Raw genomic sequence first — 56,944 nt, forward strand, 5'->3', positions numbered from 1 at the left:
CACCGGGACCGGCACCTCGGCCGGCGGTGCCACGGGCCGCGCGGGCGGCGCGGTGGACTGTGCCGGCGGCGCGGTGGACTGTGCCGGCGGTGCGGTCGGTGCCGGGGCGGGCCCGGAGACATCCGGCGCCGGAGCCGGAGCCGGAGCCACCGGAACGGGCGCGGCAGGCGCGCGCACCACTTCCGCGGTGTGGTCACCGTCGGACGTACGTGGCGCCGGGGTGGTTGTGACCGGCACCAACCGTTCGCCCTGCGTCGGAGACAGCTCCGGCGACAACGCGTTCGGGCTCGCGGGCGCGGTGTTCAACGGCGGCGCCGGCGCCCCTTCGGCCGGCTTCGGATCGCCGACCACGGTGACGGTACCGTCGGGTGCCACCAGCAGCCGGGCGGGATCCTCGGCCGGAATCATGCCCAGTTCCCGCGCGCGCGTGGCCAGCTCGGGAGCGGAATCCGCGGCCTCCACCTCGCGCTGGAGTCCGGCACGCTCATCGATCAACCGGCGATTGGTGGCGCGGGAATCGCTGAGCTGATAACTGTCCTCGGCCGCATGTGTGGTCAGGACGAGCGTGGCAAGCAGCCCACAACCCAGCAGCGCCAGGATCACCGCTACGAACGGCAGCCGCCCGGCAGGCAGCGCACCGGCCCGACCGGGCAGCGGCGGCAGCTTCCGATCGCCGGTCCGGCTCCGCCGCCGCGCATACGCGCGCTGCGCCGCACCGGATTTCACGCGATCGGCACTGTAGGCCCGCCGCGGCGCGGACCGTTGCGCCCGCCGTGGTGCGTCCACCCGTGTCCGCACGCTCATATTCCTGCCTCCCCTACCGTGATTCCGTGTAGCTTCCGTACCCCCGAAACCGGATCGTGTTCATCCGGCGGCCTGTATCCGCTCGGCGGCCCGCATCCGGACCGGTGCCGCGCGTGGGTTCTCCTCGATCTCCGTATCGCTCGCCTTCTCCGCGCCTCGGGTGAGGATCGCGAATTCCGGTCCCATCCCGGGCAATTCGACGGGCAGATCCAGCGGTGTCCGTGAGGCCGAGGCCTGCGTGAAGATCTGCTTGACGGTCTTGTCCTCCAGCGACTGGTAGGACATGACGACGATCCGCCCGCCCACCTGCAGGGCCGACATCGCCGCGGGTACGGCGGCCTGCAGCGATTCGAGTTCCCGGTTGACCTCGATACGCAGGGCCTGGAAGGTGCGTTTGGCCGGATGCCCGCCGGTACGCCTGGTCGCGGCGGGTATCGCCTCGTAGAGCAGTTCCACCAACTCAGCGCTGCTGGTGAACGGCCGCTGCGCACGCCTGCGCAGTACCGCACTGGCGATACGCCCGGCAAAGCGTTCCTCACCATAGGTTTTCAGGATCCGCGCCAGATCACCGTGACTGTAGGTGTTGAGTACATCGGCGGCGGTGAGGCCGGCGGTCGGGTCCATGCGCATGTCCAGCGGCGCGTCCACCGAATACGCGAAACCGCGTTCGGCCTCGTCGAGTTGCATGGAGGACACCCCGAGATCCATGAGCACCGCCCGTACGGAATCCTCGGTGGCCAGCCCGGCATGTCTCAATGCATCGGGCAGGCCGTCATATCTGGTGTGCACCAGCGTGATCCGGTCCGCGTACGGTTCCAGCCGCGTCCCGGCCAGGCGCAGCGCCTCGGTATCGCGATCCAGCCCGATCAGCCGGATCGCGGGGTAGGTACGCAGAAAGTGCTCGGCATGCCCACCGAGCCCGAGGGTGGCGTCCACCAGAACGCCACCGTTTTCCAGTGCGGGACCGAGGATTTCGTCGGCTCGCCGCAACAGGACCGGAACATGACGGGGGCTGGGGCTGTCATGATTCACCTCGGCCTCCCGATCTCTGGCTCACGATGGTTGCGACGTGGATGGTCTACCGGCGGGCAGCCAATGCCCTGTGGTCTCTGACCGAGCACGGCACCTGGCGTTGGGGAAGTACGTCAGGGTCCGTGCCGGGCAGAGGCCACAGGGCACTCGCCTGTGTCGGATCAGAAAATTCCGCCCAGCGACTCGTCTCCTGCCAGCGAGTAATCCTCCTCGTGCTCGGCGAGGTAGGAATCCCACGCCTGTTTGTCCCAAATCTCGAGGAAATCGACCGAGCCGATCACCACACAGTCCTTGGTGAGATCCGCATAGCGGCGATGTTCGGCCGACAACGTGATCCTGCCCTGCCCATCCGGACGCTGCTCGTCCGTGGAGGCTGCCAAGGCGCGGACGAAAGCCCTTGCCTGCGGGTTGCTTCGGGACGCCGCAGCGGCTCTCCGCGCCAGGGCGGTGAACTCGTCTTTGGGATAAACAGCAAGGCTGTGGTCTTGACCTTTCGTGACCATCAACCCTCCCGCCAGTTCGTCGCGAAACTTCGCAGGCAACGTCAGTCGCCCTTTGTCGTCCAGCCGAGGCGTGTAGGTCCCGAGAAACACAGTCTCGACACCTCCCGCTCGATCACCCCGTCTGGTCGGCTCTTATCAGTGCGCGCTCCACATTACCCCACTTTCCCCCACTTTCAATCGAAAGATGTGGTGATCTCGATCCCCGATCTCGGGATTGTCCTGGTCAACTCAGCTATCACCACGGTGGGGAGTCCCCGCCGAGTTCCCCGGAGTCTCGACCCGCCCATCAAGGCGCCCCCGACAACGATCAGCAAACCCGCAGCTGGAGCCGCGGAAGATCGACCGTGGGGCGCAGTGGGGACGACGAGTGGGGTGCGGTGGGGACGGGCGGGTCGCCGGAATCGAATGCCGGGCGACCGTGATCCACAGCACGGCACCAACACGAAACGACACGCCGCACACTGCGGCGTGTCGTTCGCGGATCTTCTGTTTTCGGCTACCGCTGAACCGCTACGGCAACCATCGTGCAACCCCAGCCGTCGGTTCGCCTCCGGCAGCCCGCACGCGAGCGATCACTCACCCGTCCTGCTCGAAGCGGCGCCGGAACCGGTCTTCCATGCGCGTCGAGAAACTGCCCGTCTTGCGTTGCTTACTCTTTGCCGGCCGGCCGTGCGTACCGCCGGGGCCGGAGGGCGCGTCACCGCTACCCCGGGCCCCCTTGGCCGCCGAACCGCCCAACAGCAACAACACACCCGCGCCGAACATCACAATGAAGCCGAGCAGGCTGATGATGGGGAATCCGCCGGGTTTCACCGGCAGTGCGATTCCCGCAATCAGAAGAACGAGGCCGAGGACGAAGAGTGCAGCCGATTGCAGTCTGCGTCTTCCGCTGGCGGAACGAAGTCGTCCGCCACGGACGGTCGAGGCGAATTTGGGGTCCTCAGCATAGAGCGCGCTCTCGATTTGTTCGAGCATGCGCTGCTCGTGCTCGGAGAGTGGCACGGTACCTCCCCCGGCACTAGGTCCTGGTTGTCGCCTCCGGGTAGACGACAAGTAGCCGACCTTGGCGGCTACTGCCACCAATGATACGAGTTCGATCACCGCGCGACCACCTAGTCGCCGATGTTCACGCCGTGCCGCCTCCGACCCGGGCCGATGCCGGGCGCAAGCGCGCCGCCGTAACGGCCAGCGCATCCTCCACATCCCGCAGAAAAGCCTCCACCCGAGCAGCGAACTCGTCGGCCTGCGTGTCGCTGATCGCGCGGGGCAGTCCGGCCTCGAGCGCGGCCCTGGTTTCGGAGAAGGAACTGAAGTAGTCGGCCCACATCACGAACTCCGGGGCGGCCTGCTGCATCAGTACCCAGGCGTTGCGGGAGCGAGCCCGGGGTGCGTGATCGGCTCCGGTCGCGGCGAGCACCGCCCCGGCGCCACGCAGCGCGGCGAGGTAGGCGGTGCGCAACCGTTCACACGGGTCGGTCTCCGCCCAGGCATGCAGCACCATCGCGTCGGCCCGGTCGAGCAGTCCGCCCGCTCGGCCCGTCCGTTGCGGATCGTCCATTCGACCAGCCATGACGTCACCTCCACATTTCGCACACCCGCGTGCGGCCGACCGAAGCGAACCGAACAGGCATTCGAACGTTTCAATTGAGTGTGAATATAGAGACGACCACCGACAGACTTTCGCGCCGAACGAGATCCGCGCACCCTGGATATGGCCCACCCGCACCCGGCTGCGACCACCGCGGCCCACCGACAGACAGAGACGGCCCCCGAAGATATGGCTCCCCGCTGATGACCGCCGTGAAGCCCCGCCACGCCACCGCCCCCGTCGTCGTCGACCTCTCGGCGGCCGCCCTGCGCCACCGGCTGCACGACGCGCTCGCGGTCTACGTCGCCGCCATGGACTATCCGCGCGGCACCGAACACCACCGTGCCCCGATGTGGGCCGAACACACCACCCGCGCCGGCTGGCAGGCGGTGGCCGCGGTCGTCCCCGACGACAACGGCCACGTGGATCTGCGCACCGCGCCGATCGTCGCGATCGCCTACGGCTATCGCGGCGCACCGCAGCAGTGGTGGCATCAGCAGGTACACACCGGAATGCGCCGATCGGGCTGGCCGGAGCAGACCACCCGGGAGCTGCTGGCCGACTACTTCGAACTGACCGAGCTCCACGTCCACCCGTCGGCCCAGGGTGGCGGTATCGGCGAGACACTGCTGGTCCGCCTGCTCGAACAGCGCACCGAAGCCACCGTCCTGCTGTCCACCCCGGAGGTGGACCGCGAGAACAATCGCGCCTGGCGCCTCTACCGCCGGCAGGGATTCACCGACGTGGTGCGGCACTTCGTCTTCTCCGGCGATACCCGCCGCTTCGCCGTACTCGGACGCCGACTGCCGTTGCAGGCGCCGCCGCGGTGAGCACCCTGATCCTCGGCTCGGGCCACAATGCCCTGGTCGCGGCCTGCTATCTGGCGCGGGCCGGGGAACCGGTGGAGGTGCTCGAGCGCGACGAGGTGCTCGGCGGGGCGGTCTCCACGGTCGAGCGATTCCCGGGCCACCTGGTCGACCGCGGATCCTCGGCGCACATCATGATCCGGCACACCGGGATCATCGAGGAACTCGAGCTGGCAAAATTCGGACTGCGCTATCTCGACTGTGATCCATGGGCCTTCGCGCCGGCACCGGCGGGCTCGGCACTGCCACCGATCGTGTTCCGGCACGACCTGGATCGCACCTGCGTCTCGATCGAGCGCGCCTGCGGCCGCCGCGATGCGGACGCCTACCGACGCTTCGTGCAGATCTGGGGCCCGCGTTCGCAGCGGGTGATGCGTGCCTTCGGTGGCGCGCCCACCCCGGGACGGTTCGTGCGCTCGTTCTGGGGCCTGGACGCCCGCGGTGGCGGCAGCGCCCTGTCCCGTGAATTCCTGCAGTCCGGTGATGCCCTGCTGGACAGCTTTTTCGACGACGAGCGGTTGAAGTCGGCGCTGGCCTGGTTCGGCGCCCAATCGGGGCCGCCGATGTCGGAGCCCGGCACCGCAGCGATGGCGGGCTTCGCGGCACTGATGCACATCGTCCCGCCGGGACGTGCGGTCGGCGGCAGCGGGGCCCTCACCGCGGCGCTGCTCGCCCGGCTGCGCGCCGACGGCGGTGTGGTATCCCCCGGTGACGCCGTCACGCAGCTACACCGCGACGGCGGCGGCTGGCGGGTGCGCACCCGTTCGGGACGGAATCTGTTCGCCCGCACCGTGGTGGCGGGGACACATATCCTCACCACCCTGGACCTGCTCGAACGCGGCGGGTTCGACGAGACCGTGCTCGCGGACTGGCGCCGCCGGATCCGGGTCGGCCCGGGGATCGGCATGGTGGTGCGACTGTCCACCGACAGCCTGCCGTCCTATCCCGGGGCAGGCGAGGCGGAGTCGGCGCGCGGATTGCAGTTGCTGGTGAGCGACCGCAGGCAGCTGCGGCTGGCGCACGCAGCAGCGTTGGCCGGTGAGCTGCCACCGCGCCCGGTGGTGCTGGCGATGAGCTTCAGCGCACTCGACCCTACGATCGCGCCGGAGGGCGAACATCAGCTGTCGCTGTGGGCGCAATGGCATCCGTATCGACTCGCCGACGGCAGCGAGTGGAGTACACACGGTGACCGGGAGGCTGATCGGATCATCGCCGAGGTCGACGCACTCGCACCGGGTTTCGCCGGGTCGGTCCGGCAGCGGCATGTGCAGACCCCGGTCGATCTGGAGCGTGAGCTGGGCCTGATCGGCGGCAATGTGATGCATGTCGACATGTCGCTGGACCAGATGTTCTTCTGGCGGCCGTTGCCCGAACTGTCCGGGCAACGGGTGCCCGGCGCGCCCGGGCTGTACCTCACCGGCGCCTCGACCCATCCCGGCGGCGGAGTATCGGGAGCCAGTGGACGCACCGCGGCGACTGTGCTGCTGCGCGAACAGCGGCGGCGACGTTTCCTCCCCTGGCGATGACGAGCCCGCACCGGGCCACGTTCACCGCACTGGCCTGGGTCGCCGCGCAGATCGCCTACCCCCTCACCGACGGCGCCGCACGTGACCGCGTGACCATCGTCGTGGTGCTGTTGTCGGTGGCCACGGCGTTACTGCACGCACAGGCCGTACGCGGTATCGGCTATGCGGCAGGCTTTCTGCTGATCGTCGCGGGTGTGGGCCTGGTGGCCGAGGCGGTCGGCACGGCGTCCGGATTCCCGTTCGGCTGCTACGAGTACGCGCACGGCCGGCTGGGACCCGAGCTCGCCGGTGTCCCACTGCTGGTGCCGCTGGCGTGGGTGGGCGGCCTGTATCCGATCCGCATGGCGGCGGGGATCGTCTGCCGCGGTACGGGCGGGCAGCTCGCTCTGACCGTCGCCGGTGCGGTCGGCTGGGATCTGTTCCTCGATCCGCAGATGGTGAACGACGGTCAGTGGCAATGGTGTTCGGCACTGCCGGGGCTGCCCGGGCTTGCGGGAATCCCCTATACGAACTACCTCGGCTGGCTCGCGGTGACCGCCGTGATGACGGCGCTGGTGCTGGTGCTGGAGCGCCGTTGCCCGGTACGCACGATCGCCGTCGGGGTACCGGTCGCCGTCCTGTTGTGGACCTGGCTCGGCTCCGCCCTTGCTCATGCAGCGTTCCTGAATCTGCCGGTCTCCGCCGGTTACGGGCTGATCGGTCTCGGTGTCGTCGCGGTGCCGATGCTGCTGGTGGTGGTGCGCGGCCCCCGTGTGAGCGGGGTGGGTGCACCGGCGGCGCGGACCGGATAAACCCCGTCGCGTGCCGATGTTCCCGCCCGCGCATGGCACGATGTGTGCCGTGCAGCCGAGTCCGACGCCACCGATGACAGAGTCGACCCCCACACCGTCTCCGCAGTCCCGCCGCCGGCGCGTCTGGTCGGTCGCGCTGCTGGCTGTCCTGATCGCCCCCTTGCTGGCCGGCTGCTTGCGGATCCAGGGATCGATGGGGGTGTCGTCCAACGACCGGGTCTCCGGCCATCTGGTGGCCGCGGTGATCCCGGCGAACAACGAGGACAAGGGCCCGGAGCTGAAGGCGCCGGATTCGCTGGCCGCCAAGATCCGGGTGGAGCCCTACAGCCAGGACGGCTACGTCGGCAGCCAGGTCTATTTCGACGATCTCACCTTCGGTGAGGTGCAGCAGCTGGGCTCGTTGTCCGAACAGACGCAGGGCATGTTCGATCTGCGATTCACCCGGATGGGCGACAAGGTGACCCTCAGCGGCCACGTCGATCTGAAATCCGTTCCGCCGGAGGGCTCCGACGTCCAGTTCTCCGTCGCGTTCCCGGCCCGGGTCGCCACCACCAACGGCACCCGGCAGGGTGATTCGACGGTGGCGTGGAAACTGACCGCCGGGGAGGACAACACGCTGCGGGCAGAGGTCGGCTACGCCGATCCCAATACCCGTTCCTTCGCCGGGTGGGCCGGGATCGTCGGCGGCATCACCCTGGCGGTCGCCGCCGTGGTCGCGCTGCTGGCGTACCTGACCCGCAACCCCGCCCCGCCGGTGCGGGCCGGCAGCGGACAGAAATCCTGAGCCGGATCCTCCGGCCACTCGTTACCGCGGGCGCCGCGCTCGCCGGTGCCGGATGTGCGATGGCGCTGGTGAATCGCCTCGGTGTGCGGCGACTGCGTCCCGATCCCGCAGCGGTGATCGAACCGGTGGTGGTGGCGATTCCGGCGCGCGACGAGGCGGCGCGTCTGCCGGATCTGATCGCGGATCTGCGCGCTCAGCGCGGGGTGTCCCGGATGCGGGTATGGATTTTCGACGACGGCTCCACCGACGCCACCTACCCCCGCGCGGTGGAGGCGATCGGCGAGGACGAGCGGTTCACGGTCGTTGCCGCCGACGTCACCCCGGCTCCCGGATGGACCGGCAAGACGGCCGCTTGTGCCCGGCTGGCGGAGATCGCGGGCATCACCGGCGCGAATACCGGCACTCCGGCCGGCGCGCTGATCTTCCTCGACGCGGATGTGCGGTTGGGCCCCACGGCCGTCGCGGCGGCGATCGGCGAATTACGCCGGAGCGGTGCCGGTCTGATCTCACCGTGGCCCTGTCAGCGCGCGGGATCCGGCGCCGAAGCCCTGATCCAGCCGCTGCTGTGCTGGTCGTGGTCGGCCACACTGCCGGTGCGGCCGGCGAACCGGAGCCTGCGCCCGTCCACCGCGGTGTCGTGCGGGCAGTTCCTCGTCTTCGACGCCGCGAGCTATCGGGCGGTAGGCGGGCACGCTGCGGTGGCCGGCTCGGTCACCGAGGATCTGGCGCTGGCTCGTACCCTGCGCCGCGCCGGACATCGCACCACGCTGGTCGCCGCCGGATCGCTGGCAGGCACCCGGATGTACCGGAATGCGGCGGAACTCGACGAGGGCTACACGCGGTGGCTGTGGTCGGCCTACGGGTCCGTGGCGGGCACCCTGGCGGTGAACTCCGTGGCCGTGGCGGCCTATCTCGTCCCGGTCCTGGCAGCGCTACTCGGTTCGGGCCGCATTCGCCGCACGGGTGCGGCGGGGTACGGCTTCGGCGTCGTGAGCCGGCTACTGGCTCGTTCCCTCGAATCCGGTGCCCGGCTCCGGGGCGCCGATATCGTTGCGGCGCTGGCGCATCCGGTCTCGGTCGGCGCCTATCTGTGGCTGTCGATCCGTTCACATCTGCTGCACCGGCGCGGCACACTGCGCTGGAAGGGCCGTGCGATCGCCCCGGCACGCGACGCGGTCAGGGCACCTCGGTGACACCGACGGCCGGCAGGAACGCGCACGTGCGCTGACCGTTACGAACCGTGCCGAAGACGGCGGCCAATACCGTGCCCGATCCGGTATCCACCGGAACTGCGCGCACTCCGCCGACCGGCAACGCCGCCAGGAAGAACTCACGCACGGCCTGTTCGAAGGCCGGGCGCGCGACCGGCGGCAGATCGGCCGGAATCATGGACTCGATCACCTGCGTGAGAGGACCCATCGCCGCGAATCCACCCCGCCCGGTCGACACGTTGAACCAGGCCACCTGCATTCCGGTCGTGTCGGCACCGTCGGGTTCGAGTCCGTAGGGTACGAAGGCGAACATGGTCTGACCGGCGTGGACCGCGGACAGGTCCAGTCCGGGCACCGGCACGGCAAGCTTCGGCCAAGGTCCCGGCACTGCGCCGGCCAGTGCCGGCACCAGGCCGAGGGTGCTGCCGTCCTGACAGAACGCCGATACCGACGGATTCGCGAAGGGCTGGATCCCGAGGCGTTTCAGACCTTCCACGGCCGTCTGGTAGGCACTCAGCAAATCGGCAGCGGCCACCGGATCCCGCTGCGTGGCCGCGGGGCCGGCGGCCGCGATCGCCGCTGCCGGATCGGAGGCCGCCCTGGCCGCAGGTGGCGCGGCCGTCGCAGTCGACGCACCGGCGAAGCCCACCGCACCCACGACGGTGAGCATCGAACACAGACGTACGAAACGGTCCACCACGGCCATCGGAAGTCTCCTGCGTTCAGCGGAATGACACGCCGTCATCCGCACCTGGCCGGTCCGCCGGGCCGCACAGCCGTGACTCGGGGGCCTCCGCGTCGTCGCGGTGCAGGAGAGGGTACCGCGGCAGCCGGCGAATTCCCGGCACCTCGTCGGGTGAAACGCCGGTCAGGCGCTGACGACCGCCGGGGTCACCGTATAACCCAGGTTGGTCAGCACCTCGGTGGTGGCGCGGGCGAAGTTCAGGGTGATGAAATGCAGGCAGGGCGCACCCTCGTCGATGAGCCGCTGCGCGATCTCGGTCGCGATCTCGATGCCGACTTCACGCACCGCGGCGCGATTCGCCTCGGGATCCGCACCGGCGGCCCGGTCCAGCCGTCGCATCACCGACTCGGGCAGCGCGCGGCCCGACAGTTCCTCGGCACGCTGCACGGTGCGCAGCGAGGTGATCGGCATCAGCTCCGGGATGATCGGCTTGGCGCCCTGCTCGGGATCACAGGCCGCGACCCGATCCCGCAGGCGCAGATAGTGTTCCACGTCGAAGAACATCTGCGTGATCGAATACTCGGCGCCCGCACGCAGTTTCGACACCAGGTAGCGGGTGTCGTGATCGAGGTCGGGAGATCGGTAGTGGCCCTGCGGGAACGAGGCGACACCGACATGGAAATCGCCGAGCTCGCACACCATGCGGACCAGTTCCTCGGCATATTCGACACCGTCGGGGTGTTTGCGCCACTCCCCGAGTGGATCGCCCGGCGGGTCACCACGCAGGACCAGCATGTTGCGAATTCCGGCGTCGGCATAACTCCCCACGATGGAGCGCAGTTCGGCCACACTATGCCCGACCGCGGTCAGGTGCGCGACCGTGAGCAGAGTGGTTTCGCGCGCCAGCTGTCCCGTGATGCGCGCGGTGCGATCGCGGGTGGAGCCGCCCGCACCGTAGGTCATGGAGACGAAGGCCGGATGCATGCGCTCGAACTCGCGGGCGGCACGCCACAGCCGCGCCTCGGCGGCCTCGTCACGCGGCGGATTGAATTCCACCGAGAAGGGAACGGTTCCGTCGGGACGCCGCCCCAGCTGCCCGACCACGGACGGAGTTCCGGAAACCTGCGGCGTCCGGGAAGGTCGGCCAGGGGTCGATCGTCCCCGTACGTTGTCGAAACTCACCGCTCCAGTCTAGTAGGACAGCGGTAGCCCCCGGGCCGCCACGGTGCGGATGACCGGCCCGGACCGTGTGCCCTGCACCTGTCACCGCTGCGCTCGCGCGAGGTTGCCGTCGTCCTGCGATGCGCCGTGCGCCCCTCGGCGGGAAGACGCGCGCGCCGGAGGGCCGGGACGAGGCGCCCGGTGCCCGGGTGGATCCGCCAGGCGGCCGTGCGGTCCCGGTCACGGCGGTACTACTGGCGTGTCGGGTGGTGCGGACGACGCAGTAAGGTTCAGGTCGAGCGGGTGCCGTGTGGCGGACCGGTGTCGCGACTGCCCGGACCACAGCGGTCACCGATGCGATCGCCGGGGCGGCGGTATCCGCGGCCTCCGGCCATCGGCGGCACCCGTCGGCGCATCGGGCAGTGCCCGCGCGCCGATACGACGATCTATCTGGAGGTTGCGTTGTCCGTTGGTCCGTCCGGCCCGGCGAATCCGGCGCCGAGCGACTCCGCGGCACTGGTGCACGCGGTCGAACAGGCCCTGACCCGATTCTTCGACTCCCGTCGCGAGCTGGTTGCCGAACTGGGTCCGGTCTTCGTCTCGGCCACCACCGCGCTCGAGGAATTCGTCCTGCGCGGCGGGAAACGGACCCGCCCGTCGTTCGCGTGGACCGGCTGGCTCGGCGCGGGTGGCGACCCGACCGGTCCGCACGCCGAGGCCGTGCTCACCGCCTGTTCGGCGCTGGAGCTGGTGCAGGCCTGCGCGCTGATCCACGACGACATCATCGACTCCTCCCGCACCCGCCGCGGCTTCCCGACCGTGCACGTGGATTTCGAGGACCGCCATCGGACGCGCTCGTGGGGTGGCGATCCCGCTCATTTCGGTGCCAGTGTCGCCATTCTGGTCGGCGATCTCGCACTGACCTGGGCAGACGATATGGTCGCCGCAGCCGGGCTCGATCCCGCGGCCCGCGCCCGTTTCGCCGTGGTGTGGGCGGCGATGCGCACCGAGGTGATGGGCGGACAGCTGCTGGACGTACACGGGGAGGCCGGCGCCGACGATTCGGTCGCCGCCGCGCTGCGGATCAACCGCTACAAGACCGCCGCCTACACCGTCGAGCGCCCACTACATCTGGGGGCGGCGCTGGCCGGCGCGGACCCGGAACTGATTGCCGCCTATCGTGAGTTCGGCACCGATATCGGCATCGCCTTCCAGCTGCGCGACGATCTGCTCGGTGTCTTCGGGGATCCCGCCGTCACCGGTAAACCGTCCGGCGACGACCTGCGGGAAGGCAAACGCACGGTGCTGGTCGCCGAGGCGCTGCGCCGCGCCGACAGCACCGATCCGGAGGCCGCCCGCCGGTTGCGCACCTGCCTGGGCACCGATCTCGACGCCGAGCAGGTCACCGGCCTGCGTGAGATCATCACCGACCTGGGTGCCGTCGACGATGTCGAGCGCCGCATCAGCGAACTCACCGAACGTGGGCTCACCGCGCTGGCGAGCAGTTCAGTCGCCCCGGACGCCGGCGCCCGGTTGCGCGCGATGGCGCTGGCCGCGACCAGGCGCGTCGCGTGAGAACCGTCGCCGGCCGCTGCGATCGCATCGTCGTCGTCGGCGCTGGACTGTCGGGGCTGGCCGCAGCCCTGTACTTGGTCGGGGCCGGCCGCACGGTCACCCTGCTCGAACGCGACGATCATCCGGGCGGGCGGGTCGGGCTCTACCGCGGCGCCGACTACGAGATCGACTCCGGCGCCACGATTCTCACCCTGCCCGCACTGCTGGAGGAGACGCTCGCCGCGGTCGGCTCCGGATTCGCCGATCACGATCTGCGCATTCACCGGCTGGATCCGGCTTATCAGGCGCGTTTCGCCGACGGTTCGGTCGTCGGGGTGTACTCGGATGCGGAGCGGATGGCCGCGGAGGTGCGCCGGGCCTGCGGTCCGGCGCAGGCGCAGCGCTATCTGGAACTGCGCGCGTGGCTCGCGCAGATCTACACCGCCGCCTACGACGAGTTCATGGACACCAATTTCGACTCGCCACTGGATATGGTGCGGATCCCCGCCAAGCGGGCCGCGCTGTGGGATCTGGTGCGCCTGGGCGCCTTCGGCCGCCTGGGTCCGCGGGTGCAGCGCATCCTCGGTGACGACCGGCTCGCGCGGCTGTTCACCTTCCAGGCCCTCTACGCCGGAACGGCGCCCGCGCAGGCCTTGGCGGTCTACGGCGCGATCCCCCATATGGACACCTCACTCGGCGTCTACTTCCCGATCGGCGGAATGCGCGCGATCACCGCAGCACTCGCCGCCGCCTTCACCGGCGCGGGCGGGCGACTGGAGCTCGACAGCGAGGTCACCGGCATCGACTACACCAACGGATGCGCCCGGCGGGTCCGGACCGCGGACGGACGGGCTTTCGACTGTGACGCGGTCGTACTCACCGCCGACCTCGGCTCACTCGCCGGCTTCGGCATCCGCCGCCGGCGCCCGCTGCGAGCGGCACCGTCGGCGGTCGTCGCGCACGGAACCGTCCCGGCCACGGTCGCACAGCGCTGGCCGGTGCAGGCCCATCACACCATCGACTTCGGGCAGGCGTGGACTCGCACCTTCACCGAGATCGCGGCCCGTCCCGGTCGCGGGCGATTGATGAGCGACCCGTCGCTGCTGCTCACCCGGCCCGCACTCACCGACCCCGGCCAGTTCGTCGACCGCGCCGACGGTCGTCACGAACCGCTGTCACTGCTGGCGCCGTGCCCGAATCTCGAAGCTGCCGCACTGGATTGGCCCCGCTTGGCGCCGGGATATCTCCGCGAGACGCTGCAGACCCTGGAACACCGCGGGTACCACGGAATCGCCGACCATTTCACCGTCGACCACCTCGACACGCCGCAGACGTGGGCCGATCGCGGAATGCTGGCCGGTACCCCGTTCGCGGCAGCCCACCTGTTCCGGCAGACCGGACCGTTCCGCACCCGCAACCTGGGCCGCACCCCCGCCAATGTGGTATTGGCCGGATGTGGCACCACACCGGGCGTCGGAGTTCCCACCACACTGCTGTCGGGGAAGCTGGCGGCCGCGCGCATCACCGGCGAGTTCCGGCACGCCACCGGCTCCGCCGCGCCGACCGGCGCGCTAGGGTTGCCGGCAACCCATTAAACTGGCCCGCGACCGAACCACCTTGCGGCGCTCCGCACCGCACCGACATTCCCGGGGGGAAGACGAACCATGCCGACCCCCGATATGGACATCGCACCTGTGACAGCGTCTGTGAGCACCGCGGTTACCTCGCCACCAGCTACCGGCACGCCGGAGCCCGGCCCGGCCGCGCACACCGCGCGCTGGTGGGTTCGGTGGGCCGGGGACTTCTTCCGCAGCCCCGAAGGCCATGCCGCACTGCTCGGTTTCTGGGGCGCGTTCATGATCACCTTCGGCGGTCTCGGCGCCGGCGCGGTGCGACGCAACGATCCACTCCTGGAAGCCGCACACCTGTCCTGGCTGCGCTTCGGCCACGGCTACGCGCTGGCCACCATCGTGGTGTGGCTGGGTGTCCTGGCGATGATCATCGCCTGGGTCCGGCTGGGGCGCATCACCATCGGCTTCGGTTCCGCCCGCGCCGATCGCCCCGCGAGCACCGTCACACTCAACGAGTTACGCGTCATCGTCGGGCTGTGGGTACTGCCGCTGCTGTTCTCGGTACCGATGTTCAGCCAGGACGCGTACTCGTATCTGGCCCAGGGCGCCCTGCTGCGCGACGGTTTCGACCCCTACAGCGTCGGCCCGGTCGTCAATCCCGGTGTGCTGCTGGACAATGTCAGCCCGGTCTGGACCACGACGACCGCGCCCTACGGTCCGCTGTTCCTGCTCATGGGCCGGGCGATCACCAGCGTCACCGGTGACAACGTCGTGGCCGGAACCATCGCCCTGCGCCTGGTCATGCTGCCCGGGCTCGCGCTGATGATGTGGGCCGTGCCGTACATGACCAAACATCTCGGCGGTAAGCCCACCGTCGCGCTCTGGCTGGCCGTGCTCAATCCACTGGTGCTGATCCATCTGATCGGCGGCGTGCACAACGAAGTACTGATGGTCGGCCTGATGGCGGCCGGTATCGCCCTGGTCCTGGAGCGCCATCACGTGGCCGGCATCGTGGTGGTGGCGATCGGTGTGGCGATCAAGGCCACTGCCGGTGTGGCACTGCCGTTCCTGGTGTGGATCTGGATGATTCACGAGCGCGAACGGCGGGCCGCCGAGAACGAGGGCCCGCTGCCGCATCCGGTCCGCACCTTCCTCAAGATCGGCAGTCTCGGCGTATCGGTGTTCGCGGTGGTATTCGTGGCCGCCACGGCCGCTGCCGGTGTCGGCATCGGCTGGCTGACCGCGCTGTCCGGTTCGAAGAAGATCATCAACTGGTTGTCGCTGCCGACGGTGATGGCACACATCACCACCTGGGTCACACCACTGAATCTGGGTTCGGTGCTGGAGTGGACCCGCGGTCTGTGCGGTGTGGCACTGATGGTGATCCTGGTGTGGACCTGGTGGAAGTACAAGAAGACCGAACGTGCGGCCGTGATGGGCATCCTCATCGCCTTCGTCGCGATCGTGATCCTCTCCCCGGCCGCGCTGCCCTGGTACTACTCGTGGCCGCTGGCGCTGGCCGCCGGCTTCGCCATGTCCACCACCACACTCATGGTGCTGGTGGGGTTGTGTACCTGGCTGATGCTGGTCTTCCAGCCGGGCGGTTCCATCGGTCTCTACAACATCTGGCATGTCGCGGCGGCGACCTTCGTCGCAGTGGTGGCGGCGTTGTCCCTGCGCAAGGTGGATCCGCTGCGGTTACGTGCCGATTCGGCCAGAAACCGAACCGACGCGGCCAGAACCAGACCATGAGGACCCGCGGCACCACCGCCGAATCAGCCGCCGCATACCGGCACTGCCAGGCGATTGCCGCAGCACACGGCCGCACCTACTACCTCGCCACCCGCCTGCTGTCCCCGCCGCGCCGGACCGCGGTGCACGCGCTGTACGCCTTCGCGCGGACCGTCGACGACATCGTGGATCATGCCGAGGACCTCGTGGACCGGGCCGGCGATCGCGGCGCCCCGGGCCGGCGACGGGCATCCGCCGCCGGCGCAAGACCGGTGATCCACGGCGTGCCGACGGGTGCCGTCACAGTCGCGTCCCGCGCTGTCGGACCGGTGCCGGGTGCTGTCGCAGTGGGATCGGGCGCCGGCGCAGTGGCAGCCGTGGGCCGCGGCGCACCGGCGGCGGGCGCTGTCGGGGTACTCGACGCACTCGCCGGGCCGGCCCCGGTGCGGGCCCGGCTCGACGCCATCGAACAGCAGGTGCGTGACGCGTTCGCCGGTGTTCCCGGCTCGAGCCGGTGCGGTGCCGACGACTGTTCCGGTGCCGAGGCCGAGACCGGATCGGGCATTCGAACGGCACCCGCCCGCCACGCTGTCAGCGACCCGGTACTGACAGCGCTGGCCGATACCGTGGCCCGCTACCGGATCGCGCCCGAGCACTTCTGGGCGTTCCTGCATGCGATGCGCATGGATGTGCCCGGCGGACCGGAATTTCGCGACCGGTACGCCGATATGGCGCAGCTGCGGGAGTACATGCACGGCTCGGCCGCGGTGATCGGCCTGCAACTGTTGCCGGTACTCGGCACCGTCGTTCCGATCGCCGAGGCCGAACCCGCGGCGGCAGCCCTCGGTGAGGCCTTCCAGCTCACCAATTTCCTGCGCGATGTCGCCGAGGATCTCGACCGGGGGCGGATCTACCTACCGGCCGACGAACTCGCGGCCTTCGGGGTGGACGAGGAACTGCTGGCGTACTGCCGGCGGACCAGGCGCACCGAGGCCCGGGTGCGACGCGCCCTCGCGCATCTGATCGCCACCAACCGCGCGCTCTATCGCAGCGCCGACGCCGGCATCGGCCTGCTGCAGCCGCGGGTTCGACCGGCTATCCGCACCGCGGCAGTGCTGTACGCGGACATTCTCACCGAGATCGAACGCAGCGGTTATGCGGTATTCGACCGCCGCGCGCGAGTTCCGCGCCGGCGCCGGTTACTGGTCGCGGCCGCCCAGGCCTGCTCCGAGTTGCGTCGAGCCTGATCACACGCCGGGCGCCTCGCAACATCTCCCTGGCGGTCGTCGCGGCGGGGGCGGCCTCAGAACGGTTCGGCGGCGGCGCGGCGGACCACTTCGCGGGCCAGGTGACCGTGGATGGCGTCGATGGGCCGGCCGGGCAGCGAGTCGTCCTCGGCGTAGATCCACTCGAGGATTTCCTCGTCGGAATACTTCGAATCGCGCATCACCGTGATGAGGCCGGGCAGAGTTTTGACCACCGCGCCCGAGGAGTCGAAGAAATCCGCGGGAATTCCGGCGATACCGGCTCGGCGAATCGCGATCAACTGGTGGTCGCGCAGCATCTGATGCACTCTGGTCACGGCGATACCGAGCTGGTCGGCCACATCCGGCAACGGGAGCAGGGTGACCGACTCGGGAACGACATCGTTGCTGCAGGGAAATGCACTCACCCACGCAACGGTAGTCCGTCGCCCTCCGGATACGGCGTACGCCTGCGTTCCACGCCAGGGTAAGGACGTCATAAGCGGGTTGACGGTGCGCGCCTATACGATCGGTGGTGCCGTCTCGGGGGCGGTGACATGAGTGGATCTCGAAAGGATTGCAGTTGATCGGCCAGATGCTGGACGGGCGCTACCGCATCGATGCGCCGATCGCGCGCGGTGGGATGTCGATGGTGTTCCGGGGAGTCGACACCAGACTGGACCGCCCCGTGGCGATCAAGGTGATGGATCCGAAGTTCGCCGGTGACCCGCAATTTCTCACCCGCTTCGAATTCGAGGCGCGCTCGGTCGCCAAGCTGAAGCACCCGTCACTGGTGGCGGTCTACGACCAGGGCATCGACGGCGAGCATCCGTTCCTGATCATGGAATTGGTCGAGGGCGGCACGCTGCGGGAACTGCTGCGGGAGCGCGGCCCGATGCCGCCGCATGCGGTGCGCGCGGTGGCCGAACCGGTGCTGAGCGCGATCGGCGTCGCCCATGCCGCGGGCCTGGTGCACCGCGATATCAAGCCCGAGAACGTCTTGATCTCCGATGCCGGCGATGTGAAGATCGCCGATTTCGGCCTGGTCCGTGCGGTGGCGGGTTCGAATATGACCTCGGCCAGCGTGATCCTCGGCACCGCGGCGTATCTGTCACCCGAACAGGTCACCTCCGGAAGTGCCGATGCCCGCAGCGATGTGTACTCCTTCGGCATTCTGATCTTCGAACTGCTCACCGGGCAGGCGCCGTTCACCGGGGATACCTCGTTGTCGATCGCCTACCAGCGGGTGGAGAAGGATGTGCCGAGCCCGAGCCGGTTCATCGAGGGCATCCCGCCGGAGTTCGACGAATTGGTCGCCCGGGCCACTGCCCGCGAGCCCGCGCACCGGTTCGCCGACGCCACCGAGATGGCGGCGGAACTGAACCGTATCGCCGCGGTGCTGCAACTGCCCGGTTACCGGGTGCCGGCCCCTCGGGAGTCGGCCGAGCATCTGTCTTCCCGGTATCGGATCGCGCAACCGCCGGCCCCGGTCGGTCCCGGCGTCACCGAGGCGACCACCCGGATGGCCGCCGAACCGGGCGGAACCCGCGTCATGACCGCAGCGCACCCAGCGCCCGATCCCGAACCCGATCCGCGACGGCAGCCCCCGCAGCCGCCCTATCGTCAGGATTTCTCCGCGGACCGGCACAGATCCCGGCGCCAGGTGCTGATCTGGGTCGCGGTGGTCGTGGTCCTCGCCCTGCTGCTGGGCATCGGCGGCTGGTGGCTGGGGGTGGGCCGATATTCCTCGGTGCCGCCGATCGCGGGAATGACCACCGAACAGGCCACCACGAAGCTGGAGGGGGCCGGATTCGAGACGACGCTGCGGGACAGGGCCTCCGACATCATTCCCGAGGGCGGGGTGGTGGGCACAGATCCCTCCGCGGGCGCCAAGGTGGTGAAGGGTTCGACGGTCGCGGTGCTGGTGTCGAGCGGGAAGCCGGCGGTACCGCAATTCCAGCCGGGCCAGGACACGAAGGCGGTGAACCAGCTCATCCGCGATGCGGGTCTCACTCCGGTGGACGGTGGCGAGCAGCCCAGTACCGCGCCGGAGGGCTCGGTGGCCGCCCTGGACCCCGAGCCCGGAACCGTACTGCCCACCGGCGGGCAGGTGACGGTGTACCGCAGCAGCGGCTCCAAGCCGGTCCGGATCCCCGATGTGCGCGGTAAGACGGTCGACGAGGCGACGTCCCTGTTACGTCAGGCCGGAATCAGTGTGTCCGGGACTCGCGAGGAGTTCGACTCCAAGATCAAGTCCGGTCAGGTCTCGGCGACGGATCCGGCCGCCGGCAGCAACGCGCTGTCCGGCTCGTCGGTGACGCTGATCCTGTCCAACGCCGTCGAGCTTCCGGATGTGACCGGTAAGAACGCGGTCTCGGCTCGCAGCCAGCTCGAAGGCATGGGCCTGAAGGTCGAGCTCACCCAGGTCTTCAGCGGTGACCGCGGCACGGTCCGGATGCAGTCACCGTACGCAGGCTCCCATGTGGCGCCCGGTGCCACGGTCACCCTGACCGTGCTGCCGTTCTGACCGGCCCACTCCGCCCGGAGGTCGTCCGAGCGAGTCTCAGCCCAGGATTCCGCCCACGTCGGCGCCGCCCAGCAGTACTTCCTCGCTGACTCCCAGCCGTTCACCGGCCAGGTCGAGCGCCTGCTGCAGCACGGCACCGGCGCTACCGCCCACCACCTGGGACTGTTCGAGCCGACCGTTACCGCGGACCACCCGCAGCCGGCAGCGCCAGGCGATACCCGCCCGATCGACCTCCGGGCGCTCGATCATGACGGTCACCGGTACCCCGTCGACCACCAGGGCGTGTTCGGCGAGAACGGCCGGGGGTTTACTCGGGGTGAGCCGACTACCGGACGGAAGGCCTGTGTTCGTATGCAATCCCTTGGCTACCGAAATGCGCTGCATGGCGATCCTCTCCGAACACGTCCCGCACAGCCTGTTGCCGCTGCAGTCCCACTGCCTGGAACGTAGTACAGGTAACGACTTTCAGCAACCCATCAGTTAACTCTCTCGAAGGCATAACGATCACACCCGACAAGACATAACGATCGCCCCGGACGGCGGCCGGGTGCGTCAGCCCACCGCCAGCAGCGGCTCACCGGTCTCGGGATCGTTGACCGCCACCACGGTCGCGGTGGTGAACACATCCACCGGCACCCCGCCCACGCTGGGGCTGATATTCGTGGTGATCTGGGCCGCAGCGGCCGCGGGCGCGTACCCCCGCGACACCTCGAAATCCCAGGCGAACTCGTAGCCCCAGCTGATGTTGAAGATCAGCAACCGGCTCCCGTCGCGCAGCACCACCTCCGACGGCAATCCGTCGCGGTCGCGGTCGACCAGCAACCGCAGGATGATGCGGTCGGCGCCACCGATACTCGTGGCGCTCTGCGCACTGGCCGGGACGTCCCGACGCGCGCCGGCATCGCCGCCGCCGTTCCAGGGCCCCTCGTCATTACGAAATACGACGTCCACTACAGCCGATCCGTCACCGCAGCATCTCGGCGACCAGGAAGGACAGTTCCAGCGACTGCTGGGTGTTCAGCCGCGGATCGCAGGCCGTCTCGTAGCGGTCCTCGAGGTCCAGGTCGGAGATGTCCTGGGCGCCACCGAGGCATTCGGTGACGTCCTCACCGGTGAGCTCGATGTGCAGACCACCGGGATGGGTTCCCAGCGCATGGTGCACCTCGAAGAAGCCCTGCACCTCGTCGACGATGCGGTCGAAGTGCCGCGTCTTGTACCCGGTGGAGGACTCGTGGGTGTTGCCGTGCATCGGGTCGCACTGCCAGATGACCTGATGCCCGGTCGCCTGCACCTTCTCGATGATCGGCGGCAGGACGTCACGCACCTTGTTGTTGCTCATCCGGGCCACCAGCGTCAACCGGCCGGGCTCGTTGTTCGGATCGAGCCGCTCGACGTACTCCACTGCCTGGTCCGGCGTGGTGGTCGGGCCGATCTTGATACCGATCGGGTTGGCCAGCAGTTCCGCGAAGGCGATGTGGGCACCGTCGAGCTGACGGGTGCGCTCACCGATCCACAGGAAATGCGCGGACAGGTCGTAGAGCACCGGGTCACCCGCGGCGTTCTCGGCCAGCCGCAGCATGGCCCGCTCGTAGTCGAGGACCAGTGCCTCGTGACTGCAGTAGATCTTCGCCGACTGCAGGCTCGGATCCTGCACCCGGCAAGCATTCATGAACGCCAGACCGCGGTCGATCTCCGACGCCATCTGCTCGTAGCGGGCACCGGCGGGCGATTTGGTGACGAAATCGCGATTCCAGTCGTGCACCTTGTGCAGATCGGCCATCCCGGCACTGGTCAGGGCCCGCACCAGGTTCATCGCCGCGCTGGCATTGGCGTAGGCACGCACCAGCCGCGACGGATCGTGCTCACGCACGCCGGCCTCGGCGACCAGGGAGTTGACCATATCGCCGCGATAGGACTTCAGTCCCAGCGCATCGACGTCGGACGAACGTGGCTTCGCGTACTGCCCCGCGATCCGGGCAACCTTGACCACCGGCAGGCTGGCACCGTAGGTGAGCACCACGGCCATCTGCAGCAACGTGCGGATGTTGCCGCGGATATGCGGTTCGGTGTTGTCGGCGAAGGTCTCCGCGCAGTCACCACCCTGCATCAGGAAGGCTTCCCCGCGTGCGACCTCGGCCAGCCGCAGCCGCAGCTCCTCGATCTCAGCCGGCACGCACAGCGGCGGCACGCTCTCCAACACCGTGCGCATGGTGGCGGCCTGCTCGGGATCCCACGAGGGCTGTTGCAGAGCGGGCCGGGCCAGCGCGGCGTCGAGGCGCCGACGGAGCTCGGCGGGCAACGGAGGGAGTTCCGGCAAACGATCGATCGGTACGTCGACGGTCCAGTTCACCAGATCAGAATACGGACCGCGAGAAACCGGCAGGCAACCCGGAGGGTGGGGGCGCGGACTCCGCGCCGATATCGAGGGCCGTAACCTCGAGCGTCGGGCCGGGTCGGGCTCCTCGGCCGGATACCGCCGCGGGCGGGCAGGCCCGCGATATCGGGAAGGGTAATTCCGCTTGAAATATTTTTACGACTGCGAATTCATCGAGGACGGCACCACGATCGAACTGATCTCGATCGCCGTGGTCTGCGAGGACGGTCGGGAATACTACGCGGTCTCAACAGAATTCGACCCGGAGCGGGCGGGACAGTGGGTGCGGCGCAATGTGCTGCCGAAACTCCCCTCCCCCGCATCGCCGCTGTGGCGCAGCCGGCAGCGCATTCGTGACGACCTCTATCAGTTCCTGGTACCACGACCCGCGATCCGGCCGGAGCTGTGGGCGTGGGTGGGCGCCTACGACCACGTCGCACTGTGTCAGCTGTGGGGATCGATGGTGGATCTGCCGGCGGCACTGCCGCGCTACACGAACGAATTGCGGCAGCTGTGGGATCAGTACGGGCGCCCGGAACTGCCGCCGGTCCCCGCCGATGCCCACGATGCCCTCGCCGATGCGCGGCACAACCTGGCCAAATACGAGGCGATCGAGGCGTTCCGGCGCAGCGGGGCGCCGATTCGGCGGCACTGACCGGCGGCACCCGGTACGAACAGCGGTGACCCCGGCACGGGATCCGTGCCGGGGCCACCGCTGTCTGCGACGTGTCCGGTCAGCTCGCCAGGGTCTCCGGAATCCGCTCCGCATCGGGACGCTCGGCGGCGGGCGCGCTCTTCTTCAGGCTCGCGGCGTAGACATCGACATACTCCTGGCCCGACATCTGCATCAGCTCGTACATGATCTCGTCGGTGACCGCGCGCTCGACGAACCGGTTACCGCCCATCCCCTCGTAACGGGAGAAGTCGATCGGCGCACCGAATTTCACGGTGACGCGGCGGCGGCGCCACCGGAACGGACCGGGCGGGCACACCTCGTCGGTACCGATCAGCGCCACCGGGATCACCGGGACACCGGTCTCCAGGGCGAGGCGTGCCACCCCGGTCTTACCCTTGTACAACCGGCCGTCCGGTGAGCGCGTGCCCTCCGGGTACAGCCCCACCATGCGTCCCTGCCCCAGCAGCTTGCGCGCGGTGTTGAGGGCGGCCTCGGCGGCGCTGGCACCACTGCGGTCGATCGGATACTGACCGGTGCCCGAGAAGAAGAATTTCTGCAGCCGGCCCTTGAGGCCGGGGGTGGTGAAATATTCGGCCTTGGCCAGATAAGTGATGCGACGCGGACTCAGCAGTGGCGTGAACAACCAGTCGGTGAACGACAGATGATTGCCGGCGAGGATCACCGCACCCTCGGCCGGAATATTTTCCACACCTTCGACCTTGGGACGGTTGTAGATATGCATCAAGGGTCCGACCAGCACGAATTTGAGCAGCCAGTAGAACATTGCGTCCTTTCCCTGTGAATATTCGAACGGGACCGGCCTCGTCGCAGGCACCACCGTCGCCCCGACTCTACCGCCGCCGATCTGTTGCGACCAAGCCCACACCGGGTATTTCACATCGATGCAACGCACACGGTGAAATCCGATACATAACGACCGTTCTCCGGGCGAAAACCGACCGGAACACCGGCCGTTCCCACCCTGTCACGCGGCGTACCCGCGTCTCGCCGCAATGGTTTGTTCTACTCACGACCCGCCGCGGTGTGCGCCCTTTCCGCTGTCGCCGGTTCGGTACCCCGCGCACCTCCGGGCTGCCATCGGCCGACCCCGGACTCCAGGGCGGCGCGCGCGAGTTCGGCCGCCCCGATCATGCCCGCCGCCTCCCCCAGCTGGGTGGTGCGCAGGCGAGCCAGGGGGCGATGGCGGCCACCGGTGATCGCGGCGGCGTAGTGCTCGCGCGCGTCGTCGAGGAACAACGGCGCCGAAGAACTCACCCCACCCGCGACGACGATCAGGTCGGGATCGAAGATATCGCTCACGAACGCCAGGCCCAGCCCGAGCCAGCGGGCGAAATCGGCCATCACGTGCAAGGCGACCGGATCGCCGTCCTGTGCCGCGCCCGCGACCCGGCGCCCGGTCAGCGCACCGGGGTCCTCGCTCACCTCGCGCGCCAGAATCGTCGAGGGCATCGGGTCGGTAGCCAGCATCTCGATCGCGGTATCCACCAGCGCCGTGCCGCTGCAATACCGTTCCCAGCAGCCGCGCTTACCGCACGGGCACACGCGGCCGCCGGGCACCACCTGGAGGTGACCGAGTTCCGGTGCGACACCGTAACTCCCGCGATAGAGCCGGCCCTCCACCAGCAGCGCCGCACCGATTCCGGTTCCGATCGCGACGAGCACGCCGTTGTGCGCGCCCGCGGCCGCACCGAATTGGTATTCCGCCCACATGGCGGCGTTGGCGTCGTGTTCCAGGATCACCGGCAGCCCCAGCCGTTCGGTGAGCCGGCCGGCGACCGCGGTGTCCTCCCACGGCAGATGCGGCGCGAAACGCACCGACGAGCGGGTCTCGTCGACGAATCCCGCGACCGCCAATCCCACCGCGCCGATATCGTGGCGGGCACACAATTCCCGTACCGCACGGTCGAGGCCGTCCTCGAGCGCCGGGGCGGAATGCGGGGTCGGCGCCTGCACGGTGTCCAGCACCGCACCGGTCCCGTCGACCACCGAGGCACGAATGTTGGTACCGCCGACGTCGATGCCGACGGTCAACGGATCGGTACGGCCGGAGTCGCCGCTCATTTCCGGATCCGCACCCGGATGGGAACGTATCCGGGACGCTCCGGAACCGGATCCCGGTCCCGCCCGGCATGTTTCGATCGGTGCCTGCCCGGGCCCTCCGCCGCGCGCGCCCGCGTCCCGGTCATGCGCGCATCGTCACCGGCATCGGCCGTATCCGTGGCCGGCGTCGGGTCCGGCGCGATCGGGCCCGCGTCCGCCGCGCGGGAATTCGCCTCGGAGTTCGATGCCGCGTGATCCGGGGCGCCGGTCCCCCGGGACGCGGGCCCGGCCGTCTCGTCCGGATTCGCCGAGCCGGCCGGGTCCGCCGGGTCGTCCGGGATCAGTGGTTCGACCGGAACCCCGGCCAGCGCCTCACGCAGCACCGTCACGATCGCCGTGCCGTGATCGGCCACCGCGGTGAGTACCTCGTGATGTTCACCGCGGACCAGGGCCGCTGCCGCGCAGACCGGGCACCAGCTGCAGGCATCCCATTCCCGGCCGTCGGCCGCGGCCCGGCGCAAGGTGGGCTCGATCCGCTCCAGCAGGGTTTCGGCCAGCGCACGCAGTTCCAGCGCGAACTCGTCGAAGGTGTCCTCGTGTGGGTGGGCTCGGGTCATCGGGGCCAGACCTCCGGATCCGGACGGAAGCGCACGACCAGATGCTCACCGTCGAGTTCGGCGCCCTCGACGGTGCATCGCCGCAATACCGGCGCCAGGCGTAGCCGCCGGCGGACACCGTCCGCTCCCACGATCACATCGTCCTCCACTCGTCCCAGTCGCACCGTGCCCGGATCGACCACCGGCAGGCGCATCCGCAGCGTGTATACCGATTCCAGACCGGTGCCCGACTCCCAGCGCACCTGTGGTTCCCCGGCCGCGTCCCCCGGCTCCGGGGTCGTCGCGCCCAGCATAGGGTCTGACGCCCCGTCCGCCGGGTTGCCACGAACGGACAACCCCTGCGCCAGTTCCGCCAGCGCCCGCCGGCCCACCGGCTCCGGTCCGGTGTGGTGGGCGATGGTCACCGGTACGCCCGGCATGCGCGCACGCAGTTCGGTGATCACCTCGAGCTGCTCGGCGCGCTGCCGGAGATACCACTGCACGGCCGGATGCGGTATGCCGGTCTCCGCGGCCGGCGGCACCGGTGCCAGCACCTTGTTCACCACCACTTCGTCGAGCCGCAGTCCCAGCAGCGCGGCCGCCGAGTGCATCCGCGCCGCTTCGGCCAGCGCCACCCGTTCCGGGCCGGTGATCAGCCGGGTGCCGGTGCGTCGCGGATCCGCCAGCAGGTCCCGGACCGCGGTCACCGCGGCCGCGATCCGCTCGGTGGTGGCTGCCAGCACCGCCCGGCGCACATCGCCGCCGGTAGCGCTCAGGACCCGGGCATGCGCGGGCCACACCCGTTCCAGATAACCGAGCAACGTGTCCGGCGCGGTCACGATGCGCAGCATATCCGCCGAGGGCGGGCAGTCCACGACGATCAGATCCCAGTCGTCCGCGTCGGCGAACTGCGCGATCTCGGTCAGCGCCAGCAGTTCCTGCACTCCCGGCAGCCCGGTGAGCTCGGCGGGATCGAGTGCGGTGACATCGATGCCGTGGTCGTGTCCGGCGCCCGACAGCGTCCGGGTCACATCGCGGTACCGGTCCTCCAACAGCGCCAGCGAGTCGATCTCGATGACATCCAGATCCGGTGCGACACCGACGATTCCGGCGATGGTCCCCGGATCGTGGTCGATCCGCACTCCCCATACGTCACCGAGAGAGTGGGCCTGATCGACGGAGGCGACCAGCACCCGCTGCCCGGCCTGCACCGCGGCGATCGCGGACGCGCAGGCCAGCGTCGTCTTACCGACGCCGCCCTTGCCGATGATCAGTTCCAGGCGGGTCGTGGCGGCACGACCGCGCGGCGCGGCCGGGGTCAGCCTTCGACCCGTTTCTTGAGTTCCTTGAGGGCCGTATCGGTGATCACCTTCTCGGCCTTGCGCTTGAACATTCCGATCATCGGAATGGTGAGGTCCACGGTCAGCTCGTACACCACCTGTGTGGTGCCGTCGGCCTGGTCGATCAGCTCGTAGGTGCCGTCCTGCGCCTTCTGCAGCTCACCACTGACCAGTTGCCAGCTCACCGCCCGCCCGTCCGCGCGCCAGGTGTAGGACAGCACGTAGGTGTCCTTGACGACGCCCGCGTCCAGCACGAATCGCGCGGTGCGGGCCCGTCCGTCGGGGTAGCTCTCGAGTACCTCCACCGATCGTGCCGCCGCCACCCATTCCGGATACGACGGCAGATCGGAGATAACGGCCATCACGCGATCCGACGGGGCATCGACGATGATCGACCTCTGGGTCCGGTCGGCCATGACTGACAGCGTTTCCTTTCGGGCTAGCGTGACGGTGCCACGCCGGCGGGCCGGCCGGCCTCCAGCCGGGACTTCACCTCGAACGACATCTTCTTACCCGCAACCCGCCGGGACCTGTTGGCCGCCATCAAGGTTCGAGGCGGCAGCGAGGCGGCGGCCGGCGGCTCGGCATGCAGGAAATAGTGCAGGATGACCCCGTCCAGCGACGGCTCCAGCCACACCTCCATGGTGCCGGTCAGCGGGCCCGCCACCGACCAGCGGATGCCCTTGTCGCCGCGGTCCTCGCGCACCTCGAGGGTGAGATCGGGCCACCACTGCCGCCAGCGCGCCCGATCCGCCAGCACCTCGGCGACCATGGCGCCCGGCGCGGCAACGAAGGTCTGGTCGGCCACCTGAATGCTGCTCACGGCTGCTCGCTGCGCTCGCTCATGGGAGCCGAGCCTAGCTCACCTGTCCGATGCCGCCGGAGCCCACCGCACCCCGATCGGCGCGGGGGTCCAGCAGAGTGCTCAACCGGTTGCCCAGCACATCCCAGCGCCACTGGTCGGCGACCCATTCGCGGCCCGCCGCACCCATGCGTGCGGCGGCGTCACGATCGGAAAGGATTTCGACGACCGCATTCGCCACGGCCCGGTCGCTGCGCCCGTCCACTACGGTTCCGGTGCGACCCTCGAGCACGGTTTCCGGTGCGCCACCGGAGTTTCCGGCCACCACGGGGACACCGGTAGCCGAGGCCTCCAGATAGACGATGCCGAGCCCTTCCACATCCAGGCCGGCGCCGCGGGTCCGGGAAGGCATCGCGAAGACGTCGGCGATGGTGTGGTGTGCGGCCAGTTCTCCCGAGGGGACCCGGCCGGTGAACACGACATCGTCCTCTAGGTCCAGGGCCTGGACCAGACCGCGCAGTTTTTCCTCGTACGGCCCACCTCCGGCGATCACCAGAACGGCACCGTCGATCCGGCGCCGGATCTCGCGCATGGCGAGGATCAGCACGTCCTGCCCCTTGCGCGGTACCAGCCGCGACAGGCACAACACGGTGGGCCGATCCCCCAGCCCGTAGCGGGCCCGCAATTGCGCACGGGCCGCCGGATCGGGCCGGAATACGGTGCTGTCGACGCCCGGGGGCAGATACTCCAGTGCGGCCCGCGGGCCGAAGGCGGCCGCGAACCGGCGGCGAGTGTATTTGCTGACGTAGGTGATCGTGTCGGTGTGGTCACCGATCACGCGCAGCACCTGCCGAGCCCCCGGCACCATGGACCAGCCGACCTCGTGTCCGTGCGTACTGGCCACGATCCGCTGCGCGCCCGCCCGCCGCAGTGCGGGCGCCATCAGTGCCAGCGGGGCGGCCGCGCCGAACCATACGGTGTCGCAGCGTTCGGCCCGCAGCAATTTCACGGCGCGCCGCAGGACCAGCGGGGTCGGCAGCATCAGTGTCGTCGGATGGCGGACCACCCGGAACGGCTGGGCGGCATCGAAGCGCTCGTGGGAATCGCCACGCCAGCGAGGCGCGTAGACCACCAGATCCTCGGGCGGCAGCCGCAACGCCAGGGAATGAACATAGGACTGGATGCCGCCCGGCCGGGGCGGAAAGTCGTTGGTGATCAACAGCGTGCGACCCATGGGGGAAGTCTATGGCGCGCCCCCCGCCACCTCCCGCTGTGCCCCGGCTAGGCCGCTACCCGCGCCGCGACCCACTCACGCCAGGCCGCGACGAACTCGGCGTGGCCGAGGCCCAGCGTCTCGCGCAGGCCTCGATCGATCGCCGCGGCGTCCTGTGGGCCGGTCGCGAAGCGGAGATAGAGCGCGCGCAGTTGCTGTTCACCGAATCGGTCCGCCACGAAGGCGTGGACCGACCAGGCCTGTTCGTAGGCGAGGGCCGCGTCGTTGTCCGGTCCGGGCACGAACGCACGGTCGGCAGGCAGGTCCGCGGGCAGCCGGCCCGCGCGCGCGGATGCGGTCAGTGTCGGCGCCACCTGAGTGAACGGCCGCTCGGCATCACGTTGCCCGCAGTATTCGGCGAATCCTTCCAGCACCCACTGGGGCGAGCCGTCCACGGTCCGGGCCCGCGCCGCGACATGGGTGAGTTCGTGACGCAAGGTCTCGCGCAGGCCGTCGGGACCGAGCCGCTTGCCGGCTTCGGCGGAGAAGACGATGCGCTGGCCGGTGGGAGTGGTTCCGGGGAGGAAGGGGTCCGAGACCGACGCGGCGGCAACCTGATCCGATACCGCACCGGTGGCATGGGTCAGCGCGGCGAATTCGGAGCCGCTCGAGGCCACCGCGACGACCGCTTCGTGCGCCCATTCGGTACCCCAGACCTCCGATACCGCCGTCACCGCGGGGCCGATCTCGCGCGCCAGCTGATCGACCTCACCGCGCTGATACGGGTGTCCCAGTACCACCGACAGCCTGCCGTCGGCGCCGGATACATGTTGCGCCACCACCGGGCCGTAGGAGCTCATCACGCGGCGCAGTTCGGGGAGCTGGGGATCGGTGTGCGGCGGCGCGGAGTCGGCATGTGCGGGCCCGGTACGTACTCCGGGCTCCGGAAGCAGGAGCAGCGCGCCCGCGGCCGCGCACACGGAAACCACGATCGCGACGGCCACGGCGAATTCGACGTGCCGACGCCCGGTCAGCCAGGCCCGGATCCGTAGCAGTGCGCTCATACGACAACGATCCTCACATCGATGTGATCACTCGCCGCCAGATTCTCGCAGGTACGGGCTACATACCAAGGTAGTATCGGCGCGCCGAATGGTAAGGCGTGTTGCCCATCGGCGCCACGGCCACCGGAACACCAAAGGTGGAGGCGTGCAACAGCATCCCGTTACCGGCGTAGATGCCCACATGGGAGGCGTCGGAATAGAAGAACACCACGTCACCGGGCTGCAGGTTGTCGCGGTCGACCGGGGTGCCGACGGTGGCCTGAGCCTGACTGGTGCGCGGCACATCGATGCCGACATGCTGGAAAGCCCACTGGACCAGGCCCGAGCAGTCGAACTGGTCCGGTCCGGTCGCCCCCCAGACGTAGGGGTCGCCGACACGGGTCAGACCCGCGGCCAGCGCACTGGTGCCACTACCGGGCACCAGGCCGTTCAACAACGTGTCCCGGTCGAAACCGGGTGGGAACAGCGATCCCGCGAGCGCGGATCTGTCTCCCGCCGACAGCGCGCCCCAGGCCTGGATCACCTGCGCCATCGATCCCTGCAACTCGGCCCGCTTGCGCTCCAGGTCGACTCGAACCTCGTCGGCCTTCTTCGCGGCTGAGGCCGCGACGTCGGAGGCGGACTTGGCGGATGCTTGCGCGGCGGTCGCCGCATCGGTCGCCGCGGAGTACTTCTTCAGTTGCTCGCCGGTCTGGGTGGATACCACGTCCAGTGTCGACATCTGGTCGAGCAATTGCTGCGGTGAATCGGAGACCAGCACGGAGAACAGGCGGTTGGTGCGCGCTCCCTCGTAGGCGGCGATAGCGGTGCGGTCCACCGCCGGCTGGAACTTGCGTACCTCGGCCCGGGCGGCCTCGACGGCGCCGCTCGCCGCGGCGAGCTTGTTCGCGGCGTCGCCGGCCGCGGCCTGTTTGGCGGTCAGGTCCTCCTGCGCGGCCAATGCCTTCTGATTCAGCTGCTCGGATTGATGCGACAGGTCGATCAGCTGCTGTACCGCGTCACCGGCCGTCGACGGCGGAGCGGAATGAGCGGGATCGGCTGTGGCGAGACCGCCGGAGCTGCCACCGAACACCAGCACGCCTACTGCGAGCGAGCCACCGACCATTCGTCTGGTCCGGCTGTTACGTCGCGCGTTACCTCTGTGCGCTCTCACGGCCTGCCGCGCCCCGTTCTTCTCGTGTCGAGCTGGAACCGAAATCCTGGAAACCCGTAAAGGTCTCGATAAGGTTACGGAACCGCGTCCTCTCGTGTCCAGCAGGCCACGAAATGATCACGTCAATTGTCAGGAAAGCCCGGATCGGCGGTCCGAACTATGCGGAATGCGCCGATCCGGGCCGAGCCCGAGATCTCAGTAGCGACGGGCGCCGCTGATCGGCATCGAGGACACCGGGGCCACCTTCACCGGTTCACCGGCGGTGGACGCATGGACCACATTGCCGTCGCCGACGTAGACCGCCGAGTGGCCGCCGCCGTAGTAGGACACCACGTCACCGGGCTGCAGTGCGTCGGTCGAGACCGGGGAACCCGCGTTGAGCTGCTCGTAGCTGGTGCGGGGTAGTTCCTGACCGGCCTGCCGGTACGACCACTGGACCAGACCCGAGCAGTCGAAGGCGTTCGGACCGGATGCGCCGTACACATAAGGGGCGCCGACCTTGGACATCGCGGCGTCGGCAGCGCGCTGGCCGACGGTCTGCTGCGGTACGAACGGCGCCGGTGCGATGCCCGGGATCTGAATGGTCGGCGGGACGGCCCCCGGGGGGATCACGCCGAGAACCTCGTCGGGTACATCGAAGGTGCCGACGCCCGGCACCTCGACCGGGGCGGCCGCGGCGGTGGTCGCCGGGAGCAGCAGAACACTGAGGGTTGCTGCGCCAACGGCTCCGGCCGCAACGGCCCGGCGGGCGGTGCGAGGCAGCCCAGGAACCTGTCGCTTGATCGCCATGATGCGGTACTCCTCATCTTCCCCACGACGCCGCGCCGGGTGGCGCGTCGGACTCCGTGAGGTCTCGATGAGGTTACGAGTACATAACGGTGCGTTGTAAAGCCCAGGTCGAGCACAACAAGATCAGGCCGGAAAAGTCGCGGCGACTGCTGCGACACACCTCACACGATTACGAAATAATAACAATGCACAGCGTCAGCCGCGTCGCCGGATTCGCCTCGACCCCCGCGATCGGGCGCGCCGACACGGACCGACCGGAGCGCGCGGCAGGAAACCGGGCCCAGCCTCCATCGGAGACCGAACTAGCCAACCGAACGGTCTGCAGGTTGCGTGAGCGACCCACTCCGGCAACGATTACGCAAGCCCCGCGTCCACCGACAGCACCACACCGACCTCATTCATAGCCGAATCGATCTACTGTGCGGCTCGTCACTTTTCCGCATACTCTGCTCGATTCCCGGGCGCGGCGACCGCGGTCCACGGCCGTTGGTACCGCGATCGCGGTACCGAGCCGAGCAGCCCGGCGCATGTGTCGGACCCTGCGCCTAGGCTGCTCGCCGTGCCCGCCCCCGCTCCCCGACCGGCCCAATTGGCCCTCGAATTACCAGGTCACGGCGGCGAGGAGGCCGAGGCGACGCTGCGGGACATTACATTCGTGGTGGTGGATCTGGAGACCACCGGCACCCGCCCCGACGGGGACGCGATCACCGAGATCGGCGCGGTGAAGGTGCGCGGCGGCGAAATACTCGGCGAGTTCGCCACCCTGGTCGATCCCGGCCGCGCGATTCCGCCGCAGATCGTGCAGGTCACCGGCATCACCACCGCGATGGTGGTACAGGCGCCACGGATCGAGGCGGTGCTGCCCGGCTTCCTCGAGTTCGCCGCGGGTTCGGTGCTGGTCGCGCACAACGCCCGCTTCGACATGTCGTTCCTGCAGGCCGCCGCACAACGCTGTGGTGCCGAATGGCCGTCGTTCCAGGTGCTGTGCACGGTGAAGCTGGCGCGCCGCATCCTCGACCGGGACGAGGCGCCTACGGTTCGGCTCTCGGCGCTGGCACAACTGCTCGGTGCCCGGACCCGGCCCACCCACCGGGCCCTCGACGATGCCCGCGCCACCGTCGACGTCCTGCACGCACTGTTCGAGCGGGTCGGCAATCTCGGGGTACAGACCCTGACCGAACTGGTCGACTATCTCCCCGAGACCACCCGGGTCCGCCGCGCCAAACGCGCCCTGGCGGCCGATCTCCCCACCGCGCCCGGGGTCTATCTGTTCCGGGGGCCGTCGGACGAGGTGCTCTACATCGGCACCGCGGTGAACCTGCGCCGGCGCGTACACAACTACTTCACCGGATCCGAGACCCGCACCCGGATGCGGGAGATGATCACCCTCGCCACCCGGATCGACCATGTGCGTTGCGCGCACGGGCTGGAAGCGGGGGTGCGGGAACTGCGGCTACTGGTAGCGCACACCCCGCCCTACAACCGTCGTTCCAAGTTCCCCACCTGGGCGTGGTGGCTGACGCTCACCGAGGAGGCTTTCCCCCGCTTCGCCGTCAGCCGCACCCCCACCGCCTACGCGCTGGGCCCGTTCGGGTCCCGCACCGACGCCACTGCCGTCGGGCTCACGCTCGCGGAGTACAGCGGCATCCGCACCTGCACCACCCGGATTCCCCGCACGGGCACCCACGGCGGCGCATGCCCACCCGCGGTGGTGGGCGGCTGCCCCGCGGCAGTATTCGGCACCCGGGCATCGGCGGCCGACTACGCCCCGGCTCCCGCCGCGCTGCGAGAGCTGTTCGCCGGTCGCGACGATGCGCCTTTGCGCGCCATCGTCGAGCGCATCGACCGCTGTATCGCCGACGAGCACTTCGAGGCCGCCGCGCGACTGCGGGACCGCACCTGTGCGGTGGTGCGAGCATTGCGCCGGACGCAGCGCCTGGCTGCGCTGGCCCGCATCGCCGAACTGATCGCCGCGCGCCCGGACGGCAACGGCGGCTGGGACTTCGCCGTCATTCGTTACGGCCGGCTGGCGGCCGCCGGCACCGCCGCTCGCGGAACCGCTCCCATGCCCGTGGTCGAGGCTCTGGTCGCCGCCGCCGAAACCGTCCGCCCGGACCGCCTCACTACCGAGCGGACTCCGCTGCCGGCCGTCGCCGGGGCGGCCGAGGAGCCCGAGCATCCACCGTTGCGCGGCGCCCCACCCGAGGAGACGACCGTCATCGCCCGCTGGCTGGAGCAGCCCGGTACCCGCATCGTGCGAACCACCGAGGGATATCGGGAGCCGTGCCGGGGAGCCGGTCCCTGGCTGTCCTGGGTCGAGCGCGCCGAAGCCGCGATGCGGTCCGAATCGGCGGCGGCGGACTACCTTTCACGAACCGGCACCTGAGCGAGCGGTCCACCGGCGCCCGCGGCCGTGAGCAGGCCGCTCGCTGCCCGTCGACACAGCGGTCTCGCCGGAGAGTGCGGGTCGCGATGGTTCAGCCGGGTGCGGCGGCGAGCGAGCTACGCACGCCGGCCAAGGTCCGGCGCAACAGTTCGAGCGCATCGGCCCCCAGGTCCGCGCGCAACCGCTGTTCGATCTCGGCGATCCGGCCCGCTGCCACGGCGACGGCCGCGCGCCCGGCCGCGGTGGCGACCACCAGCCTGGCCCGGCGGTCGGCGGGATCGGCGCGGCGTTCGACCAGACCGCGTCGCTGCAGATGCGTGACCAGCTCCCCCATCGATTGCTGTGTCATTCCGGCCGCGTCGGCCAGCACGCTCACCCGCGAACCTCCCGGCTCGAGATACCGAAAGACCGCATAGTGCGCCGGGCGTAACTCCGCGTCGAGCTCGGCCCGCAGACTGCGGTTCAGCTCCGCCTCGAATCGGCGGGTGACCTCGGTGAGCAGCTTGAGCAACGAGTCGGATACATCCGTTGACATAATAGGAAGGTTACCTTTATACCTGTCCTATGTCAGCCACCTTGACCTTCCGCGACGGCCGTCAGGTCACTCGTCTCTCGGAAGGAACCGACGAACACGGCGCCTACCTCATGCTGCGTCACTATCTGCCCACACCGTCGCGACAGGCGGGACGGCATTGGCATCCCACTCTCACCGAGCAGTGGACGGTGCGGGGCGGGCGTCTCGAATTCCGGATCGGCGATCGCGACATCGTGGCACGCCAGGGTGATACGGCCGTGGCACCGGCGGGGACGGTGCATTCGTTCACCAGCGTGGAACCCGATACTGTCGTCGACCACGAGATCCGGCCGCCGCTGCGGCACTGGGAGATGTTCCGGCTGTGGCAGGCTCTCGACGCGGCCGGGCGGACCACCGGCTCCGGCATCCCACGCAACCCGCTGGCGTTGGCGCTGCTGTGGGACTACCAGGACGGATATGTAGCAGGGCCCCCGGCTCTGGTGCAACGAGCCCTGCTCGGTTCGCTCGCCGCGATCGCCCGCCGACTCGGCTACGAGCGCCGACTACTGCGGAAGTACGGCGCGGACGGCGCAGCGGCGACCACCCCGCGCTGATCGCCGCAGCCGCGCCAGGGCTACTCGCCGATCGAGAACCCCGCCTCCACCTCCGCGCTCGAATACGACTTGAACGCGATATGGGTGGTGGTGCGCAGTACGCCCGCCGTCTTGTTCACCCGGCCCGTCACCACCTCGGCGATCTGCTCGTGGTCGCGCACCCGCACCACCGCGATCAGATCGACGTCCCCGGCGCACGAGTAGACCTCGGTGACCCCCTCGAGATCGGCCAGTGCCTGCGCGGTCTCGGGGATGCGGGCGGCCTCGGCATGGATCAACACGATCGCGGTAATCATGGCGCGAGTCTATTGCTCCGTACCGCCGGCGAGGAACTCACCTGCAGAAACGGGCAGGCCCCGAGTCGGATGTCCGACTCGGGGCCTGCCTCGGTGCACGCGATCAGTGGTGGTCTCCACCGCCGCCGTTGCGCGTCTTCTCCTGATGACCGGCCAGCACCTCGAGCTGCTTGTGCTCGGCCTCGTGCTCGGCCTGCACGAGCGCGTCGGCCTCGGCCTCGGGATCCGCCCGCAGGAACGAACCCAGTCCGGGCTTGCCCGCCGAACCCAGCTTGTTCATCTTCTTCGGCACCGCGGCGCCCTGGTACTCCAGCGGGATCGGGTGGCCGTGGTCGTCGACCGGGCCCAGCGGCTGGTGTACCTCGATGTACTCACCGTGCGGCAGACGCTTGATCACGCCGGTCTCGATGCCGTGCTCGAGCACAGCCCGGTCCGAACGCTGCAGACCCAGGCACAGCCGGTACGCCAGGAAGTAGGCGATCGGCGGCGCCACCAGCAGCGCGATCCGGAAGAACCAGGTGGTCGCGTTCAGCGAGATGTCGAACTTCAGCGCGATGATGTCGTTGACACACGCGAGGGTCGCCACGACGTAGAACGCGATGGCCATCGCACCGATCGAGGTACGGACCGGCACGTCGCGCGGACGCTGCAGGAGGTTGTGGTGATGGCCTGCATCGCCGGTGAGCCGCTTCTCGATCCACGGGTAGGCGATCAGCACCATGAACACCAAGCCCATGAGCAGCGCGACCCAGAACGGTGCCGGCACCGTGTAGCGGCCGAGGTACAGCTCCCAGGGTGGCATCAGACGGGCCAAACCGTCGGTCCACATCATGTAGAAGTCGGGCTGTGAACCTGCCGAGACCTGGGACGGGTTGTAGGGACCCAGGTTCCAGATCGGGTTGATCTGCAGCACGCCACCCATGACGGCGACGACGCCCAGGGTGAACATGAAGAACGCGCCCTGGTCGGCGGCGAACACCGGGACGATGCGCGCGCCGACGACGTTCTTCTCGGTGCGGCCCGGACCGGGGAACTGGGTGTGCTTCTGGTACCAGACGATCGCCACGTGCGCGGCGATCAACGCCAGCATGATGCCGGGGAGCAACAGAATGTGAGCGACGTACAGACGCGGGATGATGATCGTGCCCGGGAAGTCGCCACCGAAGATCAGCCAGTGCATCCAGGTGCCGATCAGCGGAATACCCATGGTGATACCGCCGAAGGCGGCCCGCAGACCCGTACCGGAGAGCAGATCGTCGGGCAGCGAGTAGCCGAAGAAGCCCTCGAACATCGCCAGGATCAGCAGCAACGAACCGATCACCCAGTTCGCCTCACGCGGCTTGCGGAACGCGCCGGTGAAGAAGATGCGGAACAGGTGGATGATGATCGATGCCGCGAACAGCAGCGCCGCCCAGTGGTGTACCTGGCGGACGAACAGACCACCACGGACCTCGAACGAGATCTGCAGTGCGGACTCGTAGGCACGCGACATCGTGACGCCGCGCAGCGGCTGATAGCTGCCGTTGTAGACGACCTCGGTCATCGACGGGTCGAAGAACAGCGTCAGGTAGATACCCGACAGCAGCAGGATGATGAACGCGTAGAGCGCGATCTCACCCAGCAGGAACGACCAGTGGGTCGGGAAGACCTTGTTGATCGATCGTTTCACGAACGCAGCGGCGCGATACCGCTCGTCCATCTCGTTGACCTGTGCGGCCGCTTTGCTAGGACTCATGCCCGTCCCTCGCTAGCGCTCGGGCCGGACATGTGCCCGGCACGCTGTACTGATGATTCACTCGCAAGCTCGCTCATGAACGACGCTCCCAGAAGGCCGGGCCGAGCGGCTCGACGAAGTCGCCGTTGGCGACCAGGAAGCCCTCGGAATTGACGGTGATGGGCAGCTGCGGCAGCGCACGGGCGGCGGGACCGAAGACCGGCTTACCCCACTCGGTCGCGGAGAACTGCGACTGATGGCAGGGGCACAGGATCCGGTTGGTCTGCTGCTCGAACAGGGAGGTCGGGCAGCCCAGATGGGTGCAGATCTTCGAGTAGGCGAAGTAGTCGCCGAAGTTGAAGCTCTCCTGGCCCTTGCGTTTGATCGCCTTCTCCGCATCAGCGGTACGCAGGCGGATCAACATGACCGCGTTACGAATGCCGCGCAGCGAGTGGAGGGTCTCCTCCTCGTTGCCGCGCCACTCTTCCTTCCACGGGAAGACGGTCTCCATGGCGCCGCCGTCCAGATCCTCGGGACGCACCAGCACGATGTCCTCGGGACGACCGGTGTCCTTGCGCAGGAAGATGGTCTGACCGGGGTAGTCCGGAGTCCAGCCCGAGACCCACAGCGGCGACTTGTCGCCCTTGGCCCACGGGTTCTTGATGAGCCCGCCGACGAAGACGAACAGCGCGCCGATTCCCAGCACGCCCACGCCCAGACCCGCGGTGCGGGTGATCATCTTGCGACGACCCAGCGTGGTGGTCTCCAGCGCGTCCGACATCTGCGCGCCCAGGGTGCGGCGGTCCACCTCGTCGGAGGGACCGTCGTGCCGGGTCTGGATCGAGATCTCGTGCGGGATGAACTTCTTGCGGATCAGCACCGCGGCCACACCGACCGCGAGGACCGCGATACCCAGCAGCAGGCCGTAGAGCGGGGTGGCCAGCGAGTAGATACCGCTGCCGTCCTCGTGGCGGCTCTTGTACTCCCACGGCCAGAACAGGAACACACCGATCAGGGCCGCACCGGCCAGAGCGGAAATGGCGAACCACAGCGCTACCTGCCGTTCGGCACGCTTCTCCGCGCGTGTGCCCGGAACCGGCCAGCGCGGAGCACGGTAGACGACCTCGACGCCGTCGCGGGCGGTACCGAGTTCGACCAGTTCGTCCCGCGACATCGCGTCGAGCTGCTCCTCGGTGGGGTCCAGGTTCACGCCCTTGCCCCCTGCGTTGCCGCCATCCTCGGGCCGGCTCATCTCGTTTCGCTCCTGTTCGTTACTCATGATCGGGATCCGATCCACATCGCCGATCCGACGATCGCCACCAGGCCGATGATCCACATCACCAGGCCCTCGGTCGCGGGCCCGAAGCCACCCAGGCCGTAACCGCCCTCGGAGGTCGACTCGGTGCGGTCCTTCACATAGGCCACGATGTCACGCTTCTCCTCGGGGGACAGCTGACGATCGGAGAACTTCGGCATGTTCTGCGGGCCGGTGAGCATCGCCGTGTAGATCTGCTGCTCGTTCGCCTCGCCCAGCGGCGGCGCGAACTTACCGGAGGACAGCGCGCCGCCCTTACCGGTGAAGTTGTGGCAGGACGCGCAGTTGAGCCGGAACAGCTCGCCACCGCGGCCGAGGTCGGCGCCGTCGATCAGCGATTCCTGGGCGATGTCGCCGTTGGGATCGCGGATCACGGTCGGGCCGCCGCCGTTGGCGGCGATGTAGGCGCCGATCGCGTCGGTCTGACGGGCGTCGAACTTCGCGGGCTTGCGCTGGATCTGTGCATTGTTGGCAGAGGCAGGCATGCGACCGGTGGACACCTGGAAGTAGACCGCGGCCTCACCGACACCGATCAGGCTGGGCCCGCGATCCTGCACACCCTGCAGGTTGGCGCCGTGGCAGGTGATGCAGGAGGTCTCGTAGAGCTGCTTACCCTCGCGAATCAGCGCCGACTGATCCTTGTCGGCGGTGGCGACCTGCGCGTTCGGGGTGAGCGCCGAGGCCGCGAAGCCGGCTCCGACGAGGCCCATCAGAAGAACCAGACCGCCGGCGAGCTTGCGGCGCATCCGACGCTGCTTGCGGGTCTTGGTGGCCTGGTTGTTCTCAGCGCCGCCGACCCCGGGGCTGGTGGGGTCTGGCGCTGATGGGGGCGATGAACTCATCTGTGTCCCTTTGAAGTAGACGGAACCGACTTGTGCAAAGTGTGTGTCCGGCCGTCCCGCGGGGCGGCCGCCGCCCGGCTAGCGGACGAAGTAGATCGTGGCGAACAGCCCGATCCAGACGATGTCGACGAAGTGCCAGTAGTAGGACACGACGATCGCCGCAGTGGCCTGCGCCGGGGTGAACTTACTGACCTTCGTCCGGAACAGCAGGAAGATGAACGCGATGAGACCGGCGATGACGTGCAGGCCGTGGAACCCGGTGGTGATGAAGAACACCGAGCCGTAGCTGCTGCTGTCGATCGTGGTGCCCTCTTGGTACAGCGCGTGGTACTCGGTGCCCTGGCCGATCACGAAGAACAGGCCCATGAGGAAGGTGATCACGTACCAGCGCCGCAGCCCGAAGACGTCACCGCGCTCGGCGGAGAACACGCCCATCTGGCAGGTGAACGACGAGGCGATCAGCACGGCCGTGACCGGCACGGCGAGCTTCAGGTTCAGCTCGGTCGGTTCCGGCGGCCAGTTGCCATGGGCCTGGGCGCGAGCGACGAAGTACATGGCGAAGAGGCCGGCGAAGAACATCAGCTCGCTCGACAGCCAGATGATGGTTCCGACGCTGACCATGTTGGGCCGGTTCAGCGAATGCACACGCTGAGTAATGGCCGATCCTGGTGTCCCTACTGCGGTCGTCACGCCGGTAAGTATGACTCGCCGTAGTACGACAGGACCACCCGGGTGCGAATTCGGGGTGTCGGACCTCGAATCTACAGCGCGCGTGCGGGTCTGGGACGGCATGCGGCGTGTCGGAAGAACCCGCAGGTCGAGCGCGGATAATGCAGGAATTCACGGGTGTGCGACAGTGTGGTCGCAGGCGGAGGAAAGCGGGTGGACATGGGAATTCGTTCGGTGTTGCGGCGTTTGACGGGCGGCGGTCCGGCGCCGGAATTGGATCCGGCGCGAGCAGATCTGGTGGTGGTCGTCTCCAGTTTCGACGACGCGCAGGCTGCGTCGAGCGCGCTCGCGCAGGCGGTGGGCTGGCGGCCCACCGAGCAGGCGCTGCTGCGTCATCATCTCCGCATTCCGGCGCCGGCCCGCGGGCCCGTGGTGGAGATCGCCGAACAGGACGGTTACGCCCCGTCCGATCCTGCCGCGGCGGCCGGATCCGACGGTCCGGACGGCGAGCATCCGCTCATCGATCTGGTGCTGCAGCGGGTGCAGGTGCTCGACGCCCTGCACTGTTCGCAGGAACGCTCCCGGATGGCGGGACTCGCTCAGCGCCACGACGGCTCCGTTCTCGGATGGGATGCGCTGCAGCCGCCGCGGGAACCAGGACACGACGCCGGGCAGGGCTGACGGGCACCCGTGTTTCGGGTGAATCCGGCCGGAAGGTAACGAACGAGCGTCCGGCGATTAGGCTGCTAGCCGTGCGGCGGCGGTCCCGGATCGCGGCCGCACGGCCACCTCGCATCCGGGCCTTCGAGCATCGGATGCGCCGATCGTGAAACAGGAGATGTGATGAGCGCGCGCAGCTGGCCCGAGATTCTCGGTGCCCTGACCGACGGGGTCGATCTGACCGCGGAGGAGGCGGCGTGGGCGATCGACGAGATCTTCTCCGATAACGCCACTCAGGCTCAGATCGCCGCGTTCGGGGTGGCGCTCAAGATGAAGGGCCCGACCGCGCTCGAACTGTCCGGCCTGGCCGACGGCATGCTGAGCCATGCCCGGCGGATCTCGCTGGATACCGACGCGGTCGACATCGTCGGCACCGGCGGCGATCGCTCCGGCACGGTGAACATCTCCACCATGTCCTCGATCGTGGTCTCGGCGGCGGGCATTCCCGTCGTCAAGCACGGCAATCGCGCGGCGTCGTCGAAGAGCGGCGGCGCCGATGTGCTCGAGGCGCTGGGCGTGCGGATCGCGCTGAGCCCGGAGGCGGTGGCGCAGTGTGTACGTGAGGTCGGGATCGGGTTCTGTTTCGCACCGCTGTTCCATCCGGCGCTGCGGTTCGCGGGGCCGGCGCGCAAGGAGATCGGCATTCCGACGGTCTTCAATGTGCTCGGCCCGCTCACCAATCCGGCTCAGCCGGGCGCCGGCCTGATCGGCTGCGCCTTCCCCGAGCTGGTACCGGTGATCGCGGGTGCCTTCGCCGAACGTGGCACCAACACCCTGGTCGTACGCGGGAACGACGGTCTCGACGAGATCACCACCGCCGCCACCACCACGGCCTGGGTGGTCACGGGCGGGCAGATGCGCGACACCGTGATCGATCCGGAGCGCTTGGACATCGCACTGGTGGAACCGGCCGCCCTGCGTGGCGGTGACGCGACCGTGAATGCCGCTGTCGCGCGCGAGATGTTCGCGGGAGCACCCGGCGCGGTCCGGGACGCGGTGCTGCTGAACTCGGCGGCGGCCGTGGTGGCCGCCGAACTCACGCCCGCCGTCGCCGGCACCGATATCCACGATCTGCTGCGCCCCGCACTGGCGCGGGTCGCGGCCGCGGTCGACACCGGTGCCGCCGCACAATTGCTCGACCGCTGGGTGAAGGTGAGCAACGAACTCGGCGACTGAGCGACGGGGTGCGTTGTCGGGCATGTAGCTCCGACAACGCTCGCTGCGTACCTATCGCAGGTAGCGCACGATGCTCTCGGCCACGCACGCCGGCTTGTCGGCACCCTCGAGTTCCATGACCACCGACCGCACCGCCTGAATCCCGTCAGGGATATCGGTGACGGCATCGAGGTGCACGCGGGCGCGGATCCGCCCGCCCACGGGTACCGGGGTGATGAAGCGGACCTTGTTGAGTCCGTAGTTGATGCCCATCCGGATCCCACCCACCGAGGTCGCCTCGTTGGCCAGCGGCACCAGCAGCGACAAGGTCAGGAACCCGTGCGCGATGGTGTGTCCGTACGGCCCCTGGGCGGCCTTGTCGGCGTCGACGTGGATCCATTGGTGGTCACCGGTCGCGTCGGCGAACAGGTCGATGCGCTCCTGCTCGATCGTCATCCAGTCACTGACACCCAGTTCGGTGCCCACTGCGGCGGCGAGAGCGTCCAGGTCGGCGAAGTCGGTCATGCGGAATCCCTTCGAGCGTTGCGGCAACCCGTGTAAACCCTTGTACCGTGCCACATGCCGTGTTCGCCCGCGCATGCCATGCAACCCGGGACGGCGGCCTGCACACATCGAGGACGCACGCCGACGGAGGCCCCGGCGCACACCGAAGAGCCCCCGGCACAGTTGTGCCGGGGGCCGTCTCGAGGAGTCGACCGAGCCGTGCCGCCGATCGGGTACCGGTCGTACCGGTCAGATATCGGCGAATTCGGCCCGGACCTGATCCTCGGTCAGGCCGTAATCGGCCAGTGCGTACCGATGCACCGGCTTGCGGTCACCGGATTTGCTCTCCTCGTCCAGTGCCGTCATGGCGGCGCGGCCGTCCTCGGTGTAGTCGAGACCGAAGGCCGAGTAGATCTTCTCGACCGTGCCGAACGGGTCGGCCCGCAGCTCCTCGAACTGGATGTCGAGGAACTGTGCCGGGTTGTACCGGGCCCGGGCGGCGGTGAATTCGCGCAGCCCGCGCGACCACAGTTCGAGCTGGGTGCTGCCGATGGTCGAGCCGGTGAAGGTGTTCGACCAGCCCTTGGTGGTCTGTTCGGACAGGCTGCACGAGGACGCCATGATGGTCACCGGGTCGCGGTGGGTCTGGATGATCAGCGCGTCCGGATACACCTCCATCAGCGCGTCCAGGGCGAACAGGTGGCTGGGGTTCTTCAGGACCCACCGGCGGTTGTCACCGAGACCGATCAGCTGCAGATTGCGCTTGTGCCGGTCGTAGGCGTCGTCCCAGTCCTGGCCGCGCAGCCACTGCGAATACGTCGGCAGATACGCCAGCGATTCGTAGGAGATGGATTTGACGGTCTGGCGCAGCAACTGCCAGCACTCCTCCACCTCGGAGGCGCTCATGTAGTGCAGCCCCATGTATTCGGGGTTCTCGACCCGATGCCGGGCGAATCCGGCATCGATGTGCTGGAAGACGGGGTTGTCGGCCCAGGTTTCGCGCGGCGGCCGTGGCTGCGGCATCTCGGCCAGCCACATCTCCAGCGCCTGATGCTGCGGATCGGAGGCCAGCAGCCGGTGCAGCGCGGTGGTTCCGGTGCGGGGCAGCCCGGTCACGAAGATCGGCCGGGTGATCGGGGTGTCGGTGTAGCCGGGATTGCTCTGCCACGCCGCCTCGCTCAATGCCCGCGCGACGAGCGCGCCGCGCAGGAAGTAGCGATTCATCTTGGAGCCGAGCTCGGTGAGGTCGGCGTCGCGCTGATACGACTCGAGCAGCACTCCGAGTGCTTCCCGGTAGTCCCCGGCTCCGAACTCGGTGAGCCCACACGTTCTGGTGGCCGAGGCGTGCAGGTCCTCGACGGTCCCGACATTCGTACGTTCGGTCATAAACACATGCCCTTCGAAAAGATCTCCACCGGTGTCACCAGTGGTATTCGCCGCAGTTCACGTCGATGGTGTGTCCGGTGATGGCACTGGACCAGTCGGAGGCGAGAAAGACTGCGGCCTTCGCGATTTCGTCCGGCTCGGGCAGGCGCTTCAGGTCGGTCTTCGAGGCCGTCTGCTCGTATACCTGTTCCCGGGTGATGTTGTACTTCTTGGCGACTTCACCGAAGTACCACTTCAGCTGGTCGGCCCAGATGTACCCCGGCGCCACACTGTTGACCCGGATTCCCTTGCCGCCCAGTTCGGTTGCCAGTGTCTGCGACATCGCCAGCAGCGCGGACTTGGCGACCTTGTAACTGCCGTACCGGGGTTCGGTGTGCCGCAGCACCGAGGAGTTGATCATCACGACCGATCCGCGGGTCTTCTCCAGTTCAGCGGTGAAGGCCTGGGTGGTGCGCAAGGTCCCGAGCACGGTCAGGTCGAGGCTGTCGCTGATCTGCTGGAAATCGGTGCGCTCCAGCGGTTTCATCGACGGCAGTGCGAACGCGTTGTTGATCAGCGCGTCCACGCGGCCGAAGGTGTCGACGGTCCGTTCCAGCAGCGTGTTCACCGCGGCGTCGTCGGTGATGTCGGTGGGGACTTCGAGTGTGGTCCCACCGGCGGCGTCGATTTCGGCGGCGACCTCGCGCAGCCGCGATTCGGTCCGCGCGGCCAGCACGACCTTCGCGCCGGCGGCTGCAGCCTGCACACACAGTGACCGGCCCAGTCCCGGGCCCACACCGCTGACGACCACGACCTTGCCGGCCAGCAGTCCCGTTCCCTCGCTCATCCGAGCATCCTTTCGGCAAAACCACGCTGGCGGTCCGCGATTCGCGCACGCCAGCCATCGGCATCGATTCGGTTGGTCTCGTGGTACGGCAGATGCTGCGCCACCTCGTCGATCGGCACCACGGCACAGGTGGGTCCGTCCTCGGGTGTCATCTCCCGCGCTACCCGTTGCCACCGGAACTGGACGATGCCGTACCGGCGACCGGTGGTCTCGATCCAGTTGGTGATACCCGGATTCCGCGCCGAGACGACCATACGAATGATGCCGTCCGGATCCACTTGGGCCTGTGTACTGTTGAGGCTGGTCTGGTGATTGGCGTAGTCGAGCGAGATGTACCACCGGCTGCCGAGCTGGAAGCCCTGATACGGCGCATCGGATTTCGGCACGGTGATCACCAGCGCCTGATCATCGGCGAGATCGAAGTGCCCGACCGACGAGTACTGCGTGCTGAGACCGCCGGGGGTGAGCCGCGGTTCGGTGAGGGTGTTCACCGGCAGATCCAGATAGAACCATTTGGGGAAGTTGAACCAGGTGTGAATGCGCTGCACCAGCATCCGTGCGGCGGCCCGGTAGCGCTTGCGCAGCTGCTCGACACCCGGCTCGGTGGGAGCGGTACCGATGGTGTCGACCCGTTCGATGCGGATGCGGCCCTTGGTCTCGGCGTTCCAGTCGCCGTAGACCTCGCGCACCGCGAGCATCGACGCATTCGCCCCGAGGACGAAATAGTTCGGCCCCGCATCGGCTTTCGGCGGTCCGAAGCGCAGTTGATAGCTGCCGTCGGCCTCGATGTGGATGCGCCGGTCGTCGAACGCGTCGTCACCGTTGGGCACATCGGTGGCGGTGTAATCGCCCGCGAGGACCTGGAAGCTCAGGTCCACGGTGTTGCCGCGCACGCCGGTGACGAGGTATTCCGCGCCCGGTTCCACATTCGCGTGGTAGTAGAGCGTATCCGGGTTGTCCAGGCCCATCTTGGCGTAGGGGCCGGTGGAACTCACGAAGTACGGGTGACTGGTCCCGTGGGCCCGGGAGAGCGTCAGACACGCGGAGATACTGCCCGACAGGTAGTCGTACCCTTCGGCGAGATCGTGCTCGTCGTGGATGAAATCCGCGGCCGCGACCAGTCTTTCGGCCTCGGCGATGGCGTCCCGGAAGGGTTCGGTGACCGTGGGGTCACCGCCGCCGGGCGGTACCGCCCCGGCCCCGGTATCGGTTGCTTCTGCTGATGACATGAACGTCCTAGAGTGTCGTACGGTCGGTCGTGCGGTTGACGATCTCGTTCACAGGCCGAGCTCGCGGCGGATCAGCGCGGCGATCTCACTGGGTGAGCCGAGATCCGGTGTGATCACCAGTTCGGCATGGTCGGGTCGTTCGTACGGGGAGTCGATGCCGGTGAAGTCGGGCAGCGCACCGGCGCGGGCCTTCGCGTAGAGACCCTTCGAGTCGCGATCCTCGCAGATGTCGAGCGGGGTGTCGACGAAGATCTCGTGGAAATCCAGTCCGGCCTCGGCGTGGACGGCACGAGCCTGGGCACGTTGCTGCGCGAACGGGCTGATCACCGACACGATCGCGACCGTACCCGCGTCGGCGAACAGCGACGCGACCTGGGCGACCCGGCGGATGTTCTCGCTACGATCGGCATCGGTGAAGCCGAGATCGGCGTTGAGGCCGTGTCGCAGATTGTCCCCGTCGAGCCGGTAGGCGGGCCGCCCTGCGGCGACAAGTTGCCGCTCCAGTTCCACCGCGATCGTGGACTTCCCGGACCCCGACAGTCCGGTGAGCCAGATCGTGCTGCCGGCATGCGGGCGTTCGCCGCGCCCCACCGACGAGCCGTGCCAGACGATGTTCTCGCGGGTCGTGTCCGGTGCGATCGGCACCTGGCCGTCCTCGGGCGCGGTGTCGCGCGCCAGGATCATGCCGGCAGCGACGGTCTGGTCGGTGTCCTCGTCGATCAGGATGAAGCTGCCGGTGCGGCGGTTCTCGCGGTAGCTGTCCACCAGCAACGGCCGCTGGCTGCGCAGCGAAACCCGGCCGATGGCGTTGAGCGCCAGGCTGTCGGCGTCGGTGACGCGATGCAAGGTGTTCACGTCGAGCCGGTAGTCGAGGCGTTCGGCGATCACCCGGGTGGTCTGGGTGGCGGTGCGGATCGTGTAGCGCGTGCCGGGCCTCAGTTCGGTGTTCTCGGAGAACCAGCACACCATCGCCTCGAGGTCGGTGAGCTGCTGCGGTCGGTTCCCCGGGCGCGCGAGCATATCGCCGCGCCCCACGTCGATCTCGTCGTCGAGCTCGACCGATACAGCCATCCCGGTGAAGGCCTCACTCACCTTGGTCCCGCCCGGCCCCCAGATCCGCTGCACCGTCGAGGTGCGGCCCGAGGGCAGCACCACCACGTCGTCACCGGGTTTGAAGATGCCGCCCGCGATGGTGCCGGCATAGCTGCGGTGATCGGGTTCGGTGTCGCGCGGGCGGATCACGTACTGCACCGGCAGCCGGGCGTCGATCAGGTTGCGGTCCGAAGCGATGTGCACCTGTTCCAGATGCCCCAGCAGCGGTCGCCCCGAATACCATGGGGTGTTGGCGGATTCGGTGACCACATTGTCGCCGTGCAGCGCCGAGACCGGCACGAAACTCAGATCGCCCACGGTCAGTTTGGCCGCGAAGTCGGCGAACTCGGTGCGGATCTCCTCGAACCGCTCGGCCGACCAGTCCACCAGATCCATCTTGTTCACGCACACCACCAGGTGCGGGACGTCGAGGAGCGAGGCCAGGAAGGCGTGCCGCCGGGTCTGCTCCACCACACCCTTGCGCGCATCGACCAGGATCAGAGCCAGGTCCGCGGTGGAGGCGCCGGTCACCATGTTGCGGGTGTACTGCACATGCCCGGGGGTGTCGGCGATGATGAATTTGCGGCGGGGGGTGGTGAAGTAGCGGTAGGCCACATCGATGGTGATGCCCTGTTCCCGCTCGGCACGCAAGCCGTCGGTCACCAGCGCCAGGTCGGCGCCGGTACCGCCACGCTGCGCGCTGGCCCGTTCGATGGCCTCGAGCTGATCGGAGAACAGATTCTTGGAGTCGTAGAGCAGACGGCCGATGAGCGTGGATTTGCCGTCGTCGACGCTGCCGGCGGTGGCCAGACGTAACAGGTTGCGGCTCATCAGAAGTAGCCCTCTCGCTTGCGATCTTCCATACCGGATTCGGAGATGCGGTCGTCGGCGCGGGTGGCACCGCGTTCGGTGAGCCGGGTGACCGCGGTTTCGGCGATCACTGCCGCCGGGTTGTCGGCCTCGCTCTCGACACAACCGGTGCAGTCGGCGTCGCCGAGGGTCCGGAAACGCACCCGCGCCTCGAGGATCGATTCGTCGGCCGCCGGAGTGAGGAACGGGTTGGTGGCCAGCAGCATGCCGTCCCGGCGGAACACCTCGCGACGGTGCGCGTAGTACAGCGAGGGAAGTTCCACGCCTTCACGGTCGATGTACTCCCAGATGTCGAGCTCGGTCCAGTTCGACAGCGGGAATACGCGAATATGCTGCCCCGAACGGTGATTGCCGTTGTACAGGTTCCACACCTCGGGCCGCTGCGCGCGAGGTTCCCAGGAGCCGAATTCGTCGCGGAAGCTGAAGACCCGCTCCTTGGCGCGCGCCTTCTCCTCGTCGCGGCGTGCACCGCCGAAGACCGCGTCGAAGCGATTCTCGGAGATCCCGCGCAGCAGGGTGGCGGTCTGCAACCGGTTGCGACTCTCCCCCTGACGTTCGGTGGTCCGTCCGGCGTCGATGTCGTCCTGCACCTTCGCCACCACCAGGCGCGCGCCGAGCCGGGCCACGGTGCGATCGCGGAATTCGATCACCTCGTCGAAGTTTCGCCCGGTATCGACGTGCATCAGCGCGAACGGCAGCGGGGCCGGCCAGAACGCCTTGCGGGCCAGCTCCAGCATCACCGCCGAATCCTTACCGCCGGAGAACAACAGCACCGGCCGTTCGAAGGTGGCCGCCACCTCCCGGAAGATGTGCACCGATTCGGCCTCGAGGGCCGACAGGTGCGACAGCTCGTATCCCGTCTGCATCACCTACGCCTGTCCGCGTCGTCGCCGGCACCGGAACCACACCGGTTGCGGTGTCGAATAGTCGACGCTAGTGTTCGATATTATGACAATGACGATAGGCTGCGGCCGATTCGCCGGTCAAGACCTCTCCCGCCGCGCGGTCCCGGTGAGTGGGCAGACCCGTCCACTCGAACGACCGGCGCGTGTCCTCCGGTAACGGTCCACCGATGGCGGCACACCGGGAGTGAGCTGCCAGAATCCAAGGGATGACACCCGATTTCAGAGAGAGCGAGCTATGACGGAGACGTCCACCCCGGCACCGGTGAGCGCCGGCTCCCCTCCCACTCACCGGGTAGTCCGCGTGATCGAGTTGCTGGCACGCCGCTCGGCCGAACATCTGTCCCTGGCCCGAATCGTGCGTGAGACCGGCCTGTCACGAGCCACCGCCCACGCGGTGCTCACGCAGCTCACGTCCGATGGGTGGACGACCCGGGACGAGGACGGCAATTACAGCCTCGGCCTCGGACTGCTGGCCGTGGCGCGCCGGGCCGAAACCGCGTTCCCGTTGCGGCGCCTCGCCCATGAACCGATGCGGGCATTCGTGGCCGCCCAGGGCTTCCCCATCTTCCTCGCCGAGCGAGACAACAGCTCGATCATAATTACCGAAACCGCCGGCACCCCCTCGGTGCCGTGGATTCGCCAGGGCCGCAGGCTTCCGCTGGCGCCGCCGGTGGCGCGAGAATTCATCGCCTGGGCATCGGAGGGTGAGCGTGCGGAATGGATCGCGAACGCCGACCCGGCCCACCGCGATCGCCTCGGCGCCGTCCTCGCCGCGGTCCGCACCCGGGGCTACTCGGTGGAGCGACTCTCCGACGAATCCACCCCTGTTCTGGAAGCGCTTGCCGCCCTGCGCCATTCCCCCGTCACCGATCCGCTGCGCAACCGCCTGGGCAGCATGATCACCGATTTGATCACCATCGACTATCTGCCGGACGAACTGGGCGCCGACAACGCCGTGGTCACCGTCGCCGCCCCCATTTTCGCCGGCGACCGGGTCGTCGCCGCACTGGTCGCCTGCCCCGACGCCCACCTGTCCGCCGAACGTCTCACCGATCTCGGTGCCGCCACCACCGCCACCGCCCGCGCGATCACCACCGCCACGAACCACACCTGATCGGCGGCAATGTGGTGGTCAGCGTCTTCGCCGACCCCCGGTGCCGTCACCACCGCCCGCGCCGGCACGCGTTAACCGAGCTGCACGCCGAACGATCACGCGCGCGAGCCACCGGAGAACCGTGGGTCCGAGCGCTCGCGCCGCGCCGGGACCGGATCCCTCGGACCGCAGGGGCGCGGATGCCGCCTGGCCCGTCAACTATCCCCGCAAGCGGTATGCGGGCCCGGGGTCGGCGGCGAGATAGTCCGCCCAGGTGCGAGTGCCGTCCGGGTGGTCGGGACAGGTGTTGTCCCCCGCGCGAAAGCCGGCCGCGACCTTCCCCGGCAACGGTAACGAGACCACCCGGCGCGGGCCCTCGCGATACTGCTGCCAGGTCCGGATCATCTCCCGCAGGGTGAGCACCTCGGGACCGCCGAAGTCTGCTGCCCGCCCCTGCGGTTCCCCCTCGGCCAGCTCGGCGAGCCGGGCCGCGACATCGGTCGTGTCCACGGACTGGAAGCGGAAATCCAGCGGCAGCGGCGCGACCGGCAGCCGCCGCACCCCCGACAACACCGTGGCGACCAGATCGTGGAACTGAGTGGCACGCAGAATCGTATGCGGCACACCACTGTCGGTGATCAGCTGCTCGCAGGCCAGCTTGTTGCGGTAATACCGGAACGGGATGCGGTCGATCCCGACGATCGATACGTACAGCAGCTGCCGCACTCCCGGCGCGGCGGCGAGCAGCTGCCTGGTCTGCTCGGCATCCGGCGCACCGAACTTCCGGAAATCCGAGGCCGCGTGCACGATCACCTCCGCACCGTCTGCCGCGGCGGCCACCCCCTCCCCTGTACTCAGATCCCCCACGTGTGTCCCCGCCCCGGGCCGGCGCGACAGTACCCGCACCTCGTGCCCGCGCTGCGTCAGACCTGCCACCACCTGCCGGCCGAGCGTTCCCGTTCCACCGGTCACCAGCACTGTGCTCATAACCCCACTCAACCCCCGCAGCGGCCGTCACACAAGCGTGCCCTCGCCCACATCCTCGTCCCGTCCGGCGCCGGGCGGACCGCGCGCACCTGCACGCCGAATCTCAGGGGCAGACGTAGCGCCGCGACTGTGGTTAGCTCAGTGGCCATGAGTACGACGCTGGCTGATCTGCCGGAGGAATATCTACCCCTTGACACCGCGGATGTCGTTCGCACAGTGCGAGATTCACGACCACAACCGCTGATGGTACGTGGCGGCGATCACACTGCCGAATCCGATCACCCAGCCGAAATGCTCGACGAACCGAGCGCGCCCGATCGCCGCGTCGTCATGTCACTGCGCCGGATGAACCGGGTCCAGGCCGTGGATGCCGACGCCCGCCTGGTCCGCGTCCAGGCCGGTGCGCGGCTCTCCGATATCGATCGCACCCTGGCGGCACACGGCCTGGGGCTGCCCGTCGTCGGCGACCATCGCGAAATCACCGCCGGCGGGTTCGCCGCGGTCGGCGGGCTCAGCGCCGCCTCACACCGCTACGGCATGTTCAGCGACAACGTCGTCGCCGTCGAATACGTCGACCCCGACGGCAGATTCGGCACCTGCGGGCGCACCCATCATGCCGACCGGTTCCGCGCGATCCTCGGCGGTGGCGGGCGCACCGGCATCATCACCGCGCTCACCCTGCAGGCCATCGAGGTGGACAAGGACCACACCTGGCTCACCTCCGAAGCACACCGGTTCCTGGACTTCGACACCTTCGTCGAACAGTCGCACGCCGAGATCACCCGCCCCGGTGACGCCCTGCTGCAGGTCGGCCGTTGGGTCGACACCGCGCCGCTGCGGGTGTCGCGCCCCGTCGGCACCGGTCACGTCCAGCTGGGCACGGTCCGCTTCGGACAGTGGTCGAGCCTGCATCCCACCGCCGCCACCCCCTCGCTGCGGGCCCGCCGGGAACTGGGGTCACGAGCCCGGAAGTCGCTGGGCGCCATCGCCTCCGCCGCGGGCGGTCGTGCCGGCATGCCGGTGCGCAATGCGGCCGCCGGCGCACTGATGTTCTCGCCGAAGGTGCTCACCCTGCGCGATGCCGAATATCTCGCCGACACCGTGATCAGCTCGTCCGAGCGCGGCCCCGCCTACCGGGTGGCCGTCTTCGCGCCGTTGTCGAGTTACAGCACCGTCTTCCACCGGCTGCACGATCTGTTCGCCGACCACCGCGAGCGCAGCGGCGCCATCACCGTCATCTCCGCGATGACCTACGGGGTGCGGTCACCGGATCTGCACGCGGTGTCGGGTGAGGACCACGGCTTCATCACCTTCACCTGCCGGCTGCGCCCCACCGGCACCTATTCCGGCCGCTCCGGCGCCCCGGACCTGCTGCGCGACATCACCACTGGCATCGACGACATCTGCCGGTCCGAGCGCGCCCTGCGCTACGACACCGAGGACTGACCGCCGCCTCCGGCACACACGACAGCGCCCCGGTCGTATTCGACCGGGGCGCTGTAGGTTCGTGCGGTTCGGATTCAGTGCTTCTCGGCACCCACGTAGTACTCGAAGACCAGACCCGCGACCGTGGTCAGCACGCAGATCACGCCGACGGCGATCAGCCAGTACTGCCAGAACGCGAACCCGATCGCGGTGACCGCGGCGGAGCCGGCGAGCAGGATGGGCCAGAAGCTACCGGGCGAGAAGAAGCCCAGGTCGCCGGCGCCGTCCACGATCTCGGCCTCTTCGTAGTCCTCCGGGCGCAGATCCAGGCGGCGCGCCACGAAGCGGAAGTAGGTGCCGACGATCAGCGTCAGACCGGCGGTCAGCACGATCGCGGTGGTGCCTGCCCACTCGATGCCCGTGCGGGACTGGCCGGTGAAGAATCCGTAGATCACCGCCACGATGATGAAGAACACCGTGAGCAGTTCGAAGATGCGTGCTTCGACCTTCATGTCAGTTCAGTCCTTACTTGCTCTCGGCCTGGCTGGCTGAACGCGTGGTCCGACGGGTATCGAACGGATGCGTGGTGGTGGCGACCGGCGATTCGCCGATGCTCGCGAGCGCGTCGGCGTTGGTCGCGCCGCCCTTGCGGGCATCCATGTACTTCGCGAACTTCTCCGGAGTCACGGCCCGGACCTCGAAGTTCATCATCGAGTGGTAGGTACCGCACATCTCGGCGCAGCGGCCGACGAACGCACCCTCGTGGTCGATCTGCGAGATCTGGAAGGTGTTGTCGGAGTGGTTCTCCTCCGGGTTCGGCATCACGTCGCGCTTGAACAGGAACTCCGGCACCCAGAAGGAGTGGATGACGTCGGCGGCGGCCAGCTGGAACTCGATGGTCTTGCCGGTCGGCAGCACGAGCACCGGGATCTCGTTGGACGAGCCGATGGTCTCGACCTTGTCGTAGTGCAGGTAGGAGATGTCGTTGGCGGGCAGGCCGTGGATCGGTCCGGGCTGCGGGTGGCCGTCGGCCGTGCGCTCCTCGTACCGGTTCTTGATGTCCTCGTTCATCGACTGGCGGGTGTGGTCCACCCCGTCGTAGATCTCGCCGTTGGCGCCGACGACCGTCTGGTAGCCGAACTTCCAGTTCCACTGGAACGCGGTCACGTCGACGACCACGTCCGGATCGGGCGACTTCTCGTGCACGTAGTTCTGCACGACCACGGTGAAGTAGAACAGCACCGCGATGATGACGAACGGGATCGCGGTGTAGGTCAGCTCCAGCGGAACGTTGTAACCGGTCTGCCGCGGGAACTCCGGAGAGTTCTTCTTCTTGCGGTGGAAGGCCACGGTCCAGAAGGTCAGACCCCAGACCAGCACACCCATCGCCAGGGCGGCGACGACCGACCATGTCCACAGTTCCCGCATCCGGGTCGCCTGCGGGGTGATCCCCGTGGGCCAGCCGAACCGCAGCACGGGGTTGTCGATCGAGCAGCCCGAGACGAGCATCACGGTGATCCCGATGGACACCGCCAGCCCGGCCCGCCGAAGGATGCGGCCTCGCCGTCCTCGGGCGGGGCGTGCCCCTATCGCTTCGCTCGCCTTGTGCGCCACGCTCAACGCCTTCCTGGTCGTCCATCCGACACGGTGCTGTCCGGGACCCCGTACAGCACGTTTTCAGCACGTTCGGGAGCTTCTCGTCGACAGTGCAGAACGCACGGCCGACCACGAGAGTTCCCGAGTACTACGCAGCGTAGACCAAACCGGCTCCCGCGTTGTGCGCGGGTCGCTTTCGACACGCACCGGTCCCACCGGAACCTGCTCCGTGGGGCATACTCGGGAACTGGTTTCGAATGTTTGCTCCGATCTGGAAACGAGGTTCTCGACGCAGTGTGTGGACTGCTGGGATTTCTGACCGCCGATGTGGCCACCGACTCCGTTGTGCAGCAGGTGTACGACGCCTTGCAGTGTGGGCGCCATCGCGGCCCGGACGAGCGTGGGACCTGGCATGACGAACACATCATCCTGGGCTTCAACCGGTTGTCGATCATCGACATCGACCATTCGCATCAGCCGCTGCGGTGGGGACCGCCGGACAACCCGGAACGCTACGCCCTCGCATTCAACGGCGAGATCTACAACTACCTCGAGTTGCGCAGCCGGCTGAGCGAGGAATTCGGCGCGAGTTTCCGGACCGAGGGAGACGGCGAGTCCATCGTCGCGGCCTACCACCACTGGGGTACCGCAGCCTTCTCGATGCTGCGCGGCATGTTCGCCTTCGCGATCTGGGACACCGAGACCCGGGAGCTGGTGCTCGCACGCGATCCGTTCGGCATCAAACCGCTGTTCCTGGCCACCGGGCCGGGTGGCACCGCATACGCCAGCGAGAAGAAGAGCCTGCTGGAACTGCTGCCGGCGCTACAGGTGTCCGACGATCTCGACCCGCGCGCACTCGAGCACTACACCGTGCTGCAGTACGTCCCGGAGCCGGAAACGCTGCATGCGAACATCCGCCGCCTGGAATCGGGCTGCTACGCGACGCTGCGCCCGGGCGCCGAACCGGAGGTCTCGCGCTACTTCCGCCCGGATTTCCGGGTGCGTCCCTTCGCTGCCGGTACCGAGGAGGCCCGCTACCGCGAGATCGCGGAGGTCCTCGAGGATTCGGTGGCCAAGCATATGCGCGCGGACGTCACCGTCGGCGCATTCCTGTCCGGCGGTATCGACTCCACCGCCACCGCGGCGCTGGCGATCCGGCACAACCCGAATCTGCTCACCTTCACCTCCGCCTTCGAGCGCGAGGGGTATTCGGAAGCCGATGTGGCTGCCGAGACCGCCGAAGCGATCGGCGCGAAGCACTTCATCCGCACGGTCTCCCCCGAGGAGTATGCCGCCGCGATTCCCGAGATCGTCTGGTATCTGGACGACCCGGTGGCCGATCCGGCCCTGGTGCCGCTGTATTTCGTGGCGCAGGAAGCTCGTAAGCACGTCAAGGTGGTGCTCTCCGGCGAAGGCGCCGACGAGCTCTTCGGCGGCTACACCATCTACCGCGAGCCGCTGTCGCTGAAGCCGTTCGAATATCTGCCGAAGGGGGTGCGGCGGCTGGCGGGCAAACTGTCGGACCGGATTCCCGACGGCACCCGCGGGAAGAGCCTGCTGCATCGTGGTTCATTGCCGCTCGAGCAGCGCTACTACGGCAACGCACGCAGTTTCAACGATGCCCAGTTGCGCTCGGTGCTGCGCGATTTCCGTCCGGAGTGGACCCATCAGGACGTGACCGCGCCGATCTACGCGCAGTCCCGCGGCCTGGACCCGGTGGCGCGGATGCAGCATCTGGACCTGTTCACCTGGTTGCGTGGCGACATCCTGGTCAAGGCCGACAAGATGACCATGGCGAATTCGCTGGAGCTGCGGGTGCCGTTCCTCGATCCCGAGGTGTTCGCCATCGCTCAGCGGATCCCCTATCAGCAGAAGATCACCCCCGAGACCACCAAGTACGCGCTGCGCCGGGCCCTGGAGACCATCGTCCCGCCGCATGTGCTGCACCGTCCGAAGCTGGGCTTCCCGGTGCCACTGCGGCACTGGCTGCGTGGTCCGGAGCTCTACGACTGGGCCGCCACCACGATCGCCGAGTCCCAGACCGACCACCTGCTGAACAAGGCCGCGGTCAAGGCGATGCTGGAGGCGCATCGCGCCGGCGACGGCGACCACAGCCGCCGGTTGTGGACGCTGCTGGTGTTCATGGTGTGGCACGGCATCTTCGTCGAGGAGCGGATCAAGCCGAATATCCAGGAGCCGAGCTACCCGGTGCGCCTTTGACGGCGGCCGATTTACGCCACTCTTGAACGTGCCGCTATATAACGGTACATTAAGCGGGTCAACCGAGGGCTCGGCCATGGACGGGTCCGCCCTGGACAACCCGTTAGGAATTGTCATGATCCGTAACGATGTGCGCTCGACCATCCGGCACCGGATATCGTCCGCGGCGATCACCCTGGCGATCGTGGTGACCCCGATCGCCGCGGCTGCCGCCCCCGCATTCGCCGAGCCGGCAGCACCGCCCGCCCGGTCCCAGGCCGCCACGACCGATCTCCAGGCCGTCCACGGCTGGGGGCACCACGGCGGTTGGGGGCAGCACAGCGGCTGGGGCTACGGCGGCGGCTGGAACAGCCCAGGCCTGGGCTACGGCGGCATGTATCCGGGGTGGTACAACCCGTGGATGGGCTACGGCTACCAGGGCATGTACAACCCCTGGATGGGCGGCGGCTACTCCGGGATGGGGATGTACAGCGGAAGTGCCTACTGACCACACGATCGCCCTGGGCGCAGCGCGGTCGGCGGCCTAGCCTCGTTGATATGTGCCGAAATATCACCGCGCTGCGCGGTCTGGACCCCGTGGCGACCCCCGAGGAGATCGAGGCCGCCGCCCTGCAGTACGTGCGCAAGGTCGGCGGGTTGTCGTCGGTGTCGGAGTCCAACCGGCCCGCCGTCGAGGAGGCGGTCGCCGAGATCGCGGCCGTCACCACACGCCTGCTGGCCGCGCTCCCCGACCGCAAGGTGCCACCCAAGTCCGTGCCGCCGCTGCGCCGCCCCGAAGTACAGGCCCGCATCGCCGCCCGCGGCTGAACTCGAGTTCCGCCCGACCGAGACACCCGGCGGCCGGTCCTCGCCGCCCGCGCCCATGGTCGGATTGCGCCGGCGGCCGGGCTACCCGCGCCGGTGGTCGGACTGTGGCCGCCGACCGAGCTGCGCGCATCCG

Annotated in this window: 56 protein-coding genes; 20 read left to right on the forward strand and 36 right to left on the reverse strand. The window is 68.5% G+C overall.

Going from position 1 to position 56,944, the window contains the following annotated elements; genetic code table 11:
• From ftsL to NV2_RS00025, 5 genes are all read right to left on the reverse strand, one after another.
• On the reverse strand, positions 1–804 hold an 804-nt coding region (gene ftsL / locus NV2_RS00005; protein WP_067867313.1), incomplete at its 3' end, for a cell division protein FtsL.
• Positions 805–864: 60 nt separating this feature from the next.
• Entirely contained in the window at positions 865–1,836 is a 972-nt protein-coding gene (gene rsmH, locus NV2_RS00010; protein ID WP_067867317.1) for a 16S rRNA (cytosine(1402)-N(4))-methyltransferase RsmH, read from the reverse strand.
• 161 nt (positions 1,837–1,997) lie between these two features.
• On the reverse strand, positions 1,998–2,429 hold the full coding sequence (gene mraZ / locus NV2_RS00015; RefSeq protein WP_067867320.1) for a division/cell wall cluster transcriptional repressor MraZ: 432 nt from the start codon (positions 2,427–2,429) through the stop codon (positions 1,998–2,000).
• A gap of 486 nt (positions 2,430–2,915) precedes the next feature.
• Positions 2,916–3,341, reverse strand: coding sequence for an SCO2097 family morphological protein (locus NV2_RS00020; RefSeq protein WP_067867323.1), 426 nt, complete (start codon positions 3,339–3,341; stop codon positions 2,916–2,918).
• Positions 3,342–3,465: 124 nt separating this feature from the next.
• Complete coding sequence (locus NV2_RS00025; protein WP_245662369.1) at positions 3,466–3,909, reverse strand: SAV_6107 family HEPN domain-containing protein; 444 nt, start codon at positions 3,907–3,909, stop codon at positions 3,466–3,468.
• Between the two features lie 221 nt (positions 3,910–4,130).
• Here NV2_RS00025 and NV2_RS00030 point away from each other — a divergent pair, with 221 nt between their 5' ends.
• The 5 genes from NV2_RS00030 (at position 4,131) to NV2_RS00050 (ending at position 9,087) form a co-directional block, all read left to right on the forward strand.
• Complete coding sequence (locus NV2_RS00030; protein ID WP_067867328.1) at positions 4,131–4,757, forward strand: GNAT family N-acetyltransferase; 627 nt, start codon at positions 4,131–4,133, stop codon at positions 4,755–4,757.
• A complete protein-coding gene (locus NV2_RS00035; protein WP_067867331.1) occupies positions 4,754–6,319 on the forward strand; it encodes a phytoene desaturase family protein in 1,566 nt (521 codons plus the stop codon). Before NV2_RS00030 ends, NV2_RS00035 begins: the two co-directional genes overlap by 4 nt.
• Positions 6,316–7,110 carry a carotenoid biosynthesis protein gene (locus NV2_RS00040; RefSeq protein WP_067867334.1) on the forward strand — a complete coding sequence of 265 codons (795 nt, stop codon included), beginning with the start codon at positions 6,316–6,318 and terminating at the stop codon, positions 7,108–7,110. The genes NV2_RS00035 and NV2_RS00040 overlap by 4 nt, the downstream gene beginning before the upstream one ends.
• Positions 7,111–7,183: 73 nt before the next feature.
• Positions 7,184–7,894, forward strand: a complete 711-nt coding sequence (locus NV2_RS00045; protein ID WP_067868973.1) for an LppM family (lipo)protein — start codon at positions 7,184–7,186, stop codon at positions 7,892–7,894.
• A gap of 59 nt (positions 7,895–7,953) precedes the next feature.
• A complete protein-coding gene (locus NV2_RS00050) occupies positions 7,954–9,087 on the forward strand; it encodes a glycosyltransferase family 2 protein (protein ID WP_084473732.1) in 1,134 nt (377 codons plus the stop codon).
• Here NV2_RS00050 and NV2_RS00055 read toward each other — a convergent pair.
• Both NV2_RS00055 and NV2_RS00060 read right to left on the reverse strand, forming a co-directional pair.
• The gene (locus NV2_RS00055; RefSeq protein ID WP_067867337.1) at positions 9,071–9,811 is read right to left on the reverse strand and encodes a hypothetical protein; all 741 of its coding nucleotides are present in this window, start codon (positions 9,809–9,811) and stop codon (positions 9,071–9,073) included. The genes NV2_RS00050 and NV2_RS00055 overlap by 17 nt on opposite strands.
• 162 nt (positions 9,812–9,973) lie before the next feature.
• Positions 9,974–10,972 (reverse strand): methylenetetrahydrofolate reductase, encoded by a 999-nt coding sequence (locus NV2_RS00060; RefSeq protein WP_067867341.1) that lies wholly within the window; start codon positions 10,970–10,972, stop codon positions 9,974–9,976.
• A 429-nt stretch (positions 10,973–11,401) separates the two neighbouring features.
• Here NV2_RS00060 and NV2_RS00065 point away from each other — a divergent pair, with 429 nt between their 5' ends.
• From NV2_RS00065 to NV2_RS00080, 4 genes are all read left to right on the forward strand, one after another.
• Complete coding sequence (locus NV2_RS00065) at positions 11,402–12,526, forward strand: polyprenyl synthetase family protein (RefSeq protein WP_373863526.1); 1,125 nt, start codon at positions 11,402–11,404, stop codon at positions 12,524–12,526.
• A complete protein-coding gene (gene crtI / locus NV2_RS00070; protein WP_084473734.1) occupies positions 12,523–14,100 on the forward strand; it encodes a phytoene desaturase family protein in 1,578 nt (525 codons plus the stop codon). The genes NV2_RS00065 and crtI overlap by 4 nt, the downstream gene beginning before the upstream one ends.
• Positions 14,101–14,184: 84 nt before the next feature.
• Positions 14,185–15,828, forward strand: a complete 1,644-nt coding sequence (locus NV2_RS00075; protein WP_084473795.1) for an alpha-(1->6)-mannopyranosyltransferase A — start codon at positions 14,185–14,187, stop codon at positions 15,826–15,828.
• The gene (locus NV2_RS00080) at positions 15,825–17,054 is read left to right on the forward strand and encodes a phytoene/squalene synthase family protein (RefSeq protein WP_067867343.1); all 1,230 of its coding nucleotides are present in this window, start codon (positions 15,825–15,827) and stop codon (positions 17,052–17,054) included. Before NV2_RS00075 ends, NV2_RS00080 begins: the two co-directional genes overlap by 4 nt.
• 56 nt (positions 17,055–17,110) lie before the next feature.
• Here the strand turns inward: NV2_RS00080 and NV2_RS00085 are convergent, their stop codons facing one another.
• Positions 17,111–17,479 (reverse strand): Rv2175c family DNA-binding protein, encoded by a 369-nt coding sequence (locus tag NV2_RS00085; protein ID WP_067867346.1) that lies wholly within the window; start codon positions 17,477–17,479, stop codon positions 17,111–17,113.
• Positions 17,480–17,646: 167 nt separating this feature from the next.
• Between NV2_RS00085 and pknB the strand changes: the two genes are divergently transcribed.
• A complete protein-coding gene (pknB, locus tag NV2_RS00090; protein ID WP_067868986.1) occupies positions 17,647–19,578 on the forward strand; it encodes a Stk1 family PASTA domain-containing Ser/Thr kinase in 1,932 nt (643 codons plus the stop codon).
• 36 nt (positions 19,579–19,614) lie between these two features.
• Here pknB and NV2_RS00095 read toward each other — a convergent pair whose 3' ends face one another.
• From NV2_RS00095 to NV2_RS00105, 3 genes are all read right to left on the reverse strand, one after another.
• Entirely contained in the window at positions 19,615–19,962 is a 348-nt protein-coding gene (locus tag NV2_RS00095; RefSeq protein ID WP_245662371.1) for a hypothetical protein, read from the reverse strand.
• 168 nt (positions 19,963–20,130) lie between these two features.
• Positions 20,131–20,529 carry a hypothetical protein gene (locus NV2_RS00100; RefSeq protein WP_067867349.1) on the reverse strand — a complete coding sequence of 133 codons (399 nt, stop codon included), beginning with the start codon at positions 20,527–20,529 and terminating at the stop codon, positions 20,131–20,133.
• A 13-nt stretch (positions 20,530–20,542) separates the two neighbouring features.
• On the reverse strand, positions 20,543–21,928 hold the full coding sequence (locus NV2_RS00105; RefSeq protein ID WP_067867352.1) for a class II 3-deoxy-7-phosphoheptulonate synthase: 1,386 nt from the start codon (positions 21,926–21,928) through the stop codon (positions 20,543–20,545).
• A gap of 169 nt (positions 21,929–22,097) precedes the next feature.
• Here NV2_RS00105 and NV2_RS00110 point away from each other — a divergent pair, with 169 nt between their 5' ends.
• Entirely contained in the window at positions 22,098–22,607 is a 510-nt protein-coding gene (locus NV2_RS00110) for a polyadenylate-specific 3'-exoribonuclease AS (protein WP_067867355.1), read from the forward strand.
• Positions 22,608–22,686: 79 nt separating this feature from the next.
• Here NV2_RS00110 and NV2_RS00115 read toward each other — a convergent pair whose 3' ends face one another.
• The 10 genes from NV2_RS00115 to NV2_RS00160 all read right to left on the reverse strand — a co-directional run bounded on the left by NV2_RS00115 (position 22,687) and on the right by NV2_RS00160 (position 31,646).
• Positions 22,687–23,412, reverse strand: a complete 726-nt coding sequence (locus NV2_RS00115) for a lysophospholipid acyltransferase family protein (protein ID WP_067867358.1) — start codon at positions 23,410–23,412, stop codon at positions 22,687–22,689.
• A gap of 239 nt (positions 23,413–23,651) precedes the next feature.
• The gene (locus NV2_RS00120; protein ID WP_067867361.1) at positions 23,652–24,710 is read right to left on the reverse strand and encodes an ROK family protein; all 1,059 of its coding nucleotides are present in this window, start codon (positions 24,708–24,710) and stop codon (positions 23,652–23,654) included.
• The gene (locus NV2_RS31865; protein ID WP_174550533.1) at positions 24,707–25,306 is read right to left on the reverse strand and encodes a hypothetical protein; all 600 of its coding nucleotides are present in this window, start codon (positions 25,304–25,306) and stop codon (positions 24,707–24,709) included. The genes NV2_RS00120 and NV2_RS31865 overlap by 4 nt, the downstream gene beginning before the upstream one ends.
• A complete protein-coding gene (locus NV2_RS00130; protein WP_281198514.1) occupies positions 25,303–26,607 on the reverse strand; it encodes an ArsA family ATPase in 1,305 nt (434 codons plus the stop codon). The genes NV2_RS31865 and NV2_RS00130 overlap by 4 nt, the downstream gene beginning before the upstream one ends.
• Positions 26,604–27,041 carry an SRPBCC family protein gene (locus NV2_RS00135; protein ID WP_067867366.1) on the reverse strand — a complete coding sequence of 146 codons (438 nt, stop codon included), beginning with the start codon at positions 27,039–27,041 and terminating at the stop codon, positions 26,604–26,606. The genes NV2_RS00130 and NV2_RS00135 overlap by 4 nt, the downstream gene beginning before the upstream one ends.
• A 23-nt stretch (positions 27,042–27,064) precedes the next feature.
• Positions 27,065–27,448 (reverse strand): polyketide cyclase / dehydrase and lipid transport, encoded by a 384-nt coding sequence (locus NV2_RS00140; protein WP_067867369.1) that lies wholly within the window; start codon positions 27,446–27,448, stop codon positions 27,065–27,067.
• 34 nt (positions 27,449–27,482) lie between these two features.
• A complete protein-coding gene (locus NV2_RS00145) occupies positions 27,483–28,661 on the reverse strand; it encodes a glycosyltransferase family 4 protein (RefSeq protein WP_067867372.1) in 1,179 nt (392 codons plus the stop codon).
• A gap of 47 nt (positions 28,662–28,708) precedes the next feature.
• Positions 28,709–29,704: a hypothetical protein gene (locus tag NV2_RS00150; protein WP_067867375.1), complete on the reverse strand. Its 996-nt coding sequence runs from the start codon at positions 29,702–29,704 to the stop codon at positions 28,709–28,711.
• Positions 29,705–29,762: 58 nt separating this feature from the next.
• The gene (locus NV2_RS00155) at positions 29,763–30,809 is read right to left on the reverse strand and encodes an NlpC/P60 family protein (RefSeq protein ID WP_067867377.1); all 1,047 of its coding nucleotides are present in this window, start codon (positions 30,807–30,809) and stop codon (positions 29,763–29,765) included.
• A 243-nt stretch (positions 30,810–31,052) separates the two neighbouring features.
• Complete coding sequence (locus NV2_RS00160) at positions 31,053–31,646, reverse strand: C40 family peptidase (RefSeq protein ID WP_067867379.1); 594 nt, start codon at positions 31,644–31,646, stop codon at positions 31,053–31,055.
• 559 nt (positions 31,647–32,205) lie between these two features.
• On the opposite strand from NV2_RS00160, the gene NV2_RS00165 reads away from it, so the two are divergent.
• Positions 32,206–34,032 (forward strand): DEDD exonuclease domain-containing protein, encoded by a 1,827-nt coding sequence (locus NV2_RS00165; protein ID WP_084473736.1) that lies wholly within the window; start codon positions 32,206–32,208, stop codon positions 34,030–34,032.
• A gap of 91 nt (positions 34,033–34,123) precedes the next feature.
• On the opposite strand, the gene NV2_RS00170 is transcribed toward NV2_RS00165, so the two are convergent.
• Positions 34,124–34,567: a MarR family winged helix-turn-helix transcriptional regulator gene (locus NV2_RS00170; RefSeq protein ID WP_067867387.1), complete on the reverse strand. Its 444-nt coding sequence runs from the start codon at positions 34,565–34,567 to the stop codon at positions 34,124–34,126.
• A 29-nt stretch (positions 34,568–34,596) separates the two neighbouring features.
• On the opposite strand from NV2_RS00170, the gene NV2_RS00175 reads away from it, so the two are divergent.
• Entirely contained in the window at positions 34,597–35,160 is a 564-nt protein-coding gene (locus NV2_RS00175) for a cupin domain-containing protein (protein WP_067867391.1), read from the forward strand.
• Between the two features lie 20 nt (positions 35,161–35,180).
• On the opposite strand, the gene NV2_RS00180 is transcribed toward NV2_RS00175, so the two are convergent.
• From NV2_RS00180 to ctaE, 5 genes are all read right to left on the reverse strand, one after another.
• Positions 35,181–35,456: an Lrp/AsnC family transcriptional regulator gene (locus NV2_RS00180; protein ID WP_067867394.1), complete on the reverse strand. Its 276-nt coding sequence runs from the start codon at positions 35,454–35,456 to the stop codon at positions 35,181–35,183.
• 103 nt (positions 35,457–35,559) lie between these two features.
• Positions 35,560–37,191 carry a cytochrome bc1 complex cytochrome b subunit gene (gene qcrB, locus NV2_RS00185; RefSeq protein ID WP_067867396.1) on the reverse strand — a complete coding sequence of 544 codons (1,632 nt, stop codon included), beginning with the start codon at positions 37,189–37,191 and terminating at the stop codon, positions 35,560–35,562.
• A 73-nt stretch (positions 37,192–37,264) separates the two neighbouring features.
• On the reverse strand, positions 37,265–38,422 hold the full coding sequence (gene qcrA, locus NV2_RS00190; RefSeq protein ID WP_067868993.1) for a cytochrome bc1 complex Rieske iron-sulfur subunit: 1,158 nt from the start codon (positions 38,420–38,422) through the stop codon (positions 37,265–37,267).
• Positions 38,423–38,445: 23 nt separating this feature from the next.
• A complete protein-coding gene (qcrC, locus tag NV2_RS00195) occupies positions 38,446–39,327 on the reverse strand; it encodes a cytochrome bc1 complex diheme cytochrome c subunit (protein WP_084473737.1) in 882 nt (293 codons plus the stop codon).
• Between the two features lie 78 nt (positions 39,328–39,405).
• Positions 39,406–40,017 (reverse strand): aa3-type cytochrome oxidase subunit III, encoded by a 612-nt coding sequence (gene ctaE / locus NV2_RS00200; protein ID WP_067867402.1) that lies wholly within the window; start codon positions 40,015–40,017, stop codon positions 39,406–39,408.
• A gap of 198 nt (positions 40,018–40,215) precedes the next feature.
• Between ctaE and NV2_RS00205 the strand changes: the two genes are divergently transcribed.
• Together NV2_RS00205 and trpD are read left to right on the forward strand one after the other, a co-directional pair.
• Positions 40,216–40,677: a hypothetical protein gene (locus NV2_RS00205; protein ID WP_067868996.1), complete on the forward strand. Its 462-nt coding sequence runs from the start codon at positions 40,216–40,218 to the stop codon at positions 40,675–40,677.
• Positions 40,678–40,839: 162 nt separating this feature from the next.
• Complete coding sequence (gene trpD, locus NV2_RS00210) at positions 40,840–41,892, forward strand: anthranilate phosphoribosyltransferase (RefSeq protein ID WP_067867405.1); 1,053 nt, start codon at positions 40,840–40,842, stop codon at positions 41,890–41,892.
• A 51-nt stretch (positions 41,893–41,943) separates the two neighbouring features.
• Here the strand turns inward: trpD and NV2_RS00215 are convergent, their stop codons facing one another.
• The 6 genes from NV2_RS00215 to cysD form a co-directional block, all read right to left on the reverse strand.
• Positions 41,944–42,396: a MaoC family dehydratase gene (locus NV2_RS00215; protein ID WP_067867408.1), complete on the reverse strand. Its 453-nt coding sequence runs from the start codon at positions 42,394–42,396 to the stop codon at positions 41,944–41,946.
• A 228-nt stretch (positions 42,397–42,624) separates the two neighbouring features.
• Positions 42,625–43,761: a sulfotransferase family protein gene (locus tag NV2_RS00220; protein WP_067867411.1), complete on the reverse strand. Its 1,137-nt coding sequence runs from the start codon at positions 43,759–43,761 to the stop codon at positions 42,625–42,627.
• A 34-nt stretch (positions 43,762–43,795) separates the two neighbouring features.
• The gene (locus tag NV2_RS00225; protein ID WP_067867414.1) at positions 43,796–44,587 is read right to left on the reverse strand and encodes an SDR family oxidoreductase; all 792 of its coding nucleotides are present in this window, start codon (positions 44,585–44,587) and stop codon (positions 43,796–43,798) included.
• A complete protein-coding gene (locus tag NV2_RS00230; RefSeq protein WP_067867417.1) occupies positions 44,584–45,816 on the reverse strand; it encodes a hypothetical protein in 1,233 nt (410 codons plus the stop codon). Before NV2_RS00230 ends, NV2_RS00225 begins: the two co-directional genes overlap by 4 nt.
• 48 nt (positions 45,817–45,864) lie before the next feature.
• Entirely contained in the window at positions 45,865–47,739 is a 1,875-nt protein-coding gene (gene cysC / locus NV2_RS00235; protein WP_067867419.1) for an adenylyl-sulfate kinase, read from the reverse strand.
• Positions 47,739–48,644, reverse strand: a complete 906-nt coding sequence (gene cysD / locus NV2_RS00240; protein WP_067867424.1) for a sulfate adenylyltransferase subunit CysD — start codon at positions 48,642–48,644, stop codon at positions 47,739–47,741. The genes cysC and cysD overlap by 1 nt, the downstream gene beginning before the upstream one ends.
• Before the next feature lie 274 nt (positions 48,645–48,918).
• On the opposite strand from cysD, the gene NV2_RS00245 reads away from it, so the two are divergent.
• Positions 48,919–49,797, forward strand: a complete 879-nt coding sequence (locus NV2_RS00245; RefSeq protein WP_067867427.1) for an IclR family transcriptional regulator — start codon at positions 48,919–48,921, stop codon at positions 49,795–49,797.
• 198 nt (positions 49,798–49,995) lie between these two features.
• On the opposite strand, the gene NV2_RS00250 is transcribed toward NV2_RS00245, so the two are convergent.
• Positions 49,996–50,763 carry an SDR family oxidoreductase gene (locus NV2_RS00250; protein ID WP_067867430.1) on the reverse strand — a complete coding sequence of 256 codons (768 nt, stop codon included), beginning with the start codon at positions 50,761–50,763 and terminating at the stop codon, positions 49,996–49,998.
• A 147-nt stretch (positions 50,764–50,910) separates the two neighbouring features.
• Between NV2_RS00250 and NV2_RS00255 the strand changes: the two genes are divergently transcribed.
• Positions 50,911–52,209 (forward strand): FAD-binding oxidoreductase, encoded by a 1,299-nt coding sequence (locus NV2_RS00255; protein WP_067867433.1) that lies wholly within the window; start codon positions 50,911–50,913, stop codon positions 52,207–52,209.
• Positions 52,210–52,283: 74 nt separating this feature from the next.
• Here the strand turns inward: NV2_RS00255 and NV2_RS00260 are convergent, their stop codons facing one another.
• Positions 52,284–52,700, reverse strand: coding sequence for a cytochrome c oxidase subunit 4 (locus NV2_RS00260; protein WP_067867436.1), 417 nt, complete (start codon positions 52,698–52,700; stop codon positions 52,284–52,286).
• A 13-nt stretch (positions 52,701–52,713) separates the two neighbouring features.
• Positions 52,714–53,697, reverse strand: a complete 984-nt coding sequence (gene ctaC, locus NV2_RS00265) for an aa3-type cytochrome oxidase subunit II (protein WP_084473796.1) — start codon at positions 53,695–53,697, stop codon at positions 52,714–52,716.
• A gap of 381 nt (positions 53,698–54,078) precedes the next feature.
• Between ctaC and asnB the strand changes: the two genes are divergently transcribed.
• From asnB to NV2_RS00280, 3 genes are all read left to right on the forward strand, one after another.
• Entirely contained in the window at positions 54,079–56,004 is a 1,926-nt protein-coding gene (gene asnB, locus NV2_RS00270; protein WP_067867438.1) for an asparagine synthase (glutamine-hydrolyzing), read from the forward strand.
• Positions 56,005–56,119: 115 nt separating this feature from the next.
• Entirely contained in the window at positions 56,120–56,491 is a 372-nt protein-coding gene (locus NV2_RS00275) for a hypothetical protein (RefSeq protein WP_157102685.1), read from the forward strand.
• Between the two features lie 50 nt (positions 56,492–56,541).
• Positions 56,542–56,811 carry a DUF2277 domain-containing protein gene (locus tag NV2_RS00280; RefSeq protein WP_067867444.1) on the forward strand — a complete coding sequence of 90 codons (270 nt, stop codon included), beginning with the start codon at positions 56,542–56,544 and terminating at the stop codon, positions 56,809–56,811.
• Positions 56,812–56,944 lie beyond the last annotated feature (133 nt).

This window comes from Nocardia vermiculata NBRC 100427, from assembly GCF_001613265.1.
In the GTDB taxonomy this organism is placed as follows: domain Bacteria; phylum Actinomycetota; class Actinomycetes; order Mycobacteriales; family Mycobacteriaceae; genus Nocardia; species Nocardia vermiculata.

What these genes read in the sequence shown, in the direction of transcription:
- NV2_RS00145 (WP_067867372.1), bottom strand. Translation starts at nt 28,661, where the DNA reads ATGGGTCGCACGCTGTTGATCACCAACGACTTTCCGCCCCGGCCGGGC.
- ctaC (WP_084473796.1), bottom strand. Translation starts at nt 53,697, where the DNA reads ATGCTCGTCTCGGGCTGCTCGATCGACAACCCCGTGCTGCGGTTCGGC.
- NV2_RS00280 (WP_067867444.1), top strand. Translation starts at nt 56,542, where the DNA reads ATGTGCCGAAATATCACCGCGCTGCGCGGTCTGGACCCCGTGGCGACC.
- NV2_RS00180 (WP_067867394.1), bottom strand. Translation starts at nt 35,456, where the DNA reads ATGATTACCGCGATCGTGTTGATCCATGCCGAGGCCGCCCGCATCCCC.
- NV2_RS00025 (WP_245662369.1), bottom strand. Translation starts at nt 3,909, where the DNA reads ATGGCTGGTCGAATGGACGATCCGCAACGGACGGGCCGAGCGGGCGGA.
- trpD (WP_067867405.1), top strand. Translation starts at nt 40,840, where the DNA reads ATGAGCGCGCGCAGCTGGCCCGAGATTCTCGGTGCCCTGACCGACGGG.
- NV2_RS00220 (WP_067867411.1), bottom strand. Translation starts at nt 43,761, where the DNA reads ATGACCGAACGTACGAATGTCGGGACCGTCGAGGACCTGCACGCCTCG.
- NV2_RS00230 (WP_067867417.1), bottom strand. Translation starts at nt 45,816, where the DNA reads ATGTCATCAGCAGAAGCAACCGATACCGGGGCCGGGGCGGTACCGCCC.
- NV2_RS00175 (WP_067867391.1), top strand. Translation starts at nt 34,597, where the DNA reads ATGTCAGCCACCTTGACCTTCCGCGACGGCCGTCAGGTCACTCGTCTC.
- NV2_RS00260 (WP_067867436.1), bottom strand. Translation starts at nt 52,700, where the DNA reads ATGAAGGTCGAAGCACGCATCTTCGAACTGCTCACGGTGTTCTTCATC.
- NV2_RS00095 (WP_245662371.1), bottom strand. Translation starts at nt 19,962, where the DNA reads ATGCAGCGCATTTCGGTAGCCAAGGGATTGCATACGAACACAGGCCTT.
- NV2_RS00275 (WP_157102685.1), top strand. Translation starts at nt 56,120, where the DNA reads ATGATCCGTAACGATGTGCGCTCGACCATCCGGCACCGGATATCGTCC.
- NV2_RS00245 (WP_067867427.1), top strand. Translation starts at nt 48,919, where the DNA reads ATGACGGAGACGTCCACCCCGGCACCGGTGAGCGCCGGCTCCCCTCCC.
- pknB (WP_067868986.1), top strand. Translation starts at nt 17,647, where the DNA reads ATGCTGGACGGGCGCTACCGCATCGATGCGCCGATCGCGCGCGGTGGG.
- NV2_RS00050 (WP_084473732.1), top strand. Translation starts at nt 7,954, where the DNA reads ATGGCGCTGGTGAATCGCCTCGGTGTGCGGCGACTGCGTCCCGATCCC.
- NV2_RS00250 (WP_067867430.1), bottom strand. Translation starts at nt 50,763, where the DNA reads ATGAGCACAGTGCTGGTGACCGGTGGAACGGGAACGCTCGGCCGGCAG.
- NV2_RS00080 (WP_067867343.1), top strand. Translation starts at nt 15,825, where the DNA reads ATGAGGACCCGCGGCACCACCGCCGAATCAGCCGCCGCATACCGGCAC.
- NV2_RS00040 (WP_067867334.1), top strand. Translation starts at nt 6,316, where the DNA reads ATGACGAGCCCGCACCGGGCCACGTTCACCGCACTGGCCTGGGTCGCC.
- NV2_RS00135 (WP_067867366.1), bottom strand. Translation starts at nt 27,041, where the DNA reads ATGGCCGACCGGACCCAGAGGTCGATCATCGTCGATGCCCCGTCGGAT.
- NV2_RS00225 (WP_067867414.1), bottom strand. Translation starts at nt 44,587, where the DNA reads ATGAGCGAGGGAACGGGACTGCTGGCCGGCAAGGTCGTGGTCGTCAGC.
- NV2_RS00030 (WP_067867328.1), top strand. Translation starts at nt 4,131, where the DNA reads ATGACCGCCGTGAAGCCCCGCCACGCCACCGCCCCCGTCGTCGTCGAC.
- NV2_RS00075 (WP_084473795.1), top strand. Translation starts at nt 14,185, where the DNA reads ATGGACATCGCACCTGTGACAGCGTCTGTGAGCACCGCGGTTACCTCG.
- cysD (WP_067867424.1), bottom strand. Translation starts at nt 48,644, where the DNA reads ATGCAGACGGGATACGAGCTGTCGCACCTGTCGGCCCTCGAGGCCGAA.
- NV2_RS00045 (WP_067868973.1), top strand. Translation starts at nt 7,184, where the DNA reads ATGACAGAGTCGACCCCCACACCGTCTCCGCAGTCCCGCCGCCGGCGC.
- NV2_RS00205 (WP_067868996.1), top strand. Translation starts at nt 40,216, where the DNA reads ATGGGAATTCGTTCGGTGTTGCGGCGTTTGACGGGCGGCGGTCCGGCG.
- NV2_RS00160 (WP_067867379.1), bottom strand. Translation starts at nt 31,646, where the DNA reads ATGGCGATCAAGCGACAGGTTCCTGGGCTGCCTCGCACCGCCCGCCGG.
- cysC (WP_067867419.1), bottom strand. Translation starts at nt 47,739, where the DNA reads ATGAGCCGCAACCTGTTACGTCTGGCCACCGCCGGCAGCGTCGACGAC.
- NV2_RS00115 (WP_067867358.1), bottom strand. Translation starts at nt 23,412, where the DNA reads ATGTTCTACTGGCTGCTCAAATTCGTGCTGGTCGGACCCTTGATGCAT.
- qcrA (WP_067868993.1), bottom strand. Translation starts at nt 38,422, where the DNA reads ATGAGCCGGCCCGAGGATGGCGGCAACGCAGGGGGCAAGGGCGTGAAC.
- NV2_RS00155 (WP_067867377.1), bottom strand. Translation starts at nt 30,809, where the DNA reads ATGGTCGGTGGCTCGCTCGCAGTAGGCGTGCTGGTGTTCGGTGGCAGC.
- NV2_RS00170 (WP_067867387.1), bottom strand. Translation starts at nt 34,567, where the DNA reads ATGTCAACGGATGTATCCGACTCGTTGCTCAAGCTGCTCACCGAGGTC.
- NV2_RS00120 (WP_067867361.1), bottom strand. Translation starts at nt 24,710, where the DNA reads ATGAGCGGCGACTCCGGCCGTACCGATCCGTTGACCGTCGGCATCGAC.
- NV2_RS00255 (WP_067867433.1), top strand. Translation starts at nt 50,911, where the DNA reads ATGAGTACGACGCTGGCTGATCTGCCGGAGGAATATCTACCCCTTGAC.
- qcrB (WP_067867396.1), bottom strand. Translation starts at nt 37,191, where the DNA reads ATGAGTCCTAGCAAAGCGGCCGCACAGGTCAACGAGATGGACGAGCGG.
- NV2_RS00215 (WP_067867408.1), bottom strand. Translation starts at nt 42,396, where the DNA reads ATGACCGACTTCGCCGACCTGGACGCTCTCGCCGCCGCAGTGGGCACC.
- qcrC (WP_084473737.1), bottom strand. Translation starts at nt 39,327, where the DNA reads ATGAGTTCATCGCCCCCATCAGCGCCAGACCCCACCAGCCCCGGGGTC.
- NV2_RS00150 (WP_067867375.1), bottom strand. Translation starts at nt 29,704, where the DNA reads ATGAGCGCACTGCTACGGATCCGGGCCTGGCTGACCGGGCGTCGGCAC.
- NV2_RS00055 (WP_067867337.1), bottom strand. Translation starts at nt 9,811, where the DNA reads ATGGCCGTGGTGGACCGTTTCGTACGTCTGTGTTCGATGCTCACCGTC.
- NV2_RS31865 (WP_174550533.1), bottom strand. Translation starts at nt 25,306, where the DNA reads ATGACCCGAGCCCACCCACACGAGGACACCTTCGACGAGTTCGCGCTG.